Consider the following 56,221-nt stretch of genomic DNA (forward strand, 5'->3'; position numbering starts at 1 on the left):
CGTGTCAGTGGGTGCGCATTATAGGGAGAATCGAAAACGATGCAACCCCTTTTTTGATCTTTTTGATAAAACGCTCAAAAACACAGCAAAACGGCTGTTTTTGGGCAAAAAACAGACAAAACACGACAAATCTTCTCTGTGCTTCTATATTAATTATTGCGAAGTTTAATTAACTCGTTAAGATAGCTAACTCTTTTGTTAAATTAATGTTTAACCTTCTTTTTAATTGGTATGTTTATATGAAGTCTTTTGATCATAAAGTTTTTTTGATCACTTTGGTTATTGCAGTGGCGAGCTTTTTCATTGTTGATCTGGCATTAAGCTCTACTGAGCTCAGTCCTGCACTTATGCTAACTATTGGTATTATTATCGGTGGTTTAGTCGGCCAAGTTATTAAAAGTGATACACAACAAGAACAACAAGCTAACTTATCTACCACCACATTATACGTCGGTAATTTACCTTACCGAGCGAATGAGCACGTGGTTCGGGAGCTTTTTGAACAACAGGGCCAAGTTTTTTCTGTGCGATTACTAAAAGATAAAAATACAGGTAAGCGCAGAGGCTTTGGCTTTGTCGAAATGGCAGAATCAGACGCTGACAAAGCGATTTCTCAGTTAAATGAGCAAGAGTTCCAGCAGCGTACGTTGAAAGTAAGAAAAGCCAAACAAAAACCGGAAAAAGAGCCTAGTCACTCTCCAGCTTAATGTAGTTGATGGCTTTTTGGCTTTGTTCGATAGGTGCAGTGGCATAGTAATCTATATCACTCGCACCTACTATCCTTCCAACCTCTTCTGACAGCAATACATAATCATCAGCCAATAGGCTTGCCGCTCTTCTGGCAATGGCATTACCGGAATCAATTAACTGCATACTCGTCGGCAATAGTTTCTTTAACGCTGGTGCTAGTAATGGAAAGTGCGTGCACCCTAACACTAATCGGTCTACCTCTTTGGGTATATTGATATTATATAATTCCCGCTGAAGCTCAGCACAATTAATCTCACCGTTCCAAAATAGTTGTTCAGCAATTCTGACCAGTTCAGTTGAGTGAAGAGCGGTCACTTTGCAATCACCTGCAAAGTCGGTAATAAGCTTTTTGGTGTAGGCGTTATTCGAAGTCGCAGGTGTCGCTAACAGTGCAATATGCTTAGTTTGAGAGGTTGCTGCAGCCGGCTTTATGGCGGGTACTACGCCAATGACGGGAACATTAGCATAACGGCGTGCTTCTTCTAAGGCATATGTGGAAGCCGTATTACAGGCAATAATGATCATATCAACTTGGTTTAAGGCTTGATTTTGCCAAACGATAAGCTGCCGTATTCTGGCTTTAATTACCTCTTGTGGCTGTAAGCCATAAGGCAAAAGAGCGTTGTCCATAACATAACTAAAATGAGCATCACCGATCTGCGTGCGCACTTCATTCAATACGCTCGTTCCACCCACTCCTGAATCAAATACTAATATGTGTGGCAAACTTCAACTCCCATAACCCTAGGCGCTGAAGTTTGCCACGACTTACTAATAAAATAAACTAGCTAGTTTGCTGCTGTTGCTCTGCGTTCGCGTCATTGAGCTTGTTAAAGAAGCTGCTGGCATAGTTTAAGAACTCGTTAAGTCGTGTTTGCCCTTGGTTCATCCACGCCATAATATCTGGTATTTGCTCTTGAGCATTAAACTTCTTAGCTTGCTCTTGAATGGTGGCCAGTTGATCATTCAGTGGTGCAAACGCCTTTTCCAACTCTTTCATTGGGTTGCTTTGCTGATATTGCGCAATCGCGGCACTGGTTTTACTTTGCTTTAAATCCATAGTGAAGTTGGTGATCTGATCCGATCCCAAGCTCAATGATTTGGCCATATCAAAGGCGCTGTCGTACTCGCCGGCAAAAAAGGCATTACTGACATCGCGAATATCTTTCATCATGTCGTTGATGGCTTGCTGTTCGTCTTCATTCAACTCACCATTAACTTCAATTGAAAAACTGACTTGTTGCGACGATTTAATGCCATAAGCCATACCTTGATCATTGCCCTTTTGCGCAACGCTGGCAGCGCGGCCTTGAGAGTATGCATCAGAGAAAGAAATCACCACTTCGTCGCCTTCGGCAGTAGTAAAAGCATATTCTGCTTGATTGGATAAGCTGGCAAACTGTGCGGCACTGACTGCCATCGCTTGCGGTGACTTTTCTTCAAACAAGGACTTTTCAAATTCATCCAACCCAGAAAAGATCCCTTCTTTTGACTGCGCAATGCCCTCTTCGATGTCGCTATTAAACGCTCCCATGCCCTTGAGTTCCTCGCTGGCCTCATCGATCCCTTGCTGTACACCTTTACGAGCATCGCTCAGCATTGACTTTAAAGCGTCGTCACTTTCGCCATTGGCTTGCGCTTTCTTAACCGCCCCTTGAACAAACTCCAAGACATTTTTAACAATGGCCTCAAAATCAAAAAGCGGCTTGTCTTTTTTGTCTTGAGCGGGTTTCTCGATCCCCAGCTTTTCAGCTAGCTTATCGTCTAATAACTTAGCAGCCAGTTTTGATTTATCGCCGGCGTAATTGTCAGTGTTAAGTTGTATATTTGGTCCAGTTCCTTTGCTTTTACCAGGCTTATGCTGCATTGCTGGGTTAAGCAACTGGTGTAATTGCCCTATTTTCATGGTTTGCCCTCCACATTATCTAGCTCTAATTATCGGCACAGAACTAAAAAGCTGTAGTAATATGTGCAAAAAAACATCAACTCCGTATAGACAACAATGCTAGACTGGACAAATTAGCAACGCTCCCTACAATAGCGCCTCTTAATTCAACATAGATGGTTTTAGCATGGCTGTAATAAAAATCGATGACTCTACCTATGCGCAACAGTTAAGCGAAAAAGCTCAACGTATCAGCGCGCAATTCGCTAAATTTAATGCTCCGGAGCTTGAGGTGTTCGAGTCTGCACCGCGCCATTACCGCCAACGCTGTGAGTTTCGAGTCTGGCATGACGGTGACGATCTGTTCCACATCATGTTTGATCAACAAACTAAAGAAAAAATACGTGTTGATAGCTTTGACCCAGGCGCCCCGTTAGTCAATGAAATGATGCAGGTGATGATCGCGAAATTAAAGCATAACGAAATCTTGCGTCGTAAGCTGTTTCAAATTGATTACCTAACCACACTCAGCGGTGAGGTACTAATTAGCTTGCTTTATCACAAGCAACTCGATGAGCAATGGCAGCAAGAAATGAATGCACTGCGCGATGAGTTACAACAGCAGTACAAGGTTGACTTTATTGGCCGTGCAAGAAAGCAAAAAGTGGTGTTTGGCAATGACTTTGTTATTGAGTCACTGACGGTGAACGGCAAGCGTTATGTGTATCAGCAGGTAGAAAACAGCTTTACCCAGCCCAATGCCGAGGTCAATGAAAAAATGTTAGCTTGGGCACAGTCGATCAGTCAGCCATTAAGCAACGATTTACTCGAGCTGTATTGCGGCAACGGTAATTTTTCCATTGCCTTAGCTGAGCATTTCAACCGCGTCCTGGCTACTGAAATATCAAAGTCTTCAGTGAAGTCGGCGCAATTTAATATTGCCGAAAACCAAGTTGAAAACTTAGACATTATTCGCATGTCGAGTGAAGAGTTTACCCAAGCCATGCAAGGGCAGAAGTTTTCACGCCTGAAAGACATTGATTTGTCTTCCTACAATTGCCAAACCATTTTGGTTGATCCACCCCGTGCAGGTATGGATGAACTCACTTGTCGCTTAGTCAGTAATTATGACAATATTATTTATATTTCCTGTAATCCAGACACACTGGAGCGCGACTTAGAGTTATTGTGCCAAAGCCATAAAATAGCACGTATGGCGATTTTCGATCAGTTCCCTTACACCCATCATATTGAATCCGGTGTCTATCTAGTTAGGAAGTAGTCGTAGTTGGCTTAGCTAAATAAAAAACCCCGCATCGCGATGCGGGGTTTTTTATTTGACTCAATCAGTTATGTATTGAGCCTGTTGTTCTACTAAAGCAATTATTTCTTAGCAAGGTAGTTGACTAACGCTGCAATTTTCTCAGGCGTTGTGGTGTTTGATTCACGTAACAACAACTTATACTTACCGTTAACGATAAAAGTCGGTACCCCAGTTAGCGCGCCTTTCTGAGTTAAGTTTTGCTGCATACGCTGCATTTTTGAGGTTTTTGTGCGTACGGCAAAGCTGGCATAAAGCTTATCGAACTTCTCACCATCAACACCTTGTGCTACAAAAATGTCCTTAACATCAGCTAATTCGTTGATTTTTCCACGCTTGCCATGAATGTGATTAAACAGTGCAGCCACAATTTTATCTTTTTGCGGTAGAACAGATGCAGTTGCTAATGCCTGTGCCAGTACTTGTTGTACTTCTGGGTCTCTAGGACCGACAAAATCAATATGGCTTTTTTTCAGGGTCACCGTTTCATCGAGCTGCGGCTTAATGTCTGCCAGCATATTTTCCATGGAATTACAGGCTGGACAGTAAAACGAAAAATACTCCATAAGCTCAGGCTTTCTGGTTGCACGTTCTGCTACCACTTCATAGTGAACTCCTTCTTCATAAGGGGCTGCTTGTGCTGTTAATGGCAACATCAAAGCGATGGCCAAACCTTTGATTAATTTCAACATTAGTTACTTCTCCAGTCCTTATTTTTCTAATAGGTAAGCAATAAGCTCATCAAGTTGTGCTTGGCTTTCAATCCCCTGCATGATGATGCGATACTTATCATTAACGATGAAAGTCGGCACCCCTTTTAATGCGCCTAACTCTGAATATTTTTCTTGTGCTTTTTGCATATTATTCTCAGCACTGATCACCGGCATGCTGGCCACAGCGGCTTCGAATTTCTCTGCAGCAATACCGTTTACCGCTAAAAGTGCTTTAACGTCTTTAATGTCTCTTAACTGATTCTTTTCGATATGGATGGCACGGAAAATCTTTTCTGCGATGACATCTTCTTTATCAGCTTGCTTAGCAACAATATAGGCATAGCTCAGATTACTTTGTGTTTGCGCAGGCAATCCACGTAAAAAGTTTACATGGCTTTTCTCAAACACCGCCCCTTCAGGTAAATTTGCTTCGATGGCTTTTGCGATTGGCTCAAAGCGGAAACAATGTGGGCAGTAAAATGAGAAGAATTCAGTAACTTTAGGGGTTTCACTCGCAGGTGTAGCAATCGTTTCATAGTGCGTACCGTCAACAAACTCTGATGCCAAGGCAGCAATAGGTAAACATAACGCAATAAATGCAAGTTGTAATTTTTTTAGCATGCGACTCTCTCTAAATTTTATGGAAATAAGCTCAAACTTGGTTCGCTCAGTGCAGCCAGTTGCTCTTTTAATGCTAGGATCTGCTGTTCCCAGTATTTGTCCGTTGCAAACCAAGAAAAGTTCCGTTCAAAAGCAGGATCTTGCCAGCGCTCAGCAAGCCAAGCCATGTAATTAATCATCCGCATGGCACGTAAAGGCTCAATTAAAGCCAGCTCCTTACTATCAAACGAGTTAAATTCTTCATATGCCATCAACAAGGTGTCGAGCTGCAATCTCTGCTCATTGCGATCGCCGTTAAGCATCATCCACAGGTCTTGCACTGCTGGACCTTGGCGACAATCATCCAGATCCACCAACATCAACTGCTCGCCTGACCAAAGTAAATTGCCAGCATGGCAATCACCATGCAGCCGAATGGTTGAATCCACTTGATACTGCTGTGACGCTAAGTTAATGACTTGCTCAAGGATAGTAACAAATGGAGTGTGTAAATGACTAGGCACTAATTGGCTTTTTAATAAGGTTTCTTTTGCCTTAAAGAGGAACTGTTCAGTGCTTAATGTTGGCCGATATTGAAATGGCTTACTGCCAGCTAAGCCATGCAGCCTGCCGAGATAACGCCCCAAAATCTCTAGGTGATCCAAATTATCTAGTTCAAATTGTCGTCCACCAACACTTGGAAACAAGGTAAAACGGTAGCCGGCATGACAATGCAAGCTGTTGCCCGCAATGACTAAAGGCGCTACCACAGGTACCTCACCCTGACTTGCCGCTAAGGCAAACTCATGCTCTTCTAAAATTTGCTCATCCGTCCAACGACTAGGGCGGTAGAACTTCACAACATAACGACGGCCATCCTCAGCAGCAAACTGATAAACTCGGTTTTCATAACTGTTTAGCGCCAACAACCCAGACGTCGGATAGATTTCTAGCGATTCAATAGCATCCAAGATTAAATCTGGTGTTAAGGCGTTAAAACTAAAATCATTCATATAACTCAGCGATAAAAAAAGCGGGTTGCCCCGCTTTCTCTACCTTCCTTTAAAGAAGTTTGTGGGTTGCGCCAGTTGTTCACCTGGCTCACTCTCATTAATTAATATAAATTCAAACTCGGTAACCGGCTTGTTCAAATCGTACGGGTCGATTATCACCGACAAAGGAACGTTTAACGTGCTACCTGCTGGCAGCTCAAAGTTCTGTTTACCGATCACTTCGTAATTACTTAGACCGTCGATCGCGATAGAAAATTGCTGTGCTACTTGCGCTTTGTTAATCACTTTAAGGGTGTAGGTATTTTCTACACGACCATCAAAATCGACCCGATACAACTGATTCCTGTCTCGGATGATATCAAGATCCATCGCTTGGCGCATGGCAATATTGGCAGCCAATGCTCCAGTAATGACCACCAACACCATTAGGTAACCTATTAACTTACCGCGAACGGCTTTGGTTTTTTCGGATGAGGCTTCTAGATTACGCTCAGTAGTATATGAAATCAGGCCGCGCGGATAATTCATCTTATCCATAACGCCGTCACAGGCATCAATACAAGCGCCACAGTTAATGCACTCATATTGCAAGCCATTACGAATGTCTATTCCTGTAGGGCATACCTGAACACATAAATTACAATCGATACAGTCACCCAGTCCCAGCTCTTTAGGGTCTTGCTTACGACCGCGTGGTCCACGTTTCTCGCCACGGCTGGCATCATAACTTACCGTAAAGGTGTCCTTATCGAACATCGCCGATTGAAAGCGTGCGTATGGGCAAATATGCAAACACATGATTTCTCGCATCCAACCAGCATTACCATAAGTACATACCGTGAATACAATAATGCTTAAAACAGCATAAAAACTGGCATCAAAGGTCACCAGATCGGGGATCAGCGCTCTGATAGGGGTAAAATAGCCAACAAAAGTAATTGCGGTGTAGAGAGAAAATAAAATCCAACTGCTGTGTTTTGCCGTTTTCCGCCAAAACTTATCAAAGTCCATTTTTCTTTGATCCAGCTTCTTACGTTGGTTGGCACTGCCCTCAAACTTTTCTTCAAACCAAATAAAGATAAATGTCCACACCGTTTGCGGGCAGGTATAGCCACACCAAACTCGGCCATAAAAAGTGGTGACTAAGAACAGCGCAAACGCCGCAATCATCAAAATAAAGGCAAAGATAGTTAAATCTTGTGGCCACAGCGTCATGCCAAAAATAGTAAACTTTTGCTCAAAAATATCGAATAACACCGCTTGATGGCCGCGAAAGTTTAGCCAAGGCAATAACATGAAAGCGAGCATGCCAACAAACCCAATACGACGACGTAATAGCTGATGGAGACCTTTTACGGCTCGAACATAAATGCGATTTCTTGGGTTAAAGCGATCGGGCGTTGAGCTGTTAAGCGATTTACCTTGCCCACTGCCATTAGGTTTTTGGATTTTAACATCTGACGGGATGTTCTTTACCTTAATTTTATCGTTCTCCATGGAAGCTCCTTAGTGCTTAGGAACGAGACGCACTTGCTACAGTGACCCCTGACGCAAATTGTCACAACAATGACGACTTTGCCAATCTGACTGTAACCCTATTATACGCCGTGAAACCCTATAAGTAATAGCAAGTTGACTTAAAACTCATAATAAACTGTGAGAGTCCTTGCGGCGCTGGCCTGTAGTTTATTAAACTAGCGACACCAACAACATTAGCCAGATCAAAGCCAAGTTAAATTATGAAAAAATTTATATTGCTCGCCATTGTCGTGGTAGCACTATTCACGGTTGATCATCCGATCATCAAAGAGCCTAGGGAAAAACTGCTTGGCCAAGGCGTGGAAGTTCTCAGTGAAACCAGCAAGGTTCGCCGTAGTACAGCCGCAAGGATAGCCAGAGCAAAAGTTGTCAAAGCACTAGAAATGACTGAAGCAGAGCACAATTACATTACCGAAGCCCTAGCAACAGATGAAAAAGTAAGGATTTTTCATCTCAAATATTGCAAAGAAAATGACATTAACCTGTATTTCTATGGTCCCGACCTGATTAAAATCTGTGACATCACCGCACAAGCAATGCAGGAGGCAAAAGCGCTGTAATGGACTTTGACGCACTGAATAAAAAATTTGCCAACTCATTTAATGAGCAAAAGGCGTTAATTAAAAAGCTCAGTCAAGGCAAGCAGGTGCGCTGCCCTGACTGTGGTCAAGTAATTGCACTGAGCTTAATTGCAGGGCAAGAAAAGCGCGCCGCAGCAAAGTGCCCCAAAGGCTGTACCACGATAGAGTTTGACTTAGTTTAGCCTTCAAACAGACCGCTGTTGACCGCAGCGACTTCAACCAACTCAGCATAGGCTGGAGCAAACTCTGCTGCTAACTCACTTTGCTCTTGGATGAACTCAGCCAATGGCTGTTTTACTTGTGAGCAGTAAGCCTGAAGTTGTGCTTCATCCAGTGAAAATAGTCCTAATTGCTCAGTGCTCACTTGCAGCGCTTGTTTTAACTCATCATTGAGCGGACTGGCCATTAACTGCTGATAAAATGGCGTTGCTGCCATTAAAAACCCCTCACACCAACTGTGTTTTTGTTGCAACGGGGTGGTTGCGTGCCAAGGTAATTGAAAGCCGCTTTCATACACTTGCTCGCTGATCTCATGGTGTAGCGCCATCAATGCCACAGCAATCGCTTCGTCTAAGGCTTGATCGTCTTTAGTTAAGGTTTTCAGCCACTGCTCGACTTCTATGCCATTAGGATCGACACAGGTCGCGAATAAAAACCCCTGTAAAAATGGCAGATCAATGGCAATATCACGCTCAGCGAAATACCCTAATGCCGCTTGTTGCTGCTCGTCTGAGAATTCAATGTTGTACATAACTGGCCTTGCAAAGCGCTTTGGCGCGCATCAAATTACGTTCGATATTATAAGTTTACCGGATAACGGCCATCGCTGTCAGGTCGGCCTAAAAACTTCACGGCATCATGCACTTCTTTCGGTAAACTCGCTTCTGGCTTAATATTACCTGCAACGCGGAATTGAAAGTTGGCAGCCAGAGTGGCATCGGCCTGCAGCCCTAAACGGTTTTCAGGGTCTACCACAACCGCAATATCGCCCGACTTACAATCAAGTTGGCCGCTAAGGTCGCCAATACTGAACCAGCCATTCATGCCTTTAACATCAATGTTTGGGCTGCTGATTTCCCCCTGTAGGTCTTCACAATATGGCTGCCCTAATTGGTAGTTATCCACATTGACTATCACTCGACCCTTGGCATCGACGGGTAAAGGCAGCGTCACTTGCTCCATGGCTTGCTCAACACTGAAGCGCAAAGAAGCATTACTAACCTGTAAAGACTGGCTAAACACATTACTTGAGAAGCGCGCGTTACCAGAAATTTCATTGCTGTCTCTGGCATTGCCAAACTTCACTCGCCCAGCCAAATTGCCACCTAATAATGAAGCTGGCTGCAATTGCCACTCCAGTTGATTAAGCTGAATATTATTGAAGCGCACGCCACTCACTTGACCTTGCCAAACCGTACCATTAATCGCCCCAAGCTGAAGGTTGGCGGGTAACTGGCCCTTAAACAACTGCAAAATCACAGCAGCTGGCATGGTAAAGGCACTGAAAATAATAAATGCGATTAAAAATATAATCACTAGAGATAGTGTTCTTTTCATAATTATTTCTCTAAAACCAAGCGGCTAACACGGACAAACCCAGGTAGATTGCCTTCAGCGATGTCCAAGTTTTCTACTTTTACGCCGTGTTTGTTTGTTAATTCATCCAACCAGCTGATCAATTGGTTAAATTCAACGCTGTCAATGGTGAGCCGTAATGAGTCACCACTGGGCTGCATTTTACTAATATCAATATCAAAACGATTACGAGTACGATTCACCACTTGACTGATGTTGCCGGTGGCGATCACTTTTGTGGTACTGTTGGACTTTAATTGTGCGACACTTTTACTCACCCAATTCACTAACTCATGATTGCGTTTTAACTTGGCTTCGGCATCACTCACCGCCTGGTTTAACGGCCTAAATACCACCATCACCAAAAAGAACACAATGAATACGGCGCCTACAATCAGCAATAATCGTTGCTCTTGCTCTTTTAAGGATTGCCAATAATTCAGAATTTGTTGCTTCATACTGCACCTCTGATCCGGATCTCACCAACGACAAAGTCACCATCGTTGTTTAGTGCCCCTTGCTCAACGCTGACACCGCGCTGTTCCAAAATGGCTTTGACTTGGCCAAACACTTGGAACTCTTTCGCTCTGGCACGGATCCTCAGCTCATTTCTACGTCTATCATAGCGAAAGCTTTGTGGGGTAAAGGCATCCACTTCATCATAAATAGCAACGAAATGATTGGTGAGCTGTAATAACCCACCTTGCTCTGTACCAGACAAAGCAGCTAAATCATTTTTGATCTGCACCCGCAATAAATTAGGTCTGACGACTTTATTGGGAAATGCCTGTTGATACATTGCCACCGCTTGCGCTTCAAGCTGCTCAGCTTGTTCACTGACAACATAAAGTTGCGTGCTTTTTATGGCGATAAAGCTGAGCACAGCTACGCTCGCTGCAATCAGGCCACCACGCCAATCACGCCACCATTGTGGCTGCTTTTTCTTGGCCGCAAATGGGCCCTGACGTAGATTAAACTCTATGCCATTTAACTGCTTGGCGAACAGCGCTAAAGGTAAATCATATTCTTGTTGCTGCGCGACTAATTCAACTTCTTCAGGCAAGCCTGCTGCAGGACTGTAATGCACCACTTTCGTGGTGCCACTGATGGCTAAATAGTCATGACACCACTGTGTTTCTGCTGCACCAATTTGCCACCTATTATGCCTAAATAACCATTGCTCACCCAGTTGTACCGCCGTTGTGGCTTGCTCTTGATACGGCAGGCATAAAGCTTCAGGTAAGGCGCGAGCGACATTGATGTCGGCCGCTTGCAACAGCTCGAACCACTCTGCCAGCCAAGCTTTATTGCACAAGGCGACATCAATGGTATGTTGCTCACCTTCATGGCCAGGCTTACCTGGCGCAATAAACAAGCTATCAATATCCGTTGCCACTTGCTCTTCTAGCATAAATGGCAGCGCCTGTTCTAGCTTACGACTCCATTTTGCTGGCAGCGCCAATGTTCTCAGCTGCACTGCGGTTGCTGGCAGCAGCAGCACCACCTGACGTGACAGGGCTTTTTCAGCCAACGTGTTGAGTTGTCGGCTATTTTCCAATTCGCCACTGGCAATAATTTGTTGTTGTTCTGTCGACCACACAAGCCAATGTATTGTTGCCTGGTGTGACTGATCCACTCGGATCAATAATTGCTCTGTCACTCTATGCCTCCAAATTTGCGAGCAAGCACATGCGCTTTACCGTTTTTTGTTTCTATAATTGATGTCATGGAAAAGCGTCGCTCATCAAACATCGCTGTTGCTCGCAACTGAAAATAGTTGCTGTTAATGGTAAAAATCTTGGAAGTCTTATTAGGGCTTTTCACCCCTTGGTTAGCCACTTCCGTGTAAAATTCGTTAATATCGCTGAAACCTTCTTTGGGCCTCGCGGCAATAATGGCATCGGCGCCAGACTTGGTTAAACCGGGGATAAGCGCAGACAATAACAAAGATTGTTCAGGTAAAAGGGTGTTTACGTTTATAGCAAGCTCTGCGTTGCCTGGGATAACACATACATAAGGCTTAACCTTTTCCATCACCAACGGATTAAAGCCACGGATCACTCTCAGCTCGCTAACGGAAGCCATTAAATTGTTGGCCGTCAAGTAAGGCATTTGTCGTGACATATATTCGTCTTCCTCAGCCCCTGAGCGATAGGTGATGCTGTCTTCGTCGAGCCAATCATAAACCCCATCTGCAAGTGCCTCTTCGCTTTCATAGCTGGGCAAATCATCAATGTTTTTTAACAGCTCCAATAAGGCGGCATGTGCCGGATTCGTGTTTTTGCCACCGAGCTGCTGTGAGCCTTGGTTAGTGTTATTGTTTTGCGCTTTCGCGCGCAAGGCATTGAGGTTTAAACACGCTTGTAAATCCGTGATTTTGCCACTCAGAGTGCCATGATCCACAGGATATGGGATCTCTTCCCTTGCCCATGGTTGATCTAAGTTGATGCTATCAGGGTCGTCTTTTTTTACTTGTACCAAGGCTCGCTTAGCAAGTTCTTCGGCGCCATAGCTATACCATTTAGCTTGTTGCTGGGTCTGAATGTTGGTCGCCTTTTGCACTTGTACCATCAAGCTATTGGCCATGTCTGCTGCAATTGTAGCGGCTAATGCGACAATAAATAAAACAATAACGAGTGCCGCACCTTGCTGTTTCATCATGGCAACAGCTCCTCGTCACGCTCACCTGTTCCAGGTGTTAGAAATAAGCGTGTTATTGGATCACTATCACGTTGCTGCAACGTCACTCTTACCGCTTTGGGTAAGGCTTTTGCACGCCAGTCGCTCTGCCATTCTAGTTTATCATCTAAAAATTCAAATTTGAGGTCTTCAACGTCATGTAAAATGACCTGGGCTCGTGGCTCGGTGCCATCGAGCTGATCGACGTAAACGCGGTAGATGCGCTCTAAATTATCATCGATTACGCGATACCCCACCGCTTGAAGTTCTGAACGCGGTAATAAATCAATCGGATTCGTCCAGCCATCACGGACAAATGCAATGCCATCAAATTGGCTATTTAATTCATAGCGGCCATGTATTATGTAAGTAGGGCTGAAATCACCAGCCTCATTGCGCACTTCACGCTTAGTTATTTGGTTGAAGTCTTGATCCATTAACCGGAAGGTTGTTTGTAACCCTTCCATTTCAGCTATTTTTTCTGCCGAAGCTTGCTGGGCATTGAGTGTCGAGTCTAGAATTTGATGCGTGGCCGTGACCACGACCGCCAAAATGGCTAACGCCAATAACACTTCAATTAAGGTAAAGCCAAACTGCCTTTTCGCCATCACCACTATTTCCCTCGATACATGAAAGTCGTGATGTCATAAATCGAATGCTGCAGCTCAGGGTCGCGGAACACGTGCACGCTGAGCTTTACAAAACTGGGATCGGCGGTTTTTTCTACCTTTTGCTGCCAATACCAAGTGACGCCGGCCATTTCCTCTTCCCCTTTGCTGCCGTTACCCCCTTTCCAATTGGCGCCTTGGGCACGTAAAAACACCAAGCGATTTTCCGCTACCCACGATGCGTAGGTTTGCTCTTCCAGTGAACCTATGTGAGTGATGTGTTCGCCAGTGGCTTTCATCGCTGCGATCCCTGCCACTGCGCATATACTTAACGCCACCATCACCTCAAGTAGGGTGAAACCGAAACTGTTGCTGCGCCTCATAGTTCAGGCTCCCGCACTAGGCCAACCGGTGCCATAAATTCACCTTCGACAAAATAAAGTGGCTCAGTAAGCGAGGTGTTCTCAACCTTTAAGCGAAAGGCACTGACTTCACCGGAAGATAAGATCAGCACTTGGGGGATTTTCAGCTTCTTTAACTCCAACAGTTCATCATCATCGCCACCACTCATCAGCTCTCGCCAGTTGGCTTGTTCTAACAGGTTATCTTGCGACCAAGGTAAGTCCTCTAAAATGAGCTCAACCTCGTACTGCTCAGGAAATTTAATCGCTTTATAGATGTCATCGGCTTCGAACGTGGTCCATTTTTCACCATCAAACACCAAAAACTCAAGGGTGTCTTTATCCAGATGAAGCCCTAATTCGACTTGGTTGAGCACCGCAAATTCTGAGGCTAAGTTGATGGTCCCTTGAACGCGCATCGCCATCTTTTCTAATTCCTCTTCATCACTGTCACTTACGGTGTAGGTAATTAGATTGACCGAAAAAGCAATGATCACCAAAACAACGAGGACTTCAAGTAAACTGAAGCCCTGTGTTTTGTTGCGATTGGAAAGAGGCGAGTACAACAACATCAATTAACGTTCGTCTTCAGTATCCCAGTTACCGATGTCATCGTCGGTCCCCATTTCACCATCAGGACCCATTGAAAAGATATCAATTTGTCCCATTTCACCTGGGCTAACTAATTGGTAGTAATTGCCCCATGGATCTTCTGGTAACTCAGAAATAAAGCCACCTTCAGGAAAGCGGCGCGGCACCGGATCAATACTTGTTTTCGTCACAAGTGCTTCTAGGCCTTGCTCTGTGGTTGGGTAACGCTTGTTTTTCAGCTTGTACATTTTCATTGCATCCTCAAGCTGACGAATATCCAAACGTGCTTTCTCTTTTGCTGCCTCTTCTTGTTGGCCCATGACATTCGGCGCCACAATAGACAAAATCATACCGATGATAACTAGTACCACCATTACCTCTAAAAGTGAGAAACCTGATTGCTTTTTCACAATATTTACCTCAATGCTGTTGTTGATTACCACATTTTGATTGTGGTTGTTCCTTTTTGACTACAATCCTACGGCTTTGTTCATCGCCATAATTGGCTGCAGAATCGCCATAACGATAAAGAGTACAATAATCGCCATCGTCGCTATCATCGCAGGTTCTAGCAATTTCAGCGAGACATTTACCATACTTTCAAACTCTTGCTCTTGGTTATTTGCGGCGCGCTCAAGCATTTGCTCCAGCTCCCCTGATTTCTCACCACTGGCAATCATATGCAGCATCATAGGTGGAAACATTTTGGTCTGCTGTAGCGATGCTCTGAGGCTCGCGCCCTCACTAACGCGTGTTGCAGCCTCCGCGACCGACGCTTTAATTTTTTCATTTTCGAGCACTTGGCCGGAAATCTTCATCCCTTCGAGTAAAGGCACGGAACTGGATGACAGTATGCTAAGGGTACGAGCAAATCGCGCCGTATTGACGCTTCGAGCCACCTTGCCCAGGCCTGGTAGAGTCAGTAGTTTACTGTCATACCAAAAGCGAATTTTAGGGTTTTGTAAGGCTTTTTTAGCACCATAAGTCCCCAGCACAATTACCGTAAGGCTGATCATCCAGTAATTTTGCACAAAGTTACTGGCTGCCATGACCCACTCGGTGGTCCAAGGCAGTGCTTGCTTTGACTTTTCAAAGGTTTTTAAGATTTTAGGTACCACAGTGCCGAGCAATATAGACACAATCGCCACGGCAAAAATAACCAAAATAATGGGATACACCATGGCTTGCGTAATTTGGCTGCGCATGTGCTGTCGTTGCTCTGTGTAATCAGCTAGACGGTTTAACACTTGGTCCAAATGTCCAGACTTTTCCCCTGCGGCCACCATGGAACGATATAAGTGATCGAACACATGAGGGAACTCAGACATGCCATCGGCCAAGGTATAACCTTCTACGACCTTCGAACGCACTGCCATCAACATGCGCTTGAGCCTTGGCTTTTCGCACTGTTCAGCCACAGCCATCAGAGCCGCTTCTACCGGCAATGAAGACTGGATCAATGTCGCTAGCTGGCGAGTAATAAGGGCAATATCTGCCACTGAAGGACGGTAACCTTTAAATAAAGTAAAGCCCCCTTTGCTTTGCGACTTTTCTTTTTCTGCTGCCGGCAACACCTCAAGCGGCATCAGCGCTTTTTCGCGCAGCATCTGCCGTACTTGTTTCGCGGTATCGGCTTCTAAAATGCCTTTCTTTTCTTTGCCTTTACCATCTAAGGCGCGGTACTCAAACGCAGCCATTAACCTTCCTCACGCGTTACCCGCAGTACTTCTTCAAGGGTTGTCTGGCCAGCCAATACCCGCGAACAGCCATCTTGGCGAATACTCGGCGTGTGCTTGCGGATGTACTTTTCCACCGCTTGCTCACCTTTACCATTGTGAATAAGTTCACGAATGGGCTCATCAACCACTAATAATTCATGAATACCAGTTCGGCCTTTATAGCCGTTATAGTTACATTCTTCACAGCCTACAGCGCGATAAATTTGGGTGTTGCTATCACTAGCAACGCCTAGCAGCTCACATTCCCGGTCATCGGCTAAGTGCGGCTCTTTACAGCTAGGACATAAGGTTCTAATTAGACGCTGTGATAGTACTCCGAGCAGCGAAGAACTCAGCAAGAAAGGTTCCACCCCCATGTCTTCCATTCGGGTGATCGCCCCTGAGGCAGTATTGGTATGCAGGGTTGATAATACTAAGTGACCCGTTAATGACGCTTGCACCGCGATTTGCGCAGTTTCTAAATCTCGGATCTCACCCACCATAACGACATCGGGGTCTTGACGGAGGATAGCCCGTAAACCTCGAGCAAAGGTCATGTCTACCTTAGGATTCACCTGAGTTTGGCCTATGCCTGGGATCTCATATTCAATCGGATCTTCTACCGTTAAAATATTACGATCCTTAGAGTTGATTTGCGTCATGCCCGCATACAAGGTGGTACTCTTACCAGAACCTGTTGGACCGGTTACCAAGATGATGCCATGGGGTTTGGCAATAATATCGGCAAAGGCATCACGGTTGGCTTGCGTCATACCGAGGTCTTCTAAATCTAGGCGAGCGTTATTTTTATCTAATAAACGCAAGACCACGCGTTCACCAAAGCTCGATGGCATGGTCGACACCCGCACATCCACAGCTCGACCTGCAATTCTTAAGCTAATACGACCATCCTGCGGAATGCGCTTTTCTGCAATATCGAGCTTGGCCATTACTTTAATACGCGAAACCAACAACGAGGAGAGCTTGCGATTGGGTTTAAGTACTTCTTTGAGCACGCCATCGACACGGAAGCGGATCACCAACTCTTGCTCGAACGTTTCAATGTGAATATCTGAGGCCCCTTCTTTAATGGCCTCACTCAGCATGGCATTGATCAATTTAATAATCGGGGCGTCATCGTCCGCAGCAAGCAAGTCTTCGGTTTGTGGTAATTCTTCGGCCAACGAAAACAAATCCATTTCGTTACCAATGTCTTCCATCATCTGCTGAGTTTCTGAGCTATCGCGTTGATAAGCCGTCTCTAGCATATGTTCAAAACGGTCGGCATCGAGCTCTTCTAGCACAAACGGTTGTGCTGCAACCCGGCGAACTTCGGTAAGGGTATCAAAGTCCAGTGTGCCCTTATGGAATAGGGTTAAGCGCTCTTCAGCTTGACTTAACAGCACCCCTTTACGACGTGCAAATGAAAACGGTAAGCGCAGCGAGAGTTCAGCCTCACTGACATGCTCATCAGCAATCGCTTCAGGTTCCACCTCGCTGCTTTGTAGCTGAGCTGCCATTTGCTCAGCTTCAGCGCCTAACTCAGACGTGGCTTTTTCCTCAATCATTTTCACGCTCTTGCTTAGTCTGCTCTTTTAAGAACTCTTCGTACGTCGGCGGTAACTCGAGTTTGTCATTCCACTCAGGTAACACTGGGGTTTGCTCGAATGGCATTAACTCAATGCCATCTTCGCGGTGGTTAAGTTGCTGACCACGAATAAAGTTATATTTAGAGTGGCTAATTTCGTTCATGCTACGGCTGTCTCTAACAATCGTAGGACGAATAAACACCAACAGATTGCGCTTTTCTTTCTGCGTACCTGTTGATCTAAACAAGTGGCCTAGTACAGGAATATCGCCAAGTAAAGGCACCTTAGAAACACTCTCTTGCACCGTTTCATCAATTAATCCGCCCAAGATAACCATGCCACCATCATCGGCAATAACGGTGGTGTTAATGGCACGTTTACTGACTCGAATATCCACAGAAGTGGCGCCTTTGACGCTCGAAACTTCTTGCTCAATGGTTAACTGCACGGCACTGCCGTCATTTATTTGCGGGGTAACCTTAAGTTTAATACCCACCTCTTGACGGTCGACGGTCTGGAATGGGTTGGAGTTGTTATCACCAGCAGCTGAGCCCGTGACGATGGGCACTTCTTCACCCACAATCATAGACGCTTCTTCATTATCCATAGTGGTAACCGATGGTGTTGCAAGAATATTGGAGTTGGTATCCGATGACACCGCTTGGATAATGGCACCCCAGTCATTCTTAATAATACCTGCAGCCAGTCCGTTAATACCGCCCAACAAACTAGCTAACGCATTGTAATCACCGCGCTCTGTGGTGGTGGTGTTAGAGACGTCGTTGTCATCCGTACCAACAATGGTGCCTTTAATTTCACGGTCACGTGCTTGCTCTGCCGCCACCGCTAATGAGCCAACTGGTACTGTGTTGCCATCGTTAAACTGCAACATGCCGCCTTGCTCTGAGATCCATTGTAAACCTAAGTTAATACCATCGGCTTCAGAGACCTCAACCACAATGGCTTCAACCAATACCTGCGCACGGCGGATATCAAGCTTTTTAATCACTTGGCTAAGTGAACGCATGGTATCGGGCTGGGCTGTAATAACCAGAGAGTTCGAATCGGGGTGAGCTTCGATGCTGGTTTCGTTTTTACTGCCACTGCGCGTGCGCGTTTTTTGACCACTCGACTGTTCTTCTTCAATCGATTTACTTACCCCCTGTAAGACCTTTACTAAGTCTTCAGCTTTGGCGTAATTGAGGTAGAAAACCTGAGTATTGCCTTGTGATTCCAGTTCATCATCAAGGCGTTTAATGAGCTCCGCAGCACGGCTTCTGGCCTGTGATTCGCCACTGACAATGACGCTGTTGGTACGCGTATCTGAAACAATTTTTGGGATCAAAAAGTCAGGAACTCCGCCCTTGCCAGAATCTTGAAAGATCTTTTCAACCACCTGCACGACATCGTCTGCCGTGGCGTGTTTCAATTTCACAATATCCACCCGTTTATCACCGGCCTGGTCAACCGTTTTGATGATATCAACTAAGCGGTTTACCGATGACGCATGCCCTGTCAGCATCATCACGTTTGCGGAATTTAAATTGGTGACATGGCCACCATCTTTTTGGTCACTGAACTGTCGGATAAGTGGGCCTAGCTCTTGTACACTGACGTTTTTCACACGCACCACGCGAGTGACCATAACATCGCCATTACCAAGCCCTTCGCCTTCAACTAATGGCACATTAGACTTTTTACCATCGGAGCTACGCACGATTTTGATGACGCCACTTTCCATTTCGATAGCAGAATAGCCATAGACCTCGAGTACGTTCAAAAAGAACTGATAATAAAGTGATTCATCCATTAACTCGTAACTGCGCACATTAATATTGCCACGCACATTGGGGTCAATAATAATGGTCTTGTTTAAGTTCTTACCAACGATGTTAATGAACTCATTGATGTCCGTGCCTTTAAAGTTCGCGGCATATTCAACCGCAGAAACGGAAAGTGAAAGACCAGCAGCAATCAAAAGCGTTGCATACTTAGCTAACCCTTTTCTCATTTTTGTGAGGTGTAGCTTCTTACCCATTATTCTTAAACTCCAAAATTAGTAACTTTACAGGCTAAACTGCACGTCCATCACTTGACCGTCCCGCTCGATCGTGATGCTAGCATCGGTACTGGTTCTCAGCTCATTCATTGCTGACATGGCCTGTTTCATATCGGTGAGTTGAAAGCCATTGATGGCTATCGCCAAATCGTTTGCTTGTAGGCCGGCTTGCTTGAATAGTTCCGGGTTTTTCCCCGGTGTTAAGCGGTAACCAACTAACTCACCATTGCGCTTTTCAGGCGCAATATTAATGTATTCAAATAATTTCCCAGGATCCTCTAATAACTCAGCACGACGACTAGAAAGCGCACTTGGGCTGGTTTTTTGCGGTGTGTACGGCACGATGCTGTTGCGTGATTGTGCTTTTGCTTTCACTGGCATGGCAACAGTGCGACTAAACTCAAGGCCATCTAACATCAAGGTTTCAAAACGGCCACTGACATCTAAGATCACCCGGTCTGGCAACACCTGAGCCAGTTTTGCTCGAGTTCCTTTTATCGCTTGTTCCACACTGTATGTTTCTTGACGACCTTGCGACTCAATAATGGCTAAACCAGCACCATCGTCTTGGCTTACTGCCACAATGCCAGTTAATCGTACATTCAAGGTGGTTTCAGGGGCGTCGGAGACCACAGGGGCAGGTTTTGCAACTTCCCCTTCGGCTGCTTTACCGAACAGGTTATTAGCAATAATATTGTTACTTGAGACACCACCGCTTGATTGGCTGTAAACCTGAGAGGCTGAGGCTAAAGGTTGCGTTTGAGGAACTGGCCACAATAACCAAAACAGCTGCGAAAACAAAAACGCGACATAAACAACCGAAAAGATAACAATGGCATAGCTCAGTTTGGCATGCGGCAACTTAAGCCAAAACCGTTGAAGTTGTTGTAACTGTAATTCCATATAATACTTTTCTTATTCTCTTGAACGCCCCAGTGTACCGCTTCGCTTATTTTTCAACAAGCGTGTAATTGTTAAACTTTTAATTAAATCGGTACACTTGAGAAACTCGTCGATAACCGCGCACAGCTCGAACTCGGTTCGTTCTATTAATCGATAATGATACGCTGTACTTCGCTCTTAGCATGATGCTATTAGCTTTGTTTGCAAGGCGAAATATGCTAAATTTATGGGGTTAATTTTCACCCTAAAAAATAGTTAACGAATTGTGACAAAACTCCAGCAGGAAAACAACCAAGCAGAACAGAAAGTTCGCCTTGATAAATGGTTATGGGCGGCTCGCTTCTATAAAACCAGAGCCCTGGCACGTGAGATGGTGCAAGGAGGTAAGGTTCATTACAACGGTCAGCGTTGTAAGCCCAGCAAGAACGTTGAAGTAGGTGCACTGATTAAACTTGCCCAAGGCTATGAGGAAAAAGAAGTCACAGTCCTCAAAATAATAGATAAACGCCAAGCCGCTCCGATTGCCCAAACTCTTTATGAAGAGTCTGAAGCAAGTATTGAAAAACGAACCCAAAACGCGCTTGCACGCAAAAACAACAGTTTATTTGCGCCTCGTCCGGCAACCAAGCCAGACAAAAAGCAGCGCCGTGAATTACTTAAATTGAAGTCAAACTAGGATTTTCATTAATGCAGACTGATTTACTTCATCGTTATATTTTTGACAAGCTTGATGTCCGTGGTGAGCTTGTACAGATAGAGCAAACCTTCAGTGACATCATCAGCGGTCATAATTACCCAGAGCCTGTTCAGCAGCTTTTAGGCGAGCTACTTGTAGCGACCAGTCTATTAACTGCCACTCTAAAGTTCGAAGGGGACATTGCGGTCCAACTTCAAGGTGATGGAGCGGTAAAATATGCGGTGATCAATGGTAACCACAAGCAACAAATGCGAGGGGTTGCAAGAATGCAATCAGAGGTGTCTGGTAGCTCAATTCAAGAGCTGTTTGGCAAGGGCCACATGGTGATCACCATTACTCCGACCAAAGGTGAGCGTTATCAAGGCATTGTTCCTCTTGCTAAACCAACGTTAGCAGAGTGCTTAGAAGAATACTTTGAACAGTCTGAGCAGTTAAAAACGCGTCTGTGGTTTGCGACCCGCGTAAATAACGACAGCGTAAAAGCAGCTGGGTTATTTTTACAAGTACTGCCGGTTGATAAAGAAAAGTCATTGGCGGACTTTGAACATTTAGAAGCGCTTAGCAATACCATCAAAGACGATGAGTTGTTGGAGCTAGACGCAAACACCGTGCTGACTCGCTTATACCACGAAGACAACCCGCAGCTATTCGAGCCACAAGCCATTGAGTTTGTCTGTGGCTGTAGCCGTGCAAAAACCGAAAATGCACTGGCCAACATTGGCCTTGACGCTCTAATGGCAGATATAAAGGAACAAGGCGAAATCAACATCAGTTGCCATTATTGTTTGAAAAATTATGTCTTTAACGAGCAAGATATTAAATCGATTTTTAACTAAATCAGCTTTTAGCTCGACATAGTAAATAAAGCCGCTGAAATTAGCGGTTTTTTTATCCCCAAAAAGTGATACCGGTGTCATAAAAAGCCCTAAATTTATGACACCGGTATCATTGAAATTATTCAAGTTTTTTGCTGTTTTTATGCAGTTTTAGTCCCTTCAAAGTCTCGAATATCTCAATTCCATCTGTTACTATAAAATCAGCTTAGGGCAAAAGTACCCCAGAGCTATCCCGTTCAACTCTCACTTTTTAGGTATAAACATGACTTCAAGCGCTACTCGTTTTGTCGATTTAACTGCAGCTGAACTTGTCGAACACGCGATCCGCCGTGGCGAGGGCACTTTAGCCGCAAATGGAGCTTTTGTTGCAAAAACAGGTCGCCGTACTGGACGCTCTCCTAACGACCGTTTTATCGTTAAAGAATCAAGCACAGAAAATGACATCCAATGGGGCAATGTCAATCGCCCATTCGATGCCGATAAATTTGATGCTTTATGGGCTCGCGTTGAAGCTCAAGTGCTTGAAAATGACCACTTCGTCTCTCACCTTGAAGTTGGCGCCGATCCTGAGCACTATTTGCCAGTAAATGTGACCACCGAAACGGCATGGCATCACATTTTTGCCAAGAACATGTTTATTGAACCTAACAACTATAATGCTGCTGACTTACCTGAGTGGCAGGTGATGAATGTGCCGTCATTTGTTTGTGACCCTGAACGCGATGGCACCAACAGCGATGGCACGGTTATCATTAATTTTGCACAACGTAAGGTGCTTATTGCTGGCATGCATTACGCTGGTGAAATGAAAAAGTCGATGTTCTCGGTACAGAACTTCTTGCTCCCAGCGAAAGGTGTATTACCAATGCACTGCAGCGCGAACGTTGGTGAAGCGGGCGATACTACGTTGTTCTTTGGCCTTTCTGGCACCGGTAAAACCACTTTGTCAGCCGATCCAAAACGCTTCCTTATTGGTGATGACGAGCATGGCTGGGCACCAGGCAGCGTATTCAACATTGAAGGCGGTTGCTACGCAAAATGCATCGATCTTTCACAAAAGAATGAACCGGTAATTTGGGATGCCATCCGCTTTGGTACTATCTTAGAAAATGTCGTGCTCGATGAAACTCGCACCCCCGATTACACCGATTCAAGTTTAACGCAAAACACTCGAGCCGCTTACCCACTTGAGCACGTAGAAAAGCGTAAAGAAGAAAACCGTGCTGGTGAACCGCGTGCCGTGGTCTTCTTAACCTGCGATGTTAGTGGTGTATTACCGCCAGTTTCTATCCTAAGCGAAGAAGCTGCAGCCTATCACTTCCTAAGTGGCTACACTGCAAAAGTAGGTTCAACTGAGATTGGCTCAACATCAGATATTGAATCTACCTTCTCTACCTGTTTCGGTGCGCCTTTCTTCCCTCGCCCTGCCGGCGTATACGCTGAGTTGTTGATGAAGCGTGTACGTGAGTTTGGCGCTAAGGTGTACTTGGTGAATACTGGCTGGACCGGTGGCCCTTACGGTGTAGGTAAGCGTTTTGATATTCCAACTACTCGCGCAGTGATTGATGCAATTGTTAACGACACATTGGATGGCGTTGAAACACAACACATTGAAGCGCTTAATCTAGACGTGCCAGTGGCTGTTGAAGGGGTTAATAGTGAATTGCTAAACCCAGTCAATACTTGGCAGGATAAAGACAAATACGCAGAGTATGCAGCGAAGCTGGCAACAGACTTCAAAGAAAACTTTGCTAAGTATGATGTCTCTGAGGCGATAAAAGCAGCGGGTCCACGCGGCTAAGCCACCCAGTAAGATTCCTTTATCAAAAGCGCCCCTCGTTGGGCGTTTTTTTGTGTCTGCTCATTCCATCACTTTATTCTGCCACTAGGCTTCAACTGCCACTGCAGTAACCGCAATCGTATAAAGTTCGAGCTCTACTGCACCAAATAATCCAAGTAAAAAGTGCTGCTAAATAAGGTTTGCATGCTTAAAAAAACGCGACTTAATTAAGCAAAGATAATGAACTTGAGTAAACTTCAACCAACAAATCTTAACCCACCATTAACTTTATGCTTTCATATAAATGCTATTGACTAACGTTTAAGGAAAGCTAATGAAACTAAGACTAAAAAAGAAGCCACTCAAATCACTAAGAGCGGATCAACTGCAACGAACAGTAACACAGCAGATCGCGGCAGGAGAGTACGAAGTCTCTAAAATTGACTGCAATAGTTGGCAAGTCTGCAACACCCACCCTGCGATTTGTGAATCTTTGGGAATGTGCCCTAGCTAGAAAACTGATAGACAGCAAAGGCGTCTTCAACGCCTTTACTGTAATTCAGCCAGTGAAGATTCTGGCAAAAAGCTTTATTGCCGTGCTCATTAATTGCCTAACTGAAATAGGAATAATGGTTACCAGTGCAACCCCCTGATGAAAGTTTGGGTTCACTTGGCAATACAGTGTAATTTCTGGCTTTTGACTGGCTCTAAACTGACTGATTTCAGCTGCGCTGTAACTGACATGCCGGCCCACTTTGCGCAAGCAACGCATGTTATTGCCGGCGCTGATTATTCCCTCTGGGTTAAGCTTCTCATAAAGGGAGGCTACCTTAGGATTAAAACCTGTTTGACTGGGGTAAACGATAGCAATATTCTTGGCCATAGCCCGAAACATCGCGGGGCTCAGCATGGTATCGGCGTAAACATGATGCTGCCAAGGGCGCTGAGCATAGTGCTTGATTGCTTCGATAATAGAAAAGGCAAAGGTATTATTATTGCCACGGTGATGGGCTAAAAATGCCGCTGATGCCCCTATGACTACTTGCCGTTTAGACACATCAGTAAAAGTCAGCAAGCAATACCCCACCACCAGGTTATCTTCAAAGTACAGCCGCAAACGCCGCTTTGAAACAGCCGGATCATCAAAGTAGTGCTGATAATAAGCATCCGCATCAATGCCGTTAAATGAAGCGGCAATGACAGACTTTATTTGCATCACCAGCGTCTCTTCGAGGCAACCTGGGGTATAGCTTACACTACGAGTATTTTCTGTTGCCAAGGGCAGTCCTTTATTGCGAGCTGTATTTTTTCGCAATGGGCAGTGAAATCTGTGCTATTAGGCCACCCCCTTCGCGGTTGCGCAGCTTTACCCGGCCGCCATGGGTGGTGATAATGCGTTTAATAATAGCAAGCCCAAGGCCGCTGCCATCACTGCCGCGCGCTTGATCCCCTTGTTTAAAGGGCTCAAACACCGACTCCAACTCAGACTCAGGAATACCCGGGCCACGATCCATCACATTTACCAGTACCGCGCGGTGTTTTGCGCTGTATTCTGTGCTGACCTCAATCGCTTCTTGCGAGTAGCGAATAGCATTTTCAATCATATTCGTCACCACCCGCTTGATGGCAACCGCATTCATGACCACTTCGGGTAAATGGGCTTCTGCTTGGAAATGTATTGGCCGTTGATGTTGTTGCTCAGCATGAACGACCTCTTCAACGACGCCATTAACATCGCCGCTGATCATTTCGGCGCCATTATGATGACGCAAATATTCAATGAATTGATCAATGATGGCATTCATGTCCTCAATATCGTCAATGATGCCATCACGCAAATAGTCTTCCTCTTCCGACATCATCTCGGTGGCTAACCTAATCCGAGTTAATGGCGTACGTAAATCGTGCGATACCCCAGCCATTAATAGCCGCCGATCGTTTTCCAGTTCGGCAATGCCCTTAGACATTTTGTTAAACGCCCGAGTCACTTCTATTACTTCCGTTGAGCCCTCTTCCACTAAGCGGGTTGAAAAGTCACCATCACCGACTCGGCTTGCGGCCACCTGCAACGACTTTAATGGCTTATTCAAGTGTCGAGCAAATAACCAGCCACCTAGCACACTGAGAAAACCAATACTGGAAAGGTAAAAAACCAAAAACTCCATTTTTGTTTCACTCAGCCCAGCTAAAGGTACTCGTACCCAGTATCCTGGTGCCTGTGGTGTCTCAACCCAGTAAACCACAGGGTCGCCTTGACTGATCCGCACTCGGGCAGAGCCATTGAGCTGCTCAGACATACTGCGAGATAGTAGCGTATACTCTTTTGCTTGACCGAGGCCATTACGATAAGCATCCCGCTGTGTCATCACCTCAATACCGGTAATTTCAAAGAACTTACTCGACAGGCTAGAGTCCACTTCGACGCCGTCTTCCCAGTCAATGAACACCGTTTTTACTTGCTTAGCTAGCATCAAGTTGACCTGTTCAAAGGTGGGTTTGAAGACATAGAGCGTTACCGTGACATAAGAAACGACCTGGTTTATGAGCAGTAAAGCACCGACAAAAAAGACGGTTTGCCCAAAGGCACTACGAGGTAACATAAGACTACTTCACGCCATCGGGTACAAAAACGTATCCCAAACCCCACACGGTTTGAATATAACGTGGATTGGCGGCATCGTCCTCAATCATCCGGCGTAAGCGCGACACTTGAACATCAATGCTGCGCTCCAGCGCACTGTAATCACGGCCTCGCGCTAAGTTCATCAACTTATCACGGCTGAGCGGCTCTCGAGGGTGGCTAACCAATGCTTTAAGCACCGCGAACTCACCACTGGTGAGCGAAATCGTCTCATCACCGTGTTGCATTTCTCGGGTTGCCAAGTTGAGTGTGAAGTCACCAAAACTGACTTCGTTTTCTTCCGCCGCGGGAGCCCCTGGGACCTCTTTGGCGCGACGGCGCAATATTGCTTTAATCCGTGCCAATAACTCCCTGGGGTTGAAAGGCTTAGGAATATAATCATCCGCCCCTAACTCCAAACCGATGATTCTATCCACTTCATCGCCTTTGGCGGTCAGCATAACAATGGGGATTTCATTTTCTTTTTGCCTCAGACGACGACAAATCGATAAACCGTCTTCGCCCGGAAGCATCAGGTCGAGTACCATTAGGTGGAAATTCTCTCGCTCAATTAAGCGATCCATTTGCTCGGAATTGGCGGCGCTTCTGACAATGAACCCTTGCTCAACCAAGTAACGTTCAAGCAAACTGCGTAAGCGCATATCATCATCAACAACTAGTACTTTAGTGGTTTCGTTTCCCATTTACTTTCTTCTATTTATAAGTCTGAAAAAGTGATTAGCTTGCTGTTACAGCGTAAATTAAGTAACCGCTGTGCATACTTTCAGCATGGTAATATTATTATTCTTAAATATAATTGAATTTCACTACTTTAGACACCATACATTGATACTAGATTGTTACCGAACATTACAAGACATTTAACACCAACCATGGCCTTATGAAGACAAATTTAATCACCCCAGAAGGTTATCGTCAGTTGCAGCAAGAGCATGACCACTTATGGTTTGAAAAGCGCCCTGAAATCACCAAAATTGTGAATTGGGCAGCCAGCCTAGGCGATCGCTCTGAAAACGCCGATTACACCTTCAATAAACGCCTACTGCGGCAAATCGACCGCCGAGTGCGCTTTTTGCGTAAGCGTTTACCTGAGCTGAAAGTGGTCGCCTACGATCGTCAGCAAGAAGGCAAAGTCTTTTTTGGTGCTTGGGTTGAAGTGGAAAGTGAAGCCGGCGAAGTGCGACAATTTCGCATTGTTGGTCCTGATGAAATTTATGACCGCAACGACTACATCTCCATCGATGCCCCAATGGCAAGGGCGCTGTTAGGTAAACAGGTCGATGATGAAGTCGTCGTCCGCTCTCCACAAGGCGAACGACTTTGGTTTATCAATCAAATCGAATATCGTAGCGACACAGATCAGTGATACTATATTAGCCAGTAATTAGCTCGCGGCACCTTGGTAAGCCAGCCTCATCAGGTTAGGTTAGTGCCACACGGCCATAAAACAGTTATAAGAGATTATAAGGATTTTGCATGAGCAATATCGCACAACGTTTAGCAACGGAATTGAATGCTAAAGAGCAACAAGTAACCGCTGCTGTTACCTTGCTAGACGAAGGGGCCACAGTGCCATTTATTGCCCGCTACCGTAAAGAAGTAACGGGTGGCTTAGACGACACACAGCTGCGTTTGCTAGAACAGCGCCTAAGCTATTTACGTGAGCTGGATGAGCGCCGTGAATTTATTCTTAAAACCATTGATGAGCAGGGCAAACTGAGTAGCGAGCTGAGCGCTGAGATCAATGCTGCAGAGAGTAAAACTGAGCTTGAAGACTTGTACTTACCCTACAAACCCAAGCGCCGCACCAAGGGCCAAATCGCCATTGAAGCAGGGCTTGAGCCGCTGGCGGATGCCTTGTTTGCCGATCCTAATCTTAACCCGGAACAGCAGGCTTTAGCTTTTGTTAACGCCGATGCCGGAGTTGCAGACAGCAAAGCGGCCTTGGATGGTGCTAAGTTTATCCTGATGGAGCGTTTTGCCGAAGACGCTAAATTATTAGCCAAGCTCCGTCAGCACTTAAAACTTAACGCCCAACTCGAAGCCAAAGTGGTTGCAGGCAAAGAAGAGAGTGGCAACAAGTACCGTGATTATTTTGAACACAACGAATTATTAAGCAAAGTGCCTTCGCATCGCGCTTTGGCTATGCTCAGAGCGCGCAATGAAGGCGTACTGCAGCTTAACATCAATCCAGAACCCAGTGCTCAGGATGCGGCGCAGTTTTGTGCTCAAATGATTGCGGATCACTACCAACTTGCGGTATCAGGTTGTGCGGCCAGTGACTGGTTAATGAGCGTAGTACAATGGGCTTGGAAAATTAAGATCGCCTTACACCTCGAAAACGAGTTTTTGGCCGCCATGCGTGAACGTGCAGAGCGCGATGCCATTGATGTCTTTGCCAAAAACTTAAAAGACCTGCTGATGGCCGCACCAGCTGGTGCAAAGGTGACCATGGGTATAGACCCTGGACTACGTACAGGCTGCAAGGTTGCCATTGTCGATGCCACAGGAAAGCTGGTAGCAACCAGTACTATCCACCCTCATGCACCGCAAAATCAGTGGGATAAATCACTGAAGACACTTGAACAAATGTGTCGCCAATATAAAGTCGAGCTGATTGCTATCGGCAATGGTACTGCTTCGCGTGAAACCGATAAATTGGCCGCTGAACTATTGAAAAATGCCGCTGAGCTTAAATTAAACAAAGTCATGGTCAGTGAAGCCGGAGCGTCGGTGTATTCGGCGTCTGAGTTTGCCGCCAATGAGTTTCCAGATCTTGATGTCTCTTTACGCGGTGCCGTATCGATCGCCAGAAGACTGCAAGACCCTCTGGCTGAGCTGGTTAAGATTGAACCTAAGTCTATTGGCGTAGGGCAATACCAACATGATGTTTCACAGAGTCAATTAGGGCAATCACTGACTGCAGTTGTTGAGGATTGTGTGAACTCAGTAGGTGTTGACGTGAACACCGCTTCTGTTCCTTTGCTTACTCGCGTGTCGGGTTTAAACAAAACATTAGCCAGTAACATTGTGAAATACCGTGATGAGCACGGCTCATTTGCAAACCGCAAGGCACTAAAGAAAGTCGAAAGACTGGGTCCTAAGGCCTTTGAGCAAGCCGCTGGTTTCTTGCGTATTAGCAATGGCAGCGATCCGCTGGATGCTTCAGCAGTGCACCCTGAAGCCTACCCGGTGGTAAAAGCCATGTGTGAAAAGCAGAATATTGCCGTGTCTGGCATACTAGGTAACTCAGAGGTGTTAAATGCACTGGTTGCCAATGACTATGTTACCGATAAGTTTGGCTTGCCTACCGTTAATGACATCATCAAAGAGCTCGATAAACCTGGCCGCGACCCGCGTCCTGAGTTCAAAACAGCGCAATTCAAAGCTGGCGTTGAGACTATCAATGACCTAAAAGTGGGAATGGTGCTAGAGGGCGTAGTATCGAATGTGGCAAACTTTGGCGCGTTCGTAGACGTTGGCGTCCACCAAGATGGTCTCGTCCATATTTCGGCACTCACCGATAAGTTTATCTCTGATCCTCGAGATGTGGTTAAGGCAGGTGATATTGTTAAAGTAAAAGTTATTGAGGTTGACGTACCCCGTAAACGCATCAGCTTTACCATGCGACTGCATGACGAAGTTAATCCAGCGGCATCGCACAAACCCAACCAGAAACCGGCCAAAGGTAAACAAGGTAATAAAGCGGCTAAGCAAAAGTCTCGCGATAATGGCAATGCTGCCATGGGGAACGCGTTCGCCGAAGCCTTTGCAAAATTGAAAAAATAGCACTGGTATAAAACAAGCAAAGAAAAGCGCGGCTAACGTCGCGCTTTTCGGTTGTTGGGGTTTTAACTCGTTGCTATGTAGCGACTCGCGGAGGAAAAGCCGCTGCTCCGGTTAAATTTCTACGGAAAGCGACGCCGGTTTATTCGGTGCCGCTACTTGATAATAGAAGTCAGAGATCCGTAACGCTCTGGCTTGAATTTCAGGATCGGGTTCAATGGGCATGGCAATGGCATGCGGATCCGCATCTTGCTTTAGCTTAGCCTGCTCACCTTCGCTCTCGGCTGCTGCTTGCTCACCACTCAAACGTCGCGTTTGAATGCTCTGCACCCGCTTTGGTTTGTCTTGCTCTTCACCACTGATCGATTGCTTGGCAAGCTCTGCTTGGGCGCTTGACAGCTTCTGAGTGGCATCCGCGGCAATCGCGCGGTCAGCACCAGAGGGCTCAGCAGGAGCCAAAGCAGCCGCTCTTACGGTTTGCATTTTTTCAATGGTGGCTTTTGGGTCGCCTTCGATGGGTCCAACATCAATCATTACCTCACCGCCAATGGCGTAGTTGTTGCCATCAGGACCGCGTTGATACTCATAGCTGGGGGAGCCAGCATATTGCCCTCCCACTCTAGCATGAGCTTGCTCATGTTGGCGCACTTCACGGTCTCGGGCTTTGAGCTCCTGAACTACTTGCTCGTCTTGCTCTGCCTGTTGCTGCTCCTGCTCGCTCTTTTCCTGCTGCTGACCCTGCTCTTGTTCGCCTTCGTTTTTCGCATTTACCGATTTATCTTGCTCGGCCTTACCGGTGGCATCGTATACCTTGGCCTCGTCGGCATTAGCGAAACGACCTTTATCGGCATCCGTGGAGTTTTTATTTTCTGCAAACGTAGGGTTGCTGGGCGCGGGTTTAGGTATAACTTCGCGTAGCTGGTTGTCGCGTACAGCGGTTTCGGTGTACACGTTGGCAGTGTTGAGGTTCATCGCCGGCGGGGGCGTTACAATGTTCATTACACTTTGATATCAATTAACGTTCCCAGTGCTTCGTCAGCCGTACGTATGGTCTGAACATTGGCTTTAGCATTAAACTCTTCAACTTTTAATGCCACCACAGATTCAGTCAAACTTGGCGTTTCACTCACTGGTGCAGTTGTGGCTTCATCACTGCTTGCTGCTTGTAACTGGCGTTGAGAAGCCCTTTCATCTGCGCTTTGTTGCTCAACCGCGGCACGGTTAATATCTGCACTGGCTTGGGCAATGCCCTGCGCAGCGCGGTTATAGCCGTCAATACCGTTATTTAATACATCACCTATTGGCATAGTACCACCTAGATACAGTTACACTTATTGACTAATTATTGCGCAACCAAGCAAGAAAAGAAAGTAAAAGCGGCAATTTTTTGCCGCTTTTACTTATATTAGGCACTAAATAATTGTTTTTAGAAGCGATATAAAATCATCTTTATGCGAAATAAACGGCGCGTGTGAGGCTTTCGCCATGACGTGAGCGCGAAAGTTTGCGTTAAGCTTGTGCATATCGTCGACGACCGCAGCCGGCACCAAAGAGTCTAAGCGTCCAAAAACCCCTGCCACAGGCTGCTTTAATTCACTAAAAACCACTCTTAGGTCTAATGACTGTAACATGTTAAGTCCACCAGCAAGCGCTTGTTGCTGTGGTGCTGGCAAGCTCGCGAGCAATTGCCGTAACTGCTTAATGTCTTCTCTAGCGTGTTCACTTCCCATGGCTTGGATCGCCAAAAAACGCTCTATGGTTTTATTACTATCTCGCTGTAGCTGGGTAGCAAAGTTTGCCAACACATCGGGCTTAATTCCAGGCCACTCGCTACTTTGACAAAAATAAGGAGAGGCGCATACCAGCACCACCTTACTCACTTTATGGGGGTAATGATGCGCTAAGTAGAGAGCAAATAGCCCTCCTAACGACCAACCGGCTAAAATACTGTGGTCTGGCAATTGCTCAGCCAGTTGCTCTGCGCAAGCTGTGATTGAAAAGCCACTGGTGGGGAGCGCCTCGCCACCAAAACCTGGTAAATTCAGTGCTTGTATTTGCAATGATTTATCTGTTGCCAGCGTTTGCTGACATAATTGCCAGACGGCCTTGTTCATCCCCCAGCCATGGAGGAAAACCAGCTGTTTTTGCATTTTTTACGTCTCTCTACCAAACTTGAGGGCAATGATAGCTAACCAAGGATGGAAAGCAATGACGTTATTATCTCACCTGCTTGAGCGTTGGCACTCGCGACGTTGTTTATGCTGTACTCTGCCTGTGTTGGGGGCACAATTGTGTTCTTCTTGCACTGAGCAGCTGCAGGCTTTTTCCGACTACCATATCAATCTTATTCAACACCCAGATGTTGAACGTATCGTTGCAATACCCCATTGCGATGGCTTAACCGCAGCATGCTGGTATCAGCTGCCACAAAGCCAATGGCTAAAGGGGATGAAGTTTCAGCAACAAAAGCATTGCCAATTGGCTTTGACGGCGCTGGCACAAAGGTTATGGCTGCGATTTTGTGATGAGGCACCTATTACAGCGGACATTGTTTGTTGTTTACCCTTGCATCCACAGCGTTTAATTCAGCGCGGCTACAACCAAGTTGAGCAGGCTTTTAAATGTTTGCCATTACAACCCAGTGTTTTACGACGAGATAAAAAAACACGACCGCAAAGCCGTTTGAGCTTAGCTCAGCGACAACAAAATGTAACGGCTGCGTTTTCACTTAACCAGCCACTGCAAGGTAAAAAAATAGTCTTGATCGACGATGTTATCACCACTGGGGCGACCATAGACTCAGCCGCCAAAACCTGTAAGGAAGGAGGAGCTGATATGGTGTGGGCAATGGCGCTATGCCTCACACCATATCAAGCAAAAAATTAACGTGTGGCCTTAGCAAAGAACAGCGTATTACTCAGCAGTCGGCTAGAGCCATACCAGAACCCTCTAAACACCGGGTTATCTGTCATTCCGATGGCAACGCCCTTGCCTGCCTTAGTGGCAATTAAGACGGAACTGTCAGCAATTTGCGAAACATTGGTCTTATCGGCATAGCCTGCAAGCAGGGGGGCTTTGGTATATGACAGCGCCTCAATAAAGGGCTTGCCATCAGAGTACATAAGCCAAGTGCTATTTTTGAACACCGGCAACTGACTATCTGCAAAGCCATAAGCTAACGGATGAGTTAAGTCTAAACGAGCATCAAAGATAGCACCGGCAATGCGCTGTCGTGCCGCTAGGCTATCGCGATCAGCAAACCGTAACCCTTGGCTAGTAAATTGTTCACGCATTTCATTACGCGATACCATTTTAGCGTCTAATAGCTGCTGCTCAATTAGCCACTGAGCACCACGTTTTTGACCCCAGATCACCCCACCTTTAGCGACCCAGCTATGCAGCTGCGTCTTGGCTTTGTCACTGAGATCCTTATAGTTACCATTCGCCAACAAAATATGACTGTAACGGGATAGATCCACCGCTGCTAAGTCGCTTTTTTCGATAATACTCGGTGCCAAAGCCACATGGCGGTCGAGGTGATACCATAGCTCGCCGACTTCGTATTGGCTTACCCCTTCACCACCAACAATAAGTACCTGAGGGGCTTTAAGCTGCAGCATTTGGCGTGAGCCAAAGTCTATTCCATCAGTGGTGAGACCTGAAGTAATTCCATGCACAGGAATATTAAGCTCTTGTGCAGTCGAAGTAAGTAGCTCAAACCACTCTGGGTTATCCTGAATACCACGAGCAACCACCAGCGTGCCAGCAGCAAAGTCACGCTCGCTGGCTGTTGTTTTGGCGGTAAATGGTGACATCGCCGCGGCGACTTTTACCCCTTGTTGCAACAGTCTATTGGCTAGCTGTGGTGCTAAATAGTGCTGCCAATCAATAGCATAAGCATATTTTCCTGGACTTGGAGGTAAACTCGCGATGGCCTTGCTTGGTAATACATCACTTACCTCAATACCCCAGCTGCTTTCTACTGCAGCAAAATTTAGATCAAAGGCATAAGGTAACGTCCAACCAGAAACATCATAAAAGGTGTTATCGGCAAAATTGGTTTGGGTACTAAATAACGCTTTAATTAAACGGTATTGCGGTTGCGCCAGTGGCACAAAAAGGTCGCCTTGGTGATACTCACCATCTTTGATTTCTTTGCTCTTAGTTAAGTACTGCACGTTAATATCATGCTGCTGCAGTAGCGATTTAAAAGCATCAAAGCGATAGGCATCGTTGCCTTTCGCCACCACAAAGCCATAGTTATCATCTTTACTACCAAGCTCTGTCGCCTTGGCATAAAAGTTTTGCTGATAATCTAATAATGCTTTTTTGTTGGCTAAGCCAGCTTTAAAGGTAGAAAGACTGGTCGTCACCTGATTTTTTATTGTTTCTGGAAAGGTTAACACACCATATTGGGTTTCTTGTTGGTGACCTCGGCTGCTGGCTTGTTCAAATAAAATTCCCACCGCACCGTTAACGTCGGGATAAGTCGAGCCCTTGCCATAATAAAAGTCATCGAAACTTTCTTGAGTAAAGTAAAGTTTGCCTTGAGCGTCTAAGGCATCAGCATGAAACTGGCCAATGGTATTGGTTAAGGTCACGTTTTGCTGCGGAGTAATAGGGTGCGTGCGTGACGGGATCCCAGGTTGGAAGAAATAAGTGCTGTTAGGGCCCATCTCATGGAAATCCGTTAACACATTCGGCTTCCAGTGATGAAATGCCTTAATCCGGGCTCGTGATTCAGGGTGCTGCAACAATAGCCAGTCACGGTTTAAATCAAACAGATAATGATTGGTGCGACTCGATGGCCATGATTCATTGTGTTCACGGTGAGCCGGATCGGTAGATACCGACTTACTGCGATTGCTGTTGGCCCAAGTGGCAAAGCGAGACAAGCCATCTGGGTTAAGCGCGGGATCGAGTAATATCACGGCATTATCCAGCAAGGCATCAATGGCTTTGCCCTGTGCTGCAGCAAGATAATAGGCAATTAACACCGCAGCATTACTGCCTGAAGATTCATTGCCGTGCACACTGTAACCCATCCACATCACCAAAGGCTGCTCAGTTCGTGCTTGCTCTGAGCTTAACGAGGTAATGTGCTGTTGGCGAATTTGTTCCAGCTGGGTTTGCTGCTTGCTCGAGGTGGCTCGCAATAAAACCAGAGGGCGCTGTTCGTGGCTGTAGCCTATGGTTTCGATACTGAGTCTCGGGCTTTGCGCAGCAAGGGTTTGCAAATATTGTACAATTTGACCATGGCGCAAATGCCAATCTCCCACTTGATAACCAAACGCCTGCTCAGGCGTAGTGATCGCGGGGTCAAACTGAACTTCATCATCAAAGTAATAGTCGAGTGGCTTGGCTTGCACCACGCAACTCAACAATAGTAAAAAGCTAACGATTAAGCGCATATTGATTTCCTTTAATTTTGTATACTTTTGACGCTACCAAGTACACCGGAAATTACCAAATTTTTACGTTGAACACTGGCGACAACACGATGAGGAGAGTATGATAACGATTAACCGAGTAATTTAGTCAAGTATAGAGCAAGTTATGATCCGTATTTCAGAATCTGCCCAAAGCCATTTCGCCAAGCTACTAGCCGATCAGGCTGACGGCACCAATATCAGAGTATTCGTTGTAAACCCAGGCACAGCTCAAGCAGAATGTGGCGTATCATACTGCCCAGCCGATGCCGTTGAAGAAAGCGACATTCGCTTGCCATTTAATGGCTTTGAAGCTGTGGTTGACGAAGAGAGCGCCCCTTTCTTAGAAGAAGCCGATATCGACTTTGTCACCGATAAAATGGGCAGTCAATTGACCCTTAAAGCACCTAATGCCAAAGCCCGTAAGCTGCGTGACGATGCCAGTCTAGAAGAGCGTGTTGAACACATGTTAGTGACTGAGGTTAATCCGCAACTAGCGAATCATGGTGGTCAAGTAAGTTTAGTCGAGATCACCTCGGAAGGTGTTGCAGTATTACAATTTGGCGGCGGCTGTAATGGTTGTTCTATGATTGATGTCACCTTAAAAGATGGCATTGAAAAAGAAATGATCGCTAAGTTTGATGAAATCACCGGTGTTCGTGATATTACTGAGCACTCACGCGGTGAGCATTCTTACTATTAAGCAATGAAAGCCACCATTTATCGCTTAGGGTCTCACCCTAAGCGAAGCCTTAAATTCTTTTTAAGTGGTCTCGCCCTCGTCATTACTGCTGCAGCGCTTATTTACTTTGGCTACCGTCAAACTCACTGGTTACAACTGGTTGGGTTAATTGTATTAGTGCCTGGCTTAGGGTGTGCTTTTTACGGCTACTTAGGCATTTTTGCCAACCGTTTTTCACAAGTCATCGAGGCACGAGAGCAACGCCGTCAAGCACTTAAGCAAAACGATCCTTTCGACAGCAATTAATCCAGCAACCGCTGCATTCGATATAAACGTAGATAGATCAGCGCTAAAGTCAGCCCCCGCATTGCCATAAAGCAACTCATTGCTAACCATAAGCCATGGTTATCAAACTCACGCGCCAACCACAAAGGCAAGAAAAAACCACACAATGCCGCAATCACCATGCTATTTCGCATTGCCGCCGCGCGCGTTAAACCGACGAACACGCCATCAAATAGAAAGCACGCCATAGCTACCAAAGGCAACACCATCAACCAAGGTAAGAAGGTTTCTGCATGCTGGATAACAGCAGGAATACTGGTGAGTAAGCGAATAATGAAGCCACCAGCAAAGATAAACAATAAGCAATACAGCAGCGCAAAAGCCGTGCCCCAAAACAGGCTTATTTTCACCCACATGTGCAACTGTGAGACATCCTGCTCACCTTTTGCTTTTCCTACTTTGGCTTCCGCCGCATAAGCTATGCCATCCAGTGCAAAGCTCACCAGCATTAAGAAGTTTAACAAGACTGAATTGGCAGCCAAGGTCGTTTCACCCAGCCTAGCCCCATAAAACGTCATAAAGCTAAAACACAGCTGCAATATCAACGAGCGAATAAAGATATCACGGTTTAACGAAAGCAGGCTAAGCCACTGCGCACGTGACGGCCATTTCAGAGTGAGACTAAGCTGCTGTTTTTTGGCAACCTGCAGTGTTAAATAACAGGCCAATCCCAGAGCTGCATAATCGGCAATCAAGGAAGCCCAGGCTGCGCCTGCGACTCCCCAATCAAAGCCAACCACAAATAAAATATCCAGAGCAATATTAATGCAGTTGGTAAACAGCACGAGGTAAAATGGCCCACGGCCGTAATGCATTCCCAGCATAAAACCTAGTAAAACCAAGTTAACCATGGCTGCTGGGGCACTGAAGACTCGGATCTGAAAGTAACGTTCGGCTTGCTCAAGCACTTCGCTGGATGAGTCTGATAGCTGCGCCATAACACTAATAAGTAACGGTGACAGAGCAATTAACGTAACCGCAAACATTAGCGCTATTAAAATACTCGTTAGTAATGCCCGTGCCAGTGCGGCACTGTCTTGTTGACCATGGGCTTGAGCAATTACCCCAGTGGTGCTCATTCGTAAAAAGCTAGCCAGCCAAAACAGCACTGAGATGGAGCTCGACCCTAATGCTATCCCTGCTAAATAGTGTGCTTGATCCATATGACCAATCACGGCAGTATCAACTAAACCTAACAAAGGCACGGTAATATTTGATAGTATCATTGGACCTGCAAGCAGTAAGAGGCTCACATGTTGCGCTTTATGACACTTAAGAAACTGATACATCATACTATTTTTGGCTTAGCCCTATTCTCAACGAATGTCTGGAGTGCGGTGATCTTACAGTATCATCACGTCAGTGAAAAACTCCCTGCCGTAACCAGTGTCAGTGAGGACACTTTTACAGCTCACCTTAACTACTTAAAAGACAATAACTATTCGGTAATTGCCTTGCCTGAGATGTTATCTGCTCTGCAGTCTGGGCAATCATTACCAGCAAAAACCGTTGCCATTACTTTTGACGACGGTTACAAAAATAACCTCAGTGCGGCGGCCCCCATTTTAGAGTCGTTTGGTTACCCCTACACTATTTTTGTTAACCCTAAACTCATCGATGAGCAAAAAAGCTATGTGATGAGCTGGCAAGAATTAAGAGAAGTGGCAAAAAAAGGCGCGACCATTGCGAACCATAGCGCTCAGCATGACTATTTACACCGCAAGCAAGAGGGTGAAACGCAAGCACAATGGCGTGAGCGGATCAGCCAAGATATTACTTGGTCGCAAGCACGAATAAAAGCGGAGATAGGCCATGATTACCCTTACTTGGCTTACCCTTATGGCGAGTTTAATCAGGCGCTACGAAAGTTAGTATCTGAACTGGGCATCATTGGGATTGGTCAACACTCCGGTGCGGTTGGCCCAACATCAGACTTTACTCGCTTACCCCGGTTTCCTGCTTCTGGAAATTATAGCAAGCTTGATACTCTGAAGGTGAAACTAGACACCAAAGCCTTTGCCATTGCAGAAATGGCATACGACAACAGTGTCACCAGCAATAAGCAACCGCAGATAACGCTGCATTTTAACCAGCAAGACTTTCACTCGAGTCAGTTTGCTTGTTTTGTTTCTGGTGTGGGCCAAGCCGATATCAACTGGGTAAATGAGCAGCAAGTTCAGATCACCACTCCCAAAGCTTTGCCATTGGGCCGTTCGCGCTATAACTGCACGGCCCCTTCGATATCAGAGCCTGGCCGCTACCACTGGTTCTCACAGCCTTGGGTGATAGTGAAGTAACCGTCCGCGGTTAAGGTTACTTCTTAACCGCGTTGATCATCGCTTCGGTCATGCGACCAAGCGGAATTAAGGTATCGGTTGCCCTGAGCTCAAATGCGGCTTTGGGCATGCCCCAAACAACACTGGTCAGCTCATCTTGTGCCAATGTTTTTGCCCCCGCTTCACGTAAGCTCAGCATTGCTTTGGCACCGTCACTGCCCATGCCCGTTAGCATCACCGCACAAACGTGTTTAGCAACTGGCAACAGTGAATTAAACAAAACTTCCACCGACGGCTTATGGCGGTTAACCGGCTCACCATCACTGAGACTACAAACGTAACTGCCTGCTTTTTGCTTCACACTTAAGTGGCGCCCTCCAGGAGCAATATAAACGTGCCCTGGTTTTAACACATCGCTCTCTTCTGCTTCTTTAACGGCGACAGCACAGGTGCGGTCCATACGCAGCGCAAATGACGCACTAAATACCGGCGGTATGTGTTGCGTAATAACCACAGGGGGAGCGTGAGTGGGTAGCTTCATTAGCACTTCACGGATCGCTTCAGTACCACCAGTGGAAGCGCCAATGGCAAATACGGTTGTGCGTGAGAAAGACAGCTTATCAGCAACAGGGATCTCAGCTTGTTTAGGTGGCCTGAAAGTTCTGACTCTAGCCGTTGCTGCTACTCGGACCTTTTTAACCAAAATATCGGCATACGACATCATGGTGTCGGCAACATTACTGGTGGGCTTAGAAATAAAGTCTACCGCACCGAGCTCCAATGCTTCTATGGTTGCAGGTGAGCCCTCTTGGGTTAATGTTGAAATCATCACCACAGGCATTGGTCGTAATCGCATCAGGTTTTTTAAGAAACTAATGCCATTCATTTTTGGCATTTCAATATCCAAGGTCAGGACATCTGGGTTGGTTGACTTAATCAGCTCCCTGGCTTGGAAAGGATCCTCAGCAGTACCAACAACCTCAATACCATTGGCTTGGCCTAAAATTTCTTTTAGCAAGCTCCTAATTAATGGCGAATCATCCACAATCAGTACTTTTATCATGACTGGCACTCTATATAATCGGCTCTTGCCGAACTCAATGGGTTTGTTATCAGCTCAAAGGTCATGAAATCCCCCCTAGCACTAAAATAGCTCAATATCCGTCTTGTTGTCTTGCTCTTCAATATCGTGAAGATAACGCACTTCACGCTGCTCAATGGTATTATTGTGCATCTGTCGTAACTTTTTCACTTGTGCCCGACCACTTTGCGGATGGAACACCACTTTGCGTGGCCAAGGCCCGCCAACATCTTGTGACACCAGCCGCAGACTTTCTTCTTCAACGTAAGCTTGAGCAAAACGAATATTGCCCTCTCCAATGTCGGTCATCGAGCTAATAATCTTACCACCACCAAATAACTTAATTTTAAGGTTACTTCGCGCTGCGCCATTTTTTAATACTTCGTTGATCAAATACTCCATGGCCCAGTTACCATAGCGACAATTCAGGTCATCGGCGTGGACCTCTTTCACCGCTTTTAACCCTGGCAACATAAAGTGATTCATACCACCAATACCCAGCCTTTCATCATACACACAAGCAGCAATACAAGAGCCCAACACGGTTGAGATTAGCTCATCTTGCTTCGAGACGTAAAACTCTCCCGGCAGCACCTTGGCCACCACTTTGGCACGGCCTGAATCCCAAAACCGTTTTACATGCTCGAAGCCGCCAAGAACAGGTTTAAACTCTCTCATTTAACGGGCCCTTCTGATAAATCGTCTTACCCAAGTTACGAAATTCGAAATGTTCTTTTCCCATGGTTTCCGAGTGACCAATTAACAGATAGCCGTCGGGCACCAACATTTTATGGTAATTTCTAAACAGTTTATCTTTGGTTTCTTTATCAAAATAAATTAATACGTTACGACAAAATATAACGTCAAATGGCCCCTTCATTGGCCACGGCTCCAACAGGTTTAGACGCTTAAAGTGCACCAAGCTTTGCAGTTTCGGTTTGGTCTTATAGAGATTGCCATCAGCACTTTTCAGAAACCATTTGTGCTTTACTTCGTCGTCAAGCCCCGTCACATTCTGGGCGGTGTATTCTCCGGCACTGGCTTTTGTCAGTACATTGGAGTCCAGATCCGTGGCCAGTATTTTGACATCCCAACCATTGGGAAAGGCATTGGCTATGGTCATTGCAATACTATAAGGCTCCTCGCCTGTGGAGCAGCCAGCAGACCAAATTCTGACCCTTCTATCATGTTTATGCCGCGCCATGATTTCTGGCACCGCCTGTTGAGCCAAAAACTCAAAGTGATGATTTTCACGAAAGAAGGAGGTTAAGTTAGTCGTTATGGCATTAATAAAATGACTAAATTCAGTACTTTCATGTTCATCTAAATAACGTAAATAAGCCCCAAAGGAGTCCAAATTATTGGCTCTAATTCGCCGAGCAAGACGAGAGTGAACCATCTCTTTTTTATGAGGCCCAAGCACAATGCCACAGGCCTTGTAAACTCGGGCCGAGATGGTGGCAAAGTCTGCGTCTGTTAATAAAAACTCTCGCATAGGGCTTAAACCTTCAGTTACTGATATAAAAGATAGGCGCTTTTGACATCGCAGCAGTTCTGAGCCACTGCTAACACTATTATTAGGGTATTAAGTAGACAAGGCGGCATATCGCCGCCATCATTACTGCCTTAATACCTCACCGGATATGGACCTCAAGACTAAAACTCCTCCCACTCCTCTGAGTCGTTAGCAAACTGATTAGCGCGAGAAGGCGCTGCCGATTTTTGCGTCGTTGAGCTCTGCTTCGGCAGCTGCTTTTCCGGTGCAGAGAAGCTACTGGGTTGCTCAATAACACTTTGCGGTTGTTGCGAGTCACCTAAAGTAAAGAAGTTGAGTAATCTGCGCATATCATTGGCTTGTTCTGCCATCGACTCACCTGCAGCAGAGGCTTCCTCCACCAGCGCAGCATTTTGCTGTGTCATTTCATCCATTTGCGATACCGCTTTATTAACTTGCTCAATGCCTGAACTTTGTTCAATGGATGCTTCAGCAATATCGGAGATCATATTGGTTACTCGTTTCACTGAGTCAACGATCCCTTTCAAGGTTTCTCCCGATTCATTTACAAGTAAGGTACCATCTTCAACTTTACCGACACTATCACGGATCAAGTCTTTGATTTCTTTCGCCGCACCGGCTGAACGCTGCGCTAAGTTTCGTACCTCTCCGGCAACAACGGCAAAACCACGCCCTTGTTCACCAGCTCTGGCAGCTTCTACAGCGGCATTCAGAGCCAGCAAGTTTGTTTGGAACGCAATTTCATCAATGACACCAATAATATCTGAGATTTTCTTACTGGATTCATTAATCTCAGACATACTTGCGACAGCTCGAGTGACCACTTCACCACCTTTAATGGCCTTATCGCAGGTATCCTCAGCGAGTTCATTGGCTGTTTTGGCATTATCGGCATTTTGCTTCACGGTGCTGGTCATTTGCTCCATGCTAGAAGCGGTTTCTTCTAGTGACGATGCTTGCTCTTCGGTGCGCTGACTAAGATCCGCATTTCCTTGTGAAATTTCTTCCGCGCCACTGGCAACTAAATTGGCCGACGTACGAATACGACCCAAGACTTCGGTTAACTTGTCCGCAGTCGTATTGGCATCGCGCTTGAGACGCTCATAAGCCCCTTGGTAGTCACCATCAATTCGCCGTGTAAGGTTACCGGTTGCCAGTGAATCGAGCATATCGCCCATGTCTGTGACGGTCTCATCGACGGTTTCAACTAAGCTATTAAGGCCTTTAACCAAACGTAAGTAAAAGCCATCTTTGCCCTCTTCTGAAAGCCTTGCCGTAAGATCACCACGGTTGGCTGCCTGAACTAAATCATTCACTTCTTTTTCAATGGCGATTTCTTTGGTTCTATCTTCCCACTCAACCACGAAACCAACTCGCTCATTGTCGCCATTTAAAATGGGATTGGCGACCAAGCCAAAGGTGCGTTTACCTACTTTGATTTCAGTTTCATATTCACTGTCTAAACGTGATAGCAGGCTACGCTGATGATTAGGGTTTTTGTGGAAGTCATCGATACTACTACCAATCAGCTTCTTGCTGTCAAACTTGGGCAGGCTTTTACGAATATCTTGCTCCGCATCATCCATCATTTCTTGCAATGCTTCATTAACGTACACGATGTCATAATCGGCATTGGCAATCATGGTGTTGGTTGAGACATTATCAAGCGCTCTGCGCACCCATAAGTTCTCCGACGCTTTGCGCTTTTCTTTACGCTCTTTTTCTAACCGTTCCGTTTTATCGTCCCACTCAACCACAATACCAATACGCTCATGGTTGTCATTGAAAACTGGGGTGGCAATAAGACCAAAGGTGAAACCGGCAACTTTTATGTCGGTTTTGTATACGTCATTTAGTTTACTGAGTAAATTACGTTGATGAGTCGGATTCACATGAAACTCGTCAATGCATTTACCCACCAAGTTATCGGCAGAGAAGTTAGGTAAAGATTCACGCAGTTGCGCTTGTTTATCTTTTAGCATTTCTACAACGGATTCATTGACGTATATTATGTTCAGGTTTTCATCAGCTAGCATTACATTGGCCTGACAAACGTCTAATGCATTAGTAATTTTGGCGTTGAAGCTTTCAAGCTCAGCCCGCTCTTGCTCCATTTTTAATTCACGGGTTAGATCTTTCCACTCCACCAAGGTTGCAAGGCGCTGACCATCATCACCAAATACAGGAGTGGCAATTAAGTCGAAAGTAAGCCCTGCCACTTTGATTTTGGTGGTATAAGGACGGCTAAGATTGGCTAATAAACCGCGTTGGTGACTGGGGTTTTTATGAAAGGCATCAATATTCTGGCCAATTAAGTTATTCACTGAAAAGTTCGGTAAATCTTGTTGTAGCTTGGCTTCATTTTTTTGCAGCATACGAATGACAGAGTCATTCATGTATACAATGTTTAATGACTCGTCGGCCAGCATGATATTGGCCTGACAAACCTGTAATGCCAATAACAGACTATGGCTGTGCTCATGCGCGTCTTCTTTGCCATTGATTAACTCAGCCACAGCACGATATAAATTACTGTGTTCAGAAACACCGCTGGCGCGTAATAAGTCAGCATCTTTGTTTGCAATTGCCGGAGCAATGGCCTCCATATCGCGAAGCTTTTCTAGCAATGCGTTCGCGCCTTGCTTCATCAATAAAATCGCGACAATTACGCTTACCGCAGCAATGACCAACGCCACATAAACCTGTGCAGACATATTTATGTTTAGCATTTGCATACTGATTGCAAGCCCAGCAATAATGATGGCCCCCGCTATGAGTATCCTATTATTTAATTGACTTGCTAACGCTTGCTCGCTCATGTTATCCCCCGACAACCAATTGCTCATTATGATTTTCATCTAAATCTAGAATTCTTTTTAGGTTTAATAAAACCACCATTTTCTCTCCGACGTTCACCAGGCCTTGTACAAAAAGGCTATTTTCTGACCCTTGAAACTCAGGGACATCCTTGGCTGTTTCTTCATTGATGGTGTACACGTCTGAAACCGCATCGACTACCAGCCCCATAACTTTGGTGTTGTCGCGAATTTCTACGGCCACCACCACAACCACGGTTAAGGGGCCATACTCGACTCTTGGCAGGCCAAATCGCACACGTAGGTCAATGATTGGCACTATGGTGCCACGCAAGTTAATGGCGCCATTAACAAACTTAGGGGAGTTAGGGATCGCAGTGACTTCTTCCCACCCTCGGATCTCCTGCACCGATAAAATATCCATGCCATATTCTTCTTCAGCCATCATAAAGGTGAGAAACTGCTTGTCTCCCTCGCGATTGGTCATTACCAACTGTTCGTTAATTGATGCTTGTTCGGTCATCATGTCGTCACCTCTTCTTCTTGCTTTTCCATCAAGAGATCTTGTGACCCTGGGCGTTTGAGTCCACTAAGCTTAATCAACCCTGTGATATCTAGAATTAGCGAAACGCGCCCATCTCCAAGTATTGTTGCTCCCGAAATTCCATTGACGCGCTGATAGTTTGCTTCGAGACTTTTGATGACTACCTGTTGTTGCCCCAATAAGTCATCGACCAGCAGCCCTACCTTATGATTGTCGCTCTCGACCACCACCAGCAATGCCTTATCAAGTGCCTCAATGGCGCCATCATGGTTAAATAACTTATACAATCGTAAGATCGGAATATATTCATCCCTTAGACGCAGCACCTCAAGACCATTACCCACAGTACTGACTTTGTCGATATTGATTTGCAATGACTCAACGATTGAAATGAGTGGAATAATGTAGGTATGGCTAGCAACATTGACCAACTGACCATCCAAAATAGCCAAGGTTAAAGGTAACCGTATAGTAAAGGTTGAACCGACACCGGGCGCCGAGTTTACCTCGACGCTGCCGTTTAAAGATTGAATGTTTCTACGCACCACATCCATGCCGACGCCACGCCCAGAAATATCACTGACTTCATCCACCGTAGAAAATCCAGGTCTAAAAATAAGCTCGTTGATCTCTTCTGGGCTGAGATCGTCTGTGGCCTGGATCAAGCCATTAGCTATGGCCTTACTTTTTATTTTTTCAGTGTTCAACCCCTTACCGTCATCCATGATTTCGATGACAATGTTGCCGCCTTGGTGAAAGGCATTCAAAGTGACTTGGCCAACAGGATCTTTACCTGCTTTTATTCTTTCTTCTGGGGTCTCTAAGCCATGATCGAGCGAGTTTCTCACCAAGTGCACCATGGGATCAGAAATTTTCTCCATCACCGTTTTATCTAGCTCGGTTTGCTCCCCCAGCAACTTCAGTTCAACTTGTTTGTTGAGTTTTTGTGAGGTATCTCGAACTAGCCTAGGAAAACGGCTAAATACAAAGCTAATAGGGAGCATGCGGATACGCATGACATTTTCTTGCAGATCTCGAGTATTATGGGCTAACTGCGCTAGGCCTTCTTGCAGTGCCGTTAAAGTTTGCTCCGTAGGTTCTCGTTCACCTAGCTGGGTTAACATAGCTTGAGTGATGACTAACTCACCCACCATGTTGATTAGTGAATCCACTTTGTCGATACCAACGCGAATGGATGTCGACTCCGAGCTTTTTTTCGAGCTAGGCACTTTATTAGCTGCTGTATTTGCCTTTTTGCTAGCCTGTTCGCTGGGTTTAGGCTCTGCATTTTGAACTTGTGCCTCTGACTGTTCGGCTCGCGGCTCAGGTACTTCAGATTCAAATAAGCCGCCACATAAGGTGATGTCGATATCGGCATCATCTTCTACCCATTCAAAAATTTCTTGAATAGCAGATTGCCCTTGTGTTGTTGTTAGGTATAGCCGCCAATTCAAATAACAATCTTCGGGGTTAAACTTATCTAAACTTGGAATACCATCACAAAATGCATGGGTTTCTAAGTCACCTAGCTCCGCAAGCTCACTAAGCATATAGAGCGGCTCATTGCCCGTTTTAAATAAATGTGAGTGGGGTTTGAAGTCAATTTGGTAAGTGTTTGCTTCGGCCTCAGGCGTACTTGACTGTGGTTCACTCTGGAGAGTTTGCTCTTCGTTGCCCAAGATTCTATCAAACTGCGCTTTTAGCTCTGACGACTCGGTTAAGTCAGGCTCTTCTTCCGCTTGCAGAGCACTGAGTAAACCACGCAGGCAATCTACCGACTGTAGCAACAGATTTACATGTTCTGCCGTCAACTGCCGCCGACCATCTCTGATCTGATCCAGCAAGGTTTCCAGCACATGCGTAAAATTAGTCACTGAGGTAAAACCAAAGGTACCACTCCCCCCTTTAATGCTGTGGGCTGCTCTAAAAATAGTATTGATCGTTTCGGAGTCCTCTGTGCCTGGTTGTAGGTTCAGAAGCTCAGCCTCCATGACATCCAGGCCTTCAAAGCTCTCTTCGAAGAAAACATCGAAAAACTGACTTAAATCAATACTCATGGCATTATCCTTAGCGCTTATCTAATGACTTTTTTCAATACTGCCAGCAGTTGCTCTGGGTTAAATGGTTTCACAATCCAGCCCGTCGCCCCGGCTGCTTTCCCCTCGGTTTTTTTATCTAAGCCCGACTCTGTCGTCAGCATGAGTAATGGCGTAAATTTGTAGTTCGGTAAGCTCCTCAGCTCTTTAATTAAAGTAATGCCGTCCATCACTGGCATGTTGACATCAGAAATAACCGCATCAAAGCCCTGTTGCTTGGCTATCGTTAATGCCTCACTGCCATCTTTGGCTTCGGTTACATCAAACCCGGCTTTCTTTAATGTAAACCCCACCATTTGACGCATAGATGCCGAATCATCCACAGCTAAAATTTTCTTCATGTTCACCTCTTAACTTTCAGTACCATGGAATAAATAGTTAGTTAGACCTAGTTCACTCACAGCCTGGGCCAATGCTTCACTTTCGCCATGCCAAATAATTTCATGCTCGAGCGTATGTAGATGCTTTTGCAGCGCACACAACAGCTGCACAGAGGCAGTATCAGCACGCTGTACGTCACTAATATCAACAGTGACATCAGAAGTTTCGCCAGAGTCTTGGGTGATCTGTTGATACAGACCTTCAACATGATGTATCGACATGTCAGCTGGAAGTTTCAACATAAGCTGAAGACAATCCTTGTAAAAAAGAGTAATAAAAATAGCTTAGACCCTGATCGCAAAAATGCCACCATGTTCGATGAAAAATACACAAATAATTAGAGCGTTAGAGCACGAGAGGGGAACTGACATGGGCATTCTCCCATGTCAGTATTAGACTAATTTATGATATGTTGTAGGTCAGTTAAAAGCTGCTTTTCATCAATGGTAGGGACACTTCCCGGCGCGTAAGTGGGTTTAAAAATGGCCTCCAACTGACCTTGAGGATTTACTAATGCGACCGAAGCGCTGTGGTCAACATAGTAATCTTGGTCGCTTTGTTGGTTAATGGCATAGATTAACCCTAAATCTTTGACGAAAGGGAATAACTGCGCATGTTCAGCTGAGACGGCTTTGAACTCAGGATTAAAGTGCTTGATATACGCGGCACGCTTTTGCTGAGTATCGCGATTGGGATCAACCGATACAAACCAGACGTCGACGTCCTCGTTACTCTCCAACACCTGATAAGTATGTGCTAACTTTAATAGCGTCATTGGGCAAATATCAGGGCAGCTGGTATAACCTAAAAACAGCAACGTCCACGACCCTTGTAACGCGGTATTGGTGATAGTATTACCGTGTTGATCATTTAACTCAAAGCTTTGTAATGCCTTAGGTTGCTCATACCACACCACTTTCTCAGAGACATCTGGTGGAGGTGCACAGGCAGCGATAGCGCCTACCAACAAAAAAATCAGAAATCGTTTCATATGATTGTTTTATCTATAAATAGAGCAACAAAGATAACAAGCAAATGCCAGATCGAGAAGTAAAAAACGCGCATGGCATACTCAAGGCTTTGCGTTCTCAGCAACTTCACCGCCTTGTAAATAAACATCACGTTCACCACACTGGCGGCGATTAAATAAAACCAACCGGACATGCCCACTAAATAGGGTAGTAAACAAACCAGCGTCAGAATAATAGTGTAAAATAACACACACAACTTAGTGAATGATTCGCCATGCGTGACTGGCAGCATAGGCACTTCGGCTTTCTCATAATCTCTTTTTCGTGCAATTGCTAAGGCCCAAAAGTGGGGTGGAGTCCAGGCAAATATAATCATCACCAGTAGCCAAGGCTCAGCGCCTAGCTGCCCCGTTTCACTCACCCAACCCAAAAGTGGTGGCATAGCTCCTGCAAGCCCACCAATAACAATATTTTGCGGGGTAGCACGCTTTAACAGCAAGGTATAAACCACCGCGTAGCCAAACAGGGCCGCTAGCGTCAGCCATGCTGTGAGTGGGTTTGCAAATGACATCAATAGTGCATAGCCTGCTACAGCCAGAGCCAATGAAAACGCAAGCGCTGTCGAGACTGAAACCGCGTCGTTGGCCATTGGCCGCGCTCTAGTCCGCGCCATCTTTTTATCAATCTCGCGGTCAACTATATGATTAACCGCAGCGGCACTACTCGATAACAAGCCAATACCCAAAAGACTCATTAGTTGTTGCAGCACACTTCTTTGTGTTTCTGGAGCCAACATCAGGCCAACCCAAGCGGTGATGACTAGCATGCACACGACCTTAAATTTACACATCGCAAAACACGCTTTGAGCGTTCCAGCCAGGTGTTGTATTTCTGTTCTAATGAGAGACTGCATATTGACCTCCGATTTTTCTCGCTAAGTGCGCGAAGAAACATAACCTCACTGTAGCCAAAAGCACCATAGCTGCCATGAAGTTGTGGAATAATGTAAGTAATAATGGGAATTGGAAATGCACTATGGCCATACCAAGCAGCACTTGCAGTGCCACCAGTACTAGCACCAACATTGCTGAAAAGCGCAGCACAGGATGCTGAGTTGACTTCATCAATGGCCAACAGGCTAAACACAAAAAGGCAACGGTAACCAACGCCCACAAACGATGAATAAAGTGAATAGAAACTCGAGACTCGAACGGCAACACCCCAAATTCATAGCTAGCAGCCGCTTCAGGCATGATAAAAATACTGCGCCATGAGAACAGCTCCATGTTGTCGCACAGTGGTAACCCGGTACAATGTGGCGCTGCATAGTTTGCAGCCAACCAGCCACCTAAAGCAATTTGTACAACCAGTACAGCCAAAGCCAGAATACATAGCTTGAATTGCTGCACAGTCACACTGGCCTTAATACTCGAGTGCCTGAGCCGTAACACCAACAAGGTCAGTAACGCTAAAATACTAAAACCACCCAGCAAGTGCCCCATCACTACCACTGGCTGGAGGTTCATAGTAACCGTCCACATCCCGAGCGCCCCTTGAAATAGTACCAGCAGTAAGAGCAAGTAATAATGGCGCCGAGGTCCAGACTCCTGTTTATTCTTCAGCGCTCTGGCAGCGGCCAGTAATAAAATAAGTAAGCCCAAAAAGCTAGCAAAATAGCGATGGATCATTTCAATCCAGGCTTTGTCCGCCTCAACTTCTAAATGAGGAAACTTGTCTTTTGCTGCTGTCAACTCATGGCTTTCATTTGGCACGGTTAGAAAGCCGTAGCACCCAGGCCAATCAGGACAACCAAGCCCGGCATCACTCAACCGAGTAAAAGCGCCCAAAGTTACAACCACTATCGCAACCACTGCTGCAAATAAAGAAATGCGAATTTTTGTTTTTGTCATCTCAGTCTCCTACCCTAACTAGAACGAGAGTAATTCAGCAGTTTTTTTATATCCTTGAGCAACCCTTTTTGTACTTCTCGCGCTTCATCAAGCTTTACACTGGGTGCGTACTCAAGGACAAAAAGCCCGGTTTTGTCAACAAGGTATAAATAGTTATCTTTTAATTTAGCGATCTCTAAGTTGACTGTTTGAGTGTTTTTTATTGGTGCGTCTGCTGGTTGTTGTAGTACCACAAGCGACACTTTGTGTTGGTTCTTCCCCAGCGCTGTATATAAGTTAGGTAAGCTTTGCAGCATCGTCTGACACTGCTCGTCACATTGTTGCGGACGTTGAAATGCAATCGTCCACTCAGTGTCTAATACCAGTTCAGGCTGACGCAGCTCAAACTCCAAAAAGGCCCCATGATTGGTTGTTTCATTAGGTATCCAATCCAGCTTTAACGCCGTAAATGCTACAATAATGGGTAATAAGAAAAGCCCCACAAACCAAACTCCCGGTTTAGACATTGCTATACTCCTTCTTTGATAATTTCCAACCAATAACCGCTGCAGCTAGGCCGATTAACAACCACTGTAATGCGTATGCTTCGTGTTTTTGTGGTGACATCACAACAGGTTGATAATGAGGCTCTGTCGTATCACCGAGAGGTGTATTGAGGTAGGCGATGACCGGAACTAGGCGAATGTCAGATTGCTGCGCTAGGTATTCAACATCAATGTATTGAATTATATTTTGGCCATCACTGCCTTGTGCTGCCGAGTCTGCGAGAGTAAAGCTTTTACTGCCCTTAGGCTTAATATAGGCAGATAACGTTTGTACTCCTTTAGGTGGCAGAAACGTGGGAGGTGTACGGCTTGACTTTTGCGGCACGAACCCGAGATTAACAATAAATTGCTCGCCCGTATGTTGCGCTCGAAACAGTGCAATTACATCGAAACCGACTTTCCCTTTGACCACTTGGTTATCCAAAAACCAGACATGCCCTGCGATAAACTCACCTTGTATGGTTATCTGGGTGTTATGGCTATCTAGCACGCTTGCTTGCTTGGAACTGGATAAAGCTGTTTTCTGCTGAGTAATTTCAGCATTTATAAGGTGTTTTTTTTGTGCTCGTTGCCACTGCCACGCTGACAGTGATAAGCACACAAGTAAAACGATTAACGCTGCCAAAATCGGCGCTTTTGCTCTACCCTTAATAACTGAGGCTAAATCCACAGGACACCCCTTATGATTAAAATTATTATTATTTTGCTACTGCTGGCGACATTTATTAATTTATTTCGAGCTTTACTGGTTATGCTGCGCTCCGAACAACGCTCTATGGCCAGCTTGTTGATGAAGCGCGTTTATACCTCGGTTGCTGTTATCGTCTTGGTGTTGATTGCGGCCCAGTTTGGACTGCTCAAACTGAACCCGTCTCCCTTAGCTACAACACATACACAAACACAAATAAGCACAACCACACCACATCAACAAAGTGCCAATACCAAGCACCCGCCTGAAACGCAAAATGGTTCTTCGCGCTAAAGTGACCTTTGATAACGCGCAGCCAGACTACGAATAAAATGATGGCGCCAAGGGTGACATGGAGGCCATGAAAACCGGTTAGCAGAAAGAAGGTATTACCATACACACCCGATTGCAAAGTTAAACCAAGCTCTTCATAAGCATGGATGTACTCTTCAACCTGTAAGGTCAAAAAGCCGATCCCCAGCAACACCGTTAAACCTAAAAATGCAGTGACCTTCTTGCGCTGCTCTTTTTCAAGAGCCACGTGCGCTATGCTCAAAGTAACCGAAGAAATTAGCAGTATAATGGTGTTAATTAATGGTAACCCCTGCCAACCCATCGCTTGTGTTTCAGTACCACCTGGCGTAGTCACCAAAGGCCAAATCGCTTCAAACTGAGGCCATAATACTTCGTGTGTCATGGCGTTGTTGCTAGCCCCTCCAAGCCAAGGAATAGCAAACATTCTGGCGTACAGCAATGCGCCAAAAAAAGCCGCAAAAAACATCACTTCAGAAAATATAAACCACCCCATACCTTGCTTGAAAGAGCGGTCCATTTGCTTTGAGTATAAGCCGGTTTGCGATTCATGAATGACGTTTCGAAACCAGCCAAATACCATATAAATCAGGATCGCAATCCCAACTAAAAGTAATAAAACGCCGCTACTTTCCTGCGCCTCAGCTTGAATAACCGTTAGTGCCGCACCAACGGCGATAAAAAACAAAGCAACCGCGCCCACAATAGGCCATGGGCTTTGCTCGGGAACGTAGTACTTCTCATGTTTATGGTTCATAATTGAACTCCTTATAAGCAAGCAGGCTGGTATTTACTGTCTGTTGTGTTGCCGATACTCGCTCAGTAATATCAAATAGTGCATACGATAGAGTTAACTCCTCAACTTCAGGGGGTAACTCTGTATCCACATAAAAACGCAGCACAAATTCAACTTCTTGCTGCCCTTTCATAGGTTGTTGATCAAAACAAAAGCAGGCCATCTTGTGTAAATATTTGGCCGCTTTGCCTGGTGACACGGATGGGATAGCTTGCATCACTCGGGCATCTGCACTGAGATTTTTGGCGGTAAACTTAACATCAGTAAGTTTACCGGGCTTTACCGTAACAGCATGCGTGACTGCCTCTACCTTAAACGGTGCCTGGCTCTGGCTATGCGTAGTAAAACTCACTGACACTTGTCTATTCTCAACAACAGACTCGCTCTGTTTTGCTGCCGTCATTGCTGGTTTACCGTTTAACCCGGTAATATCACAAAAGACGTCATACAGCGGCACCAGTGCAAACGCAAAAGCAAACATACCTAAAGTCAATAACAATAACTTTTTCAGCAGGCTACCGTGTTGCATTACTTAATCTCCGGAGGGGTAGAGAAAGTATGGTGCGGTGCCGGTGAAGGTACGTCCCACTCCAGGCCTTCTGCGCCATCCCATACTTTACCAGGCACTTGTTCACCCCCTCGTGCACACTTATACACCACCGCCACAAACAGCAGTTGCGATAACCCAAAGGCAAATCCACCAATACTTATGATGGCATTGAAGTCGGCGAACTGCAGAGCGTAATCTGGAATCCGTCTCGGCATACCAGCTAAGCCAACAAAGTGCATTGGGAAGAACAAGATGTTGACACTGATCAGAGATAGCCAGAAGTGGAATTTAGCTAACTTAATGTCGAACATATGGCCAGTCCATTTCGGCAACCAGTAATAAGCCGCTGCCATAATAGAGAACACAGCACCAGTGACTAATACATAATGGAAATGTGCGACGACAAAGTAAGTATCGTGATACTGAAAGTCTGCGGGCGTAATGGCTAACATTAACCCTGAAAAGCCCCCTATTGTGAACAACACAATGAAGGCAATAGCAAACATCATCGGCACTTCAAAACTTATCGCTCCACGCCACATGGTTGCGACCCAGTTAAAGACTTTCACTCCAGTTGGCACTGAAATAAGCATGGTGGCATACATGAAGAAGAGTTCACCTGCCAGCGGCATACCGGTGGTAAACATATGGTGCGCCCAAACCACAAAAGATAATAAAGCGATAGACGCTGTGGCATATACCATGGAGGCATAGCCAAATAGCTTTTTGCGCGAGAAGGTAGGAACAATCGTGGAGATTATCCCAAATGCTGGCAAAATCATAATGTATACTTCTGGGTGACCAAAGAACCAGAAGATATGTTGAAACATCACCGGATCACCACCACCTGCGGCATCAAAGAAGCTTGTACCAAAATACTTATCGGTTAGTACCATAGTGACCGCTCCAGCAAGCACCGGCATCACCGCTATTAACAAGAAGGCAGTAATCAACCAGGTCCAAACGAACAAAGGTAGCTTCATCCAAGTCATGCCTGGCGCTCTGAGGTTAACGATGGTAACAATTACATTGATCGCCCCCATAATTGAGCTGATCCCCATAATATGCACCGCAAAAACAAAAAATGCCGTATTGTCGTTACTATAGGTGGTCGACAGTGGCGCATAGAAGGTCCAACCAAATGCAGGGCCACCGCCTTCTAAGAAAAGCGAGAAAAGTAAAATGGCAAAGGCAAATGGCAGTATCCAAAAGCTCCAGTTATTCATTCTCGGCAAGGCCATATCAGGCGCTCCGATCATCATTGGGATCATCCAGTTAGCTAACCCGGTGAAGGCAGGCATAACCGCCCCAAATACCATAATTAACCCGTGCACTGTGGTCATCTGGTTAAAGAAGTGAGGGTCAACTAATTGCAGACCTGGTTGAAATAACTCAGCCCTTATGACCATCGCCATGGCACCGCCAATTAGGAACATCGCAAGAGAGAAGAGTAAATACAGTGTTCCAATATCTTTATGATTGGTAGTAAAAAGCCAACGCTTCAAGCCTTTCGGGGGGGCGTGGTGTGAATGTTCTTCGACAATGGCACTCATTTTTCAGCCTCCTCTAGCGCATCGATTTCTTTTTGTACATCGCTCGGCTGTATCACTTCTCCAGTGTCGTTACCCCAACTATTTCTTTTGTAGGTAATAACGCCCGCGATTTGTTTTATTGTCAGTTGTTTAGCAAATGCCTGCATTGCAGTACCCGGACGGCCTAACAGCAATACGTCGATATGCTCTTTAATATCTCCAACTACCACTTTGTTATCTTTTAATGCCGGGAAGACACCTGGTAAGCCAAGCCCTGTAGGCTGGTGACAGGCAGCGCAATATGCCATATAGGTTTGCTCTCCCACTTCCATCAGCTCTTCTTTGGAAAAGGTTTGTTGTGCAACTTCCGCCGAGGCCGCTTGCTCAGCAGCCTTTTCTGCTTTGGCATTTTCAAGCCAAAGATCAAACTCTTGTGGCTCAACAGCTTCAACGACAATCGGCATAAAGCCGTGATCTTTGCCGCAAAGCTCGGCACATTGACCACGATAAATGCCCTCCTCATTTACCTTAGTCCAGGCTTCGTTGATAAACCCTGGATTGGCGTCTTTTTTCACTGCAAAGTCAGGCACCCACCAAGAATGAATGACATCGTCTGAGGTCATTAGAAAACGCACTTTCCTGTCGGTTGGAATAACCAAGTGTTTGTCTACTTCTAGTAGATAGTTTTGGTTTTTATCTTTGAGATCGGCTATTTCATCTTTCGGTGTGGAAAGCAATGAAAAGAAATCAACATCATGTCCCATGTATTCATAATGCCACTTCCATTGGGAGCCGGTGACTTTAATGGTCAAATCGGCTTTACTGGTGTCTTCCATTGCAATCAAGGTTTTGGTGGCGGGAACCGCCATTGCTATTAAGATCACAAAGGGAATAGCGGTCCATAGGATCTCAACTTTGGTGCTTTCATGAAATTGGGCTGGTACAACCCCTTTAGACTTCCGATGTTTGAGCAAAGCCCAAAACATCACAGCAAACACAACAACCCCAATGACACAACATATCAAAAAGATAGTCATATGGAGGTCATACACTTGCTGGCTAATATCCGTCACACCCTGCCTCATATTATAAGCACTATTGGCTAATGATGGCATTGCGATCAGCATAGTGACGAATGTGGCAACTAATCGACAAATTTTCATTTGACGTCTCCTTCAAAGTCGCTCACAGCGGCTTTTTGTTATTATTGGATGACTGTCATAATGTCTATTAACACATAGACTTACTGCACGACTATTAACCAATTAGTCAAAAAACACACAAAATGCAAGGTTTTTGAAAAATAAGTGTTACCAACAATATTTTATATTTACTGTTGTAAAACCAATATTAGCTCTAAGTATTGTGGCAATATCAACAAACTAAGACCCTAAGGCAGTCGATATAAGTCTTTAATATGGAGTAAGTTAAAGTTATTAAGAAATAGTTTTAGCTATTACGCGCAAAGATTGGAGTGACTTGTTAC

59 protein-coding genes are annotated in these 56,221 nt (G+C 45.6%); 15 read left to right on the forward strand and 44 right to left on the reverse strand.

Translation table 11 applies throughout. The annotated features are described in order from the left end of the window. Positions 1-239 precede the first annotated feature (239 nt). A complete protein-coding gene (locus tag ACNKW2_RS12950; protein WP_336568463.1) occupies positions 240-707 on the forward strand; it encodes an RNA recognition motif domain-containing protein in 468 nt (155 codons plus the stop codon). On the opposite strand, the gene murI is transcribed toward ACNKW2_RS12950, so the two are convergent. Then, entirely contained in the window at positions 688-1,476 is a 789-nt protein-coding gene (gene murI, locus ACNKW2_RS12955; protein ID WP_419148952.1) for a glutamate racemase, read from the reverse strand. The genes ACNKW2_RS12950 and murI overlap by 20 nt on opposite strands. Positions 1,477-1,534: 58 nt before the next feature. Beyond that, on the reverse strand, positions 1,535-2,656 hold the full coding sequence (locus ACNKW2_RS12960) for a DUF5610 domain-containing protein (RefSeq protein ID WP_419148953.1): 1,122 nt from the start codon (positions 2,654-2,656) through the stop codon (positions 1,535-1,537). 166 nt (positions 2,657-2,822) lie between these two features. Here ACNKW2_RS12960 and trmA point away from each other — a divergent pair, with 166 nt between their 5' ends. Then, positions 2,823-3,917: a tRNA (uridine(54)-C5)-methyltransferase TrmA gene (trmA, locus tag ACNKW2_RS12965; RefSeq protein WP_419148954.1), complete on the forward strand. Its 1,095-nt coding sequence runs from the start codon at positions 2,823-2,825 to the stop codon at positions 3,915-3,917. Between the two features lie 101 nt (positions 3,918-4,018). On the opposite strand, the gene ACNKW2_RS12970 is transcribed toward trmA, so the two are convergent. Genes ACNKW2_RS12970 through ccoG form a run of 4 tightly spaced genes read right to left on the reverse strand, consistent with a single transcriptional unit; the run spans position 4,019 to position 7,779 of the window. Next, entirely contained in the window at positions 4,019-4,648 is a 630-nt protein-coding gene (locus ACNKW2_RS12970; protein WP_336568457.1) for a thiol:disulfide interchange protein DsbA/DsbL, read from the reverse strand. Positions 4,649-4,666: 18 nt separating this feature from the next. Next, positions 4,667-5,290, reverse strand: coding sequence for a thiol:disulfide interchange protein DsbA/DsbL (locus ACNKW2_RS12975; RefSeq protein ID WP_336568456.1), 624 nt, complete (start codon positions 5,288-5,290; stop codon positions 4,667-4,669). Between the two features lie 17 nt (positions 5,291-5,307). Further along, complete coding sequence (locus ACNKW2_RS12980) at positions 5,308-6,282, reverse strand: serine/threonine protein kinase (protein WP_419148955.1); 975 nt, start codon at positions 6,280-6,282, stop codon at positions 5,308-5,310. Positions 6,283-6,321: 39 nt separating this feature from the next. Beyond that, positions 6,322-7,779: a cytochrome c oxidase accessory protein CcoG gene (gene ccoG / locus ACNKW2_RS12985; protein ID WP_419148956.1), complete on the reverse strand. Its 1,458-nt coding sequence runs from the start codon at positions 7,777-7,779 to the stop codon at positions 6,322-6,324. 242 nt (positions 7,780-8,021) lie between these two features. Here ccoG and ACNKW2_RS12990 point away from each other — a divergent pair, with 242 nt between their 5' ends. After that, positions 8,022-8,381: a hypothetical protein gene (locus ACNKW2_RS12990; RefSeq protein WP_419148957.1), complete on the forward strand. Its 360-nt coding sequence runs from the start codon at positions 8,022-8,024 to the stop codon at positions 8,379-8,381. Further along, complete coding sequence (locus tag ACNKW2_RS12995) at positions 8,381-8,584, forward strand: hypothetical protein (protein WP_419148958.1); 204 nt, start codon at positions 8,381-8,383, stop codon at positions 8,582-8,584. Before ACNKW2_RS12990 ends, ACNKW2_RS12995 begins: the two co-directional genes overlap by 1 nt. Here ACNKW2_RS12995 and ACNKW2_RS13000 read toward each other — a convergent pair. The 13 genes from ACNKW2_RS13000 to gspC are packed head-to-tail and all read right to left on the reverse strand — an operon-like array spanning position 8,581 to position 20,525. Continuing rightward, the gene (locus tag ACNKW2_RS13000) at positions 8,581-9,153 is read right to left on the reverse strand and encodes a UPF0149 family protein (protein ID WP_419148959.1); all 573 of its coding nucleotides are present in this window, start codon (positions 9,151-9,153) and stop codon (positions 8,581-8,583) included. The genes ACNKW2_RS12995 and ACNKW2_RS13000 overlap by 4 nt on opposite strands. A gap of 47 nt (positions 9,154-9,200) precedes the next feature. Further along, positions 9,201-9,959 (reverse strand): type II secretion system protein N, encoded by a 759-nt coding sequence (locus tag ACNKW2_RS13005; RefSeq protein WP_419148960.1) that lies wholly within the window; start codon positions 9,957-9,959, stop codon positions 9,201-9,203. A 2-nt stretch (positions 9,960-9,961) separates the two neighbouring features. Continuing rightward, positions 9,962-10,435 (reverse strand): type II secretion system protein GspM, encoded by a 474-nt coding sequence (gene gspM, locus ACNKW2_RS13010; RefSeq protein ID WP_419148961.1) that lies wholly within the window; start codon positions 10,433-10,435, stop codon positions 9,962-9,964. Then, the gene (gspL, locus tag ACNKW2_RS13015; RefSeq protein WP_419148962.1) at positions 10,432-11,637 is read right to left on the reverse strand and encodes a type II secretion system protein GspL; all 1,206 of its coding nucleotides are present in this window, start codon (positions 11,635-11,637) and stop codon (positions 10,432-10,434) included. Before gspL ends, gspM begins: the two co-directional genes overlap by 4 nt. Then, entirely contained in the window at positions 11,634-12,635 is a 1,002-nt protein-coding gene (gene gspK / locus ACNKW2_RS13020; RefSeq protein ID WP_419148995.1) for a type II secretion system minor pseudopilin GspK, read from the reverse strand. Before gspK ends, gspL begins: the two co-directional genes overlap by 4 nt. Next, positions 12,635-13,264: a type II secretion system minor pseudopilin GspJ gene (gene gspJ, locus ACNKW2_RS13025; RefSeq protein WP_419148963.1), complete on the reverse strand. Its 630-nt coding sequence runs from the start codon at positions 13,262-13,264 to the stop codon at positions 12,635-12,637. The genes gspK and gspJ overlap by 1 nt, the downstream gene beginning before the upstream one ends. Before the next feature lie 5 nt (positions 13,265-13,269). Continuing rightward, entirely contained in the window at positions 13,270-13,647 is a 378-nt protein-coding gene (gene gspI, locus ACNKW2_RS13030) for a type II secretion system minor pseudopilin GspI (protein ID WP_419148964.1), read from the reverse strand. Continuing rightward, positions 13,644-14,237 carry a type II secretion system minor pseudopilin GspH gene (gspH, locus tag ACNKW2_RS13035; protein ID WP_419148965.1) on the reverse strand — a complete coding sequence of 198 codons (594 nt, stop codon included), beginning with the start codon at positions 14,235-14,237 and terminating at the stop codon, positions 13,644-13,646. Before gspH ends, gspI begins: the two co-directional genes overlap by 4 nt. A 3-nt stretch (positions 14,238-14,240) precedes the next feature. After that, positions 14,241-14,666 (reverse strand): type II secretion system major pseudopilin GspG, encoded by a 426-nt coding sequence (gspG, locus tag ACNKW2_RS13040; protein ID WP_336568439.1) that lies wholly within the window; start codon positions 14,664-14,666, stop codon positions 14,241-14,243. 60 nt (positions 14,667-14,726) lie between these two features. Then, a complete protein-coding gene (gene gspF / locus ACNKW2_RS13045; RefSeq protein ID WP_419148966.1) occupies positions 14,727-15,953 on the reverse strand; it encodes a type II secretion system inner membrane protein GspF in 1,227 nt (408 codons plus the stop codon). Beyond that, a complete protein-coding gene (gene gspE / locus ACNKW2_RS13050) occupies positions 15,953-17,542 on the reverse strand; it encodes a type II secretion system ATPase GspE (RefSeq protein ID WP_419148967.1) in 1,590 nt (529 codons plus the stop codon). The genes gspF and gspE overlap by 1 nt, the downstream gene beginning before the upstream one ends. Further along, complete coding sequence (gspD, locus tag ACNKW2_RS13055) at positions 17,535-19,601, reverse strand: type II secretion system secretin GspD (protein ID WP_336568436.1); 2,067 nt, start codon at positions 19,599-19,601, stop codon at positions 17,535-17,537. The genes gspE and gspD overlap by 8 nt, the downstream gene beginning before the upstream one ends. Positions 19,602-19,628: 27 nt before the next feature. Further along, positions 19,629-20,525, reverse strand: coding sequence for a type II secretion system protein GspC (gene gspC / locus ACNKW2_RS13060; RefSeq protein WP_419148968.1), 897 nt, complete (start codon positions 20,523-20,525; stop codon positions 19,629-19,631). Between the two features lie 265 nt (positions 20,526-20,790). Here gspC and hslR point away from each other — a divergent pair, with 265 nt between their 5' ends. From hslR to ACNKW2_RS13080, 4 genes are all read left to right on the forward strand, one after another. Further along, positions 20,791-21,201 (forward strand): ribosome-associated heat shock protein Hsp15, encoded by a 411-nt coding sequence (hslR, locus tag ACNKW2_RS13065; protein WP_419148969.1) that lies wholly within the window; start codon positions 20,791-20,793, stop codon positions 21,199-21,201. An 11-nt stretch (positions 21,202-21,212) separates the two neighbouring features. Beyond that, positions 21,213-22,058 (forward strand): Hsp33 family molecular chaperone HslO, encoded by an 846-nt coding sequence (gene hslO, locus ACNKW2_RS13070; RefSeq protein ID WP_419148970.1) that lies wholly within the window; start codon positions 21,213-21,215, stop codon positions 22,056-22,058. A 262-nt stretch (positions 22,059-22,320) separates the two neighbouring features. Next, positions 22,321-23,859, forward strand: coding sequence for a phosphoenolpyruvate carboxykinase (locus ACNKW2_RS13075; RefSeq protein WP_419148971.1), 1,539 nt, complete (start codon positions 22,321-22,323; stop codon positions 23,857-23,859). A 313-nt stretch (positions 23,860-24,172) separates the two neighbouring features. Then, positions 24,173-24,352 carry a hypothetical protein gene (locus ACNKW2_RS13080; protein WP_336568430.1) on the forward strand — a complete coding sequence of 60 codons (180 nt, stop codon included), beginning with the start codon at positions 24,173-24,175 and terminating at the stop codon, positions 24,350-24,352. Between the two features lie 45 nt (positions 24,353-24,397). Here the strand turns inward: ACNKW2_RS13080 and ACNKW2_RS13085 are convergent, their stop codons facing one another. Genes ACNKW2_RS13085 through ompR form a run of 3 tightly spaced genes read right to left on the reverse strand, consistent with a single transcriptional unit; the run spans position 24,398 to position 27,162 of the window. Further along, positions 24,398-25,117: a hypothetical protein gene (locus ACNKW2_RS13085; RefSeq protein ID WP_419148972.1), complete on the reverse strand. Its 720-nt coding sequence runs from the start codon at positions 25,115-25,117 to the stop codon at positions 24,398-24,400. Between the two features lie 10 nt (positions 25,118-25,127). Continuing rightward, positions 25,128-26,438: a two-component system sensor histidine kinase EnvZ gene (gene envZ / locus ACNKW2_RS13090; RefSeq protein WP_419148973.1), complete on the reverse strand. Its 1,311-nt coding sequence runs from the start codon at positions 26,436-26,438 to the stop codon at positions 25,128-25,130. A 4-nt stretch (positions 26,439-26,442) separates the two neighbouring features. Beyond that, positions 26,443-27,162, reverse strand: a complete 720-nt coding sequence (gene ompR / locus ACNKW2_RS13095; protein WP_336568427.1) for an osmolarity response regulator transcription factor OmpR — start codon at positions 27,160-27,162, stop codon at positions 26,443-26,445. A gap of 197 nt (positions 27,163-27,359) precedes the next feature. Here ompR and greB point away from each other — a divergent pair, with 197 nt between their 5' ends. Next, on the forward strand, positions 27,360-27,845 hold the full coding sequence (gene greB, locus ACNKW2_RS13100; protein WP_419148974.1) for a transcription elongation factor GreB: 486 nt from the start codon (positions 27,360-27,362) through the stop codon (positions 27,843-27,845). 110 nt (positions 27,846-27,955) lie between these two features. Then, positions 27,956-30,268 carry a Tex family protein gene (locus ACNKW2_RS13105; protein ID WP_419148975.1) on the forward strand — a complete coding sequence of 771 codons (2,313 nt, stop codon included), beginning with the start codon at positions 27,956-27,958 and terminating at the stop codon, positions 30,266-30,268. Positions 30,269-30,379: 111 nt separating this feature from the next. Here ACNKW2_RS13105 and ACNKW2_RS13110 read toward each other — a convergent pair whose 3' ends face one another. The 3 genes from ACNKW2_RS13110 to bioH all read right to left on the reverse strand — a co-directional run bounded on the left by ACNKW2_RS13110 (position 30,380) and on the right by bioH (position 32,415). Further along, positions 30,380-31,264, reverse strand: coding sequence for a putative metalloprotease CJM1_0395 family protein (locus tag ACNKW2_RS13110; protein ID WP_419148976.1), 885 nt, complete (start codon positions 31,262-31,264; stop codon positions 30,380-30,382). Continuing rightward, a complete protein-coding gene (locus ACNKW2_RS13115) occupies positions 31,264-31,572 on the reverse strand; it encodes a hypothetical protein (RefSeq protein ID WP_419148977.1) in 309 nt (102 codons plus the stop codon). Before ACNKW2_RS13115 ends, ACNKW2_RS13110 begins: the two co-directional genes overlap by 1 nt. A 105-nt stretch (positions 31,573-31,677) precedes the next feature. Next, positions 31,678-32,415 (reverse strand): pimeloyl-ACP methyl ester esterase BioH, encoded by a 738-nt coding sequence (gene bioH / locus ACNKW2_RS13120; RefSeq protein WP_419148978.1) that lies wholly within the window; start codon positions 32,413-32,415, stop codon positions 31,678-31,680. 58 nt (positions 32,416-32,473) lie between these two features. Here bioH and ACNKW2_RS13125 point away from each other — a divergent pair, with 58 nt between their 5' ends. After that, positions 32,474-33,151: a ComF family protein gene (locus tag ACNKW2_RS13125; protein WP_419148979.1), complete on the forward strand. Its 678-nt coding sequence runs from the start codon at positions 32,474-32,476 to the stop codon at positions 33,149-33,151. On the opposite strand, the gene ACNKW2_RS13130 is transcribed toward ACNKW2_RS13125, so the two are convergent. Next, positions 33,148-35,676: a M14 metallopeptidase family protein gene (locus ACNKW2_RS13130; RefSeq protein WP_419148980.1), complete on the reverse strand. Its 2,529-nt coding sequence runs from the start codon at positions 35,674-35,676 to the stop codon at positions 33,148-33,150. The genes ACNKW2_RS13125 and ACNKW2_RS13130 overlap by 4 nt on opposite strands. A gap of 145 nt (positions 35,677-35,821) precedes the next feature. Here ACNKW2_RS13130 and nfuA point away from each other — a divergent pair, with 145 nt between their 5' ends. Continuing rightward, on the forward strand, positions 35,822-36,397 hold the full coding sequence (nfuA, locus tag ACNKW2_RS13135; RefSeq protein WP_336568416.1) for a Fe-S biogenesis protein NfuA: 576 nt from the start codon (positions 35,822-35,824) through the stop codon (positions 36,395-36,397). A 3-nt stretch (positions 36,398-36,400) separates the two neighbouring features. Beyond that, positions 36,401-36,682 (forward strand): hypothetical protein, encoded by a 282-nt coding sequence (locus ACNKW2_RS13140; protein ID WP_336568414.1) that lies wholly within the window; start codon positions 36,401-36,403, stop codon positions 36,680-36,682. Here ACNKW2_RS13140 and dinF read toward each other — a convergent pair. Next, entirely contained in the window at positions 36,679-38,010 is a 1,332-nt protein-coding gene (dinF, locus tag ACNKW2_RS13145; RefSeq protein ID WP_419148996.1) for an MATE family efflux transporter DinF, read from the reverse strand. The two genes, ACNKW2_RS13140 and dinF, sit on opposite strands and share 4 nt — an antisense overlap. On the opposite strand from dinF, the gene ACNKW2_RS13150 reads away from it, so the two are divergent. Further along, complete coding sequence (locus ACNKW2_RS13150; protein ID WP_419148982.1) at positions 37,975-39,018, forward strand: polysaccharide deacetylase family protein; 1,044 nt, start codon at positions 37,975-37,977, stop codon at positions 39,016-39,018. The genes dinF and ACNKW2_RS13150 overlap by 36 nt on opposite strands. Positions 39,019-39,034: 16 nt before the next feature. Here the strand turns inward: ACNKW2_RS13150 and ACNKW2_RS13155 are convergent, their stop codons facing one another. From ACNKW2_RS13155 to ACNKW2_RS13215, 13 genes are all read right to left on the reverse strand, one after another. Next, positions 39,035-40,060: a protein-glutamate methylesterase/protein-glutamine glutaminase gene (locus ACNKW2_RS13155; protein WP_419148983.1), complete on the reverse strand. Its 1,026-nt coding sequence runs from the start codon at positions 40,058-40,060 to the stop codon at positions 39,035-39,037. Between the two features lie 81 nt (positions 40,061-40,141). Then, the gene (gene cheD, locus ACNKW2_RS13160) at positions 40,142-40,756 is read right to left on the reverse strand and encodes a chemoreceptor glutamine deamidase CheD (RefSeq protein ID WP_336568410.1); all 615 of its coding nucleotides are present in this window, start codon (positions 40,754-40,756) and stop codon (positions 40,142-40,144) included. Beyond that, positions 40,743-41,573: a CheR family methyltransferase gene (locus ACNKW2_RS13165; RefSeq protein WP_419148984.1), complete on the reverse strand. Its 831-nt coding sequence runs from the start codon at positions 41,571-41,573 to the stop codon at positions 40,743-40,745. The genes cheD and ACNKW2_RS13165 overlap by 14 nt, the downstream gene beginning before the upstream one ends. Before the next feature lie 161 nt (positions 41,574-41,734). Continuing rightward, entirely contained in the window at positions 41,735-44,413 is a 2,679-nt protein-coding gene (locus tag ACNKW2_RS13170) for a methyl-accepting chemotaxis protein (RefSeq protein WP_419148997.1), read from the reverse strand. A gap of 1 nt (position 44,414) precedes the next feature. Next, a complete protein-coding gene (locus tag ACNKW2_RS13175; RefSeq protein ID WP_419148985.1) occupies positions 44,415-44,936 on the reverse strand; it encodes a chemotaxis protein CheW in 522 nt (173 codons plus the stop codon). Further along, positions 44,933-47,011 (reverse strand): chemotaxis protein CheA, encoded by a 2,079-nt coding sequence (locus ACNKW2_RS13180; RefSeq protein ID WP_419148986.1) that lies wholly within the window; start codon positions 47,009-47,011, stop codon positions 44,933-44,935. Before ACNKW2_RS13180 ends, ACNKW2_RS13175 begins: the two co-directional genes overlap by 4 nt. Before the next feature lie 17 nt (positions 47,012-47,028). Continuing rightward, the gene (locus tag ACNKW2_RS13185; RefSeq protein ID WP_336568405.1) at positions 47,029-47,391 is read right to left on the reverse strand and encodes a response regulator; all 363 of its coding nucleotides are present in this window, start codon (positions 47,389-47,391) and stop codon (positions 47,029-47,031) included. A gap of 9 nt (positions 47,392-47,400) precedes the next feature. Beyond that, the gene (locus ACNKW2_RS13190) at positions 47,401-47,673 is read right to left on the reverse strand and encodes an STAS domain-containing protein (protein ID WP_336568404.1); all 273 of its coding nucleotides are present in this window, start codon (positions 47,671-47,673) and stop codon (positions 47,401-47,403) included. Positions 47,674-47,828: 155 nt separating this feature from the next. Beyond that, positions 47,829-48,422, reverse strand: coding sequence for an SCO family protein (locus ACNKW2_RS13195; RefSeq protein ID WP_419148987.1), 594 nt, complete (start codon positions 48,420-48,422; stop codon positions 47,829-47,831). After that, positions 48,419-49,315, reverse strand: a complete 897-nt coding sequence (gene cyoE / locus ACNKW2_RS13200; protein ID WP_419148988.1) for a heme o synthase — start codon at positions 49,313-49,315, stop codon at positions 48,419-48,421. The genes ACNKW2_RS13195 and cyoE overlap by 4 nt, the downstream gene beginning before the upstream one ends. Further along, on the reverse strand, positions 49,299-50,312 hold the full coding sequence (locus ACNKW2_RS13205; protein WP_419148989.1) for a COX15/CtaA family protein: 1,014 nt from the start codon (positions 50,310-50,312) through the stop codon (positions 49,299-49,301). Before ACNKW2_RS13205 ends, cyoE begins: the two co-directional genes overlap by 17 nt. 14 nt (positions 50,313-50,326) lie before the next feature. Then, complete coding sequence (locus ACNKW2_RS13210) at positions 50,327-50,818, reverse strand: transmembrane cytochrome oxidase associated protein (protein ID WP_419148990.1); 492 nt, start codon at positions 50,816-50,818, stop codon at positions 50,327-50,329. Further along, the gene (locus ACNKW2_RS13215; RefSeq protein WP_419148991.1) at positions 50,811-51,527 is read right to left on the reverse strand and encodes an SURF1 family protein; all 717 of its coding nucleotides are present in this window, start codon (positions 51,525-51,527) and stop codon (positions 50,811-50,813) included. Before ACNKW2_RS13215 ends, ACNKW2_RS13210 begins: the two co-directional genes overlap by 8 nt. Before the next feature lie 12 nt (positions 51,528-51,539). Here ACNKW2_RS13215 and ACNKW2_RS13220 point away from each other — a divergent pair, with 12 nt between their 5' ends. Continuing rightward, positions 51,540-51,839, forward strand: coding sequence for a DUF2909 domain-containing protein (locus ACNKW2_RS13220; RefSeq protein WP_336568397.1), 300 nt, complete (start codon positions 51,540-51,542; stop codon positions 51,837-51,839). Here ACNKW2_RS13220 and ACNKW2_RS13225 read toward each other — a convergent pair. The 4 genes from ACNKW2_RS13225 to coxB are packed head-to-tail and all read right to left on the reverse strand — an operon-like array spanning position 51,739 to position 55,898. Further along, entirely contained in the window at positions 51,739-52,614 is an 876-nt protein-coding gene (locus ACNKW2_RS13225; RefSeq protein WP_419148993.1) for a cytochrome c oxidase subunit 3, read from the reverse strand. The two genes, ACNKW2_RS13220 and ACNKW2_RS13225, sit on opposite strands and share 101 nt — an antisense overlap. Beyond that, positions 52,604-53,182 carry a cytochrome c oxidase assembly protein gene (locus ACNKW2_RS13230; RefSeq protein ID WP_419148994.1) on the reverse strand — a complete coding sequence of 193 codons (579 nt, stop codon included), beginning with the start codon at positions 53,180-53,182 and terminating at the stop codon, positions 52,604-52,606. The genes ACNKW2_RS13225 and ACNKW2_RS13230 overlap by 11 nt, the downstream gene beginning before the upstream one ends. Then, positions 53,182-54,756: a cytochrome c oxidase subunit I gene (ctaD, locus tag ACNKW2_RS13235; protein ID WP_336568392.1), complete on the reverse strand. Its 1,575-nt coding sequence runs from the start codon at positions 54,754-54,756 to the stop codon at positions 53,182-53,184. The genes ACNKW2_RS13230 and ctaD overlap by 1 nt, the downstream gene beginning before the upstream one ends. Beyond that, a complete protein-coding gene (gene coxB, locus ACNKW2_RS13240; RefSeq protein ID WP_336568390.1) occupies positions 54,753-55,898 on the reverse strand; it encodes a cytochrome c oxidase subunit II in 1,146 nt (381 codons plus the stop codon). The genes ctaD and coxB overlap by 4 nt, the downstream gene beginning before the upstream one ends. Positions 55,899-56,221 lie beyond the last annotated feature (323 nt).

It is taken from the genome of Pseudoalteromonas 'SMAR', from assembly GCF_048515945.1.
In the GTDB taxonomy this organism is placed as follows: Bacteria; Pseudomonadota; Gammaproteobacteria; order Enterobacterales; family Alteromonadaceae; genus Pseudoalteromonas.

What these genes read in the sequence shown, in the direction of transcription:
- ACNKW2_RS13130 (WP_419148980.1), bottom strand. Translation starts at nt 35,676, where the DNA reads ATGCGCTTAATCGTTAGCTTTTTACTATTGTTGAGTTGCGTGGTGCAA.
- ACNKW2_RS13140 (WP_336568414.1), top strand. Translation starts at nt 36,401, where the DNA reads ATGAAAGCCACCATTTATCGCTTAGGGTCTCACCCTAAGCGAAGCCTT.
- gspH (WP_419148965.1), bottom strand. Translation starts at nt 14,237, where the DNA reads ATGTTGTTGTACTCGCCTCTTTCCAATCGCAACAAAACACAGGGCTTC.
- ACNKW2_RS12950 (WP_336568463.1), top strand. Translation starts at nt 240, where the DNA reads ATGAAGTCTTTTGATCATAAAGTTTTTTTGATCACTTTGGTTATTGCA.
- ACNKW2_RS12975 (WP_336568456.1), bottom strand. Translation starts at nt 5,290, where the DNA reads ATGCTAAAAAAATTACAACTTGCATTTATTGCGTTATGTTTACCTATT.
- ACNKW2_RS13115 (WP_419148977.1), bottom strand. Translation starts at nt 31,572, where the DNA reads ATGCCAATAGGTGATGTATTAAATAACGGTATTGACGGCTATAACCGC.
- bioH (WP_419148978.1), bottom strand. Translation starts at nt 32,415, where the DNA reads ATGCAAAAACAGCTGGTTTTCCTCCATGGCTGGGGGATGAACAAGGCC.
- ACNKW2_RS13105 (WP_419148975.1), top strand. Translation starts at nt 27,956, where the DNA reads ATGAGCAATATCGCACAACGTTTAGCAACGGAATTGAATGCTAAAGAG.
- envZ (WP_419148973.1), bottom strand. Translation starts at nt 26,438, where the DNA reads ATGTTACCTCGTAGTGCCTTTGGGCAAACCGTCTTTTTTGTCGGTGCT.
- gspK (WP_419148995.1), bottom strand. Translation starts at nt 12,635, where the DNA reads ATGAAACAGCAAGGTGCGGCACTCGTTATTGTTTTATTTATTGTCGCA.
- cyoE (WP_419148988.1), bottom strand. Translation starts at nt 49,315, where the DNA reads ATGCAGTCTCTCATTAGAACAGAAATACAACACCTGGCTGGAACGCTC.
- ACNKW2_RS12995 (WP_419148958.1), top strand. Translation starts at nt 8,381, where the DNA reads ATGGACTTTGACGCACTGAATAAAAAATTTGCCAACTCATTTAATGAG.
- ACNKW2_RS13005 (WP_419148960.1), bottom strand. Translation starts at nt 9,959, where the DNA reads ATGAAAAGAACACTATCTCTAGTGATTATATTTTTAATCGCATTTATT.
- ACNKW2_RS13155 (WP_419148983.1), bottom strand. Translation starts at nt 40,060, where the DNA reads ATGATAAAAGTACTGATTGTGGATGATTCGCCATTAATTAGGAGCTTG.
- ACNKW2_RS13185 (WP_336568405.1), bottom strand. Translation starts at nt 47,391, where the DNA reads ATGAAGAAAATTTTAGCTGTGGATGATTCGGCATCTATGCGTCAAATG.
- dinF (WP_419148996.1), bottom strand. Translation starts at nt 38,010, where the DNA reads ATGTATCAGTTTCTTAAGTGTCATAAAGCGCAACATGTGAGCCTCTTA.
- ACNKW2_RS12970 (WP_336568457.1), bottom strand. Translation starts at nt 4,648, where the DNA reads ATGTTGAAATTAATCAAAGGTTTGGCCATCGCTTTGATGTTGCCATTA.
- gspJ (WP_419148963.1), bottom strand. Translation starts at nt 13,264, where the DNA reads ATGGCGAAAAGGCAGTTTGGCTTTACCTTAATTGAAGTGTTATTGGCG.
- ACNKW2_RS12980 (WP_419148955.1), bottom strand. Translation starts at nt 6,282, where the DNA reads ATGAATGATTTTAGTTTTAACGCCTTAACACCAGATTTAATCTTGGAT.
- greB (WP_419148974.1), top strand. Translation starts at nt 27,360, where the DNA reads ATGAAGACAAATTTAATCACCCCAGAAGGTTATCGTCAGTTGCAGCAA.
- hslO (WP_419148970.1), top strand. Translation starts at nt 21,213, where the DNA reads ATGCAGACTGATTTACTTCATCGTTATATTTTTGACAAGCTTGATGTC.
- gspM (WP_419148961.1), bottom strand. Translation starts at nt 10,435, where the DNA reads ATGAAGCAACAAATTCTGAATTATTGGCAATCCTTAAAAGAGCAAGAG.
- ACNKW2_RS13180 (WP_419148986.1), bottom strand. Translation starts at nt 47,011, where the DNA reads ATGAGTATTGATTTAAGTCAGTTTTTCGATGTTTTCTTCGAAGAGAGC.
- ccoG (WP_419148956.1), bottom strand. Translation starts at nt 7,779, where the DNA reads ATGGAGAACGATAAAATTAAGGTAAAGAACATCCCGTCAGATGTTAAA.
- nfuA (WP_336568416.1), top strand. Translation starts at nt 35,822, where the DNA reads ATGATCCGTATTTCAGAATCTGCCCAAAGCCATTTCGCCAAGCTACTA.
- ACNKW2_RS13080 (WP_336568430.1), top strand. Translation starts at nt 24,173, where the DNA reads ATGAAACTAAGACTAAAAAAGAAGCCACTCAAATCACTAAGAGCGGAT.
- cheD (WP_336568410.1), bottom strand. Translation starts at nt 40,756, where the DNA reads ATGAGAGAGTTTAAACCTGTTCTTGGCGGCTTCGAGCATGTAAAACGG.
- ACNKW2_RS13125 (WP_419148979.1), top strand. Translation starts at nt 32,474, where the DNA reads ATGACGTTATTATCTCACCTGCTTGAGCGTTGGCACTCGCGACGTTGT.
- ACNKW2_RS13165 (WP_419148984.1), bottom strand. Translation starts at nt 41,573, where the DNA reads ATGCGAGAGTTTTTATTAACAGACGCAGACTTTGCCACCATCTCGGCC.
- ACNKW2_RS13150 (WP_419148982.1), top strand. Translation starts at nt 37,975, where the DNA reads ATGTTGCGCTTTATGACACTTAAGAAACTGATACATCATACTATTTTT.
- ACNKW2_RS13225 (WP_419148993.1), bottom strand. Translation starts at nt 52,614, where the DNA reads ATGAACCATAAACATGAGAAGTACTACGTTCCCGAGCAAAGCCCATGG.
- gspF (WP_419148966.1), bottom strand. Translation starts at nt 15,953, where the DNA reads ATGGCTGCGTTTGAGTACCGCGCCTTAGATGGTAAAGGCAAAGAAAAG.
- ACNKW2_RS12960 (WP_419148953.1), bottom strand. Translation starts at nt 2,656, where the DNA reads ATGAAAATAGGGCAATTACACCAGTTGCTTAACCCAGCAATGCAGCAT.
- ACNKW2_RS13220 (WP_336568397.1), top strand. Translation starts at nt 51,540, where the DNA reads ATGATTAAAATTATTATTATTTTGCTACTGCTGGCGACATTTATTAAT.
- gspC (WP_419148968.1), bottom strand. Translation starts at nt 20,525, where the DNA reads ATGGAATTACAGTTACAACAACTTCAACGGTTTTGGCTTAAGTTGCCG.
- ompR (WP_336568427.1), bottom strand. Translation starts at nt 27,162, where the DNA reads ATGGGAAACGAAACCACTAAAGTACTAGTTGTTGATGATGATATGCGC.
- ctaD (WP_336568392.1), bottom strand. Translation starts at nt 54,756, where the DNA reads ATGAGTGCCATTGTCGAAGAACATTCACACCACGCCCCCCCGAAAGGC.
- trmA (WP_419148954.1), top strand. Translation starts at nt 2,823, where the DNA reads ATGGCTGTAATAAAAATCGATGACTCTACCTATGCGCAACAGTTAAGC.
- ACNKW2_RS13170 (WP_419148997.1), bottom strand. Translation starts at nt 44,413, where the DNA reads ATGAGCGAGCAAGCGTTAGCAAGTCAATTAAATAATAGGATACTCATA.
- ACNKW2_RS13000 (WP_419148959.1), bottom strand. Translation starts at nt 9,153, where the DNA reads ATGTACAACATTGAATTCTCAGACGAGCAGCAACAAGCGGCATTAGGG.
- ACNKW2_RS13190 (WP_336568404.1), bottom strand. Translation starts at nt 47,673, where the DNA reads ATGTTGAAACTTCCAGCTGACATGTCGATACATCATGTTGAAGGTCTG.
- ACNKW2_RS13210 (WP_419148990.1), bottom strand. Translation starts at nt 50,818, where the DNA reads ATGTCTAAACCGGGAGTTTGGTTTGTGGGGCTTTTCTTATTACCCATT.
- ACNKW2_RS13205 (WP_419148989.1), bottom strand. Translation starts at nt 50,312, where the DNA reads ATGACAAAAACAAAAATTCGCATTTCTTTATTTGCAGCAGTGGTTGCG.
- coxB (WP_336568390.1), bottom strand. Translation starts at nt 55,898, where the DNA reads ATGAAAATTTGTCGATTAGTTGCCACATTCGTCACTATGCTGATCGCA.
- gspD (WP_336568436.1), bottom strand. Translation starts at nt 19,601, where the DNA reads ATGGGTAAGAAGCTACACCTCACAAAAATGAGAAAAGGGTTAGCTAAG.
- ACNKW2_RS13230 (WP_419148994.1), bottom strand. Translation starts at nt 53,182, where the DNA reads ATGCAACACGGTAGCCTGCTGAAAAAGTTATTGTTATTGACTTTAGGT.
- ACNKW2_RS13110 (WP_419148976.1), bottom strand. Translation starts at nt 31,264, where the DNA reads ATGAACATTGTAACGCCCCCGCCGGCGATGAACCTCAACACTGCCAAC.
- ACNKW2_RS12990 (WP_419148957.1), top strand. Translation starts at nt 8,022, where the DNA reads ATGAAAAAATTTATATTGCTCGCCATTGTCGTGGTAGCACTATTCACG.
- ACNKW2_RS13175 (WP_419148985.1), bottom strand. Translation starts at nt 44,936, where the DNA reads ATGATGACCGAACAAGCATCAATTAACGAACAGTTGGTAATGACCAAT.
- gspE (WP_419148967.1), bottom strand. Translation starts at nt 17,542, where the DNA reads ATGATTGAGGAAAAAGCCACGTCTGAGTTAGGCGCTGAAGCTGAGCAA.
- gspI (WP_419148964.1), bottom strand. Translation starts at nt 13,647, where the DNA reads ATGAGGCGCAGCAACAGTTTCGGTTTCACCCTACTTGAGGTGATGGTG.
- ACNKW2_RS13075 (WP_419148971.1), top strand. Translation starts at nt 22,321, where the DNA reads ATGACTTCAAGCGCTACTCGTTTTGTCGATTTAACTGCAGCTGAACTT.
- ACNKW2_RS13195 (WP_419148987.1), bottom strand. Translation starts at nt 48,422, where the DNA reads ATGAAACGATTTCTGATTTTTTTGTTGGTAGGCGCTATCGCTGCCTGT.